55 protein-coding genes and 1 tRNA gene (1 of these 56 only partly in view) are annotated in these 55926 nt (G+C 60.1%); 27 read left to right on the top strand and 29 right to left on the bottom strand.

Annotated features, from left to right (window positions below; translation table 11 throughout):
* Positions 1–225: the start of a class I SAM-dependent methyltransferase gene (locus AC1DNW_RS00280; protein ID WP_113309304.1), read on the bottom strand. It extends 390 nt beyond the left edge of the window; the window shows 225 of its 615 coding nt (coding positions 1–225); the start codon lies at positions 223–225; the stop codon falls past the left edge of the window.
* 299 nt (positions 226–524) lie between these two features.
* Between AC1DNW_RS00280 and AC1DNW_RS00275 the strand changes: the two genes are divergently transcribed.
* Entirely contained in the window at positions 525–1370 is an 846-nt protein-coding gene (locus AC1DNW_RS00275) for an outer membrane protein (protein WP_113295404.1), read from the top strand.
* A gap of 54 nt (positions 1371–1424) precedes the next feature.
* Here the strand turns inward: AC1DNW_RS00275 and AC1DNW_RS00270 are convergent, their stop codons facing one another.
* On the bottom strand, positions 1425–2033 hold the full coding sequence (locus AC1DNW_RS00270; RefSeq protein ID WP_113309308.1) for a helix-turn-helix domain-containing protein: 609 nt from the start codon (positions 2031–2033) through the stop codon (positions 1425–1427).
* Positions 2034–2126: 93 nt separating this feature from the next.
* Here AC1DNW_RS00270 and AC1DNW_RS00265 point away from each other — a divergent pair, with 93 nt between their 5' ends.
* The 3 genes from AC1DNW_RS00265 to serA all read left to right on the top strand — a co-directional run bounded on the left by AC1DNW_RS00265 (position 2127) and on the right by serA (position 5745).
* A complete protein-coding gene (locus AC1DNW_RS00265) occupies positions 2127–2747 on the top strand; it encodes an NAD(P)H-dependent oxidoreductase (RefSeq protein WP_113309311.1) in 621 nt (206 codons plus the stop codon).
* A 139-nt stretch (positions 2748–2886) separates the two neighbouring features.
* Positions 2887–4065, top strand: coding sequence for a phosphoserine transaminase (locus tag AC1DNW_RS00260; RefSeq protein WP_113309315.1), 1179 nt, complete (start codon positions 2887–2889; stop codon positions 4063–4065).
* An 84-nt stretch (positions 4066–4149) separates the two neighbouring features.
* Positions 4150–5745 (top strand): phosphoglycerate dehydrogenase, encoded by a 1596-nt coding sequence (serA, locus tag AC1DNW_RS00255; RefSeq protein WP_113295408.1) that lies wholly within the window; start codon positions 4150–4152, stop codon positions 5743–5745.
* Positions 5746–5883: 138 nt separating this feature from the next.
* On the opposite strand, the gene AC1DNW_RS00250 is transcribed toward serA, so the two are convergent.
* On the bottom strand, positions 5884–6102 hold the full coding sequence (locus tag AC1DNW_RS00250) for a hypothetical protein (RefSeq protein ID WP_113295409.1): 219 nt from the start codon (positions 6100–6102) through the stop codon (positions 5884–5886).
* A 117-nt stretch (positions 6103–6219) separates the two neighbouring features.
* A complete protein-coding gene (locus AC1DNW_RS00245) occupies positions 6220–6492 on the bottom strand; it encodes a hypothetical protein (RefSeq protein ID WP_477851731.1) in 273 nt (90 codons plus the stop codon).
* Between AC1DNW_RS00245 and AC1DNW_RS00240 the strand changes: the two genes are divergently transcribed.
* Together AC1DNW_RS00240 and AC1DNW_RS00235 are read left to right on the top strand one after the other, a co-directional pair.
* A complete protein-coding gene (locus tag AC1DNW_RS00240) occupies positions 6479–6772 on the top strand; it encodes an SLAC1 family transporter (protein WP_477851729.1) in 294 nt (97 codons plus the stop codon). The genes AC1DNW_RS00245 and AC1DNW_RS00240 overlap by 14 nt on opposite strands.
* A gap of 293 nt (positions 6773–7065) precedes the next feature.
* On the top strand, positions 7066–8166 hold the full coding sequence (locus AC1DNW_RS00235; RefSeq protein WP_477851727.1) for a mechanosensitive ion channel family protein: 1101 nt from the start codon (positions 7066–7068) through the stop codon (positions 8164–8166).
* A 3-nt stretch (positions 8167–8169) separates the two neighbouring features.
* Here the strand turns inward: AC1DNW_RS00235 and AC1DNW_RS00230 are convergent, their stop codons facing one another.
* Positions 8170–9126, bottom strand: a complete 957-nt coding sequence (locus AC1DNW_RS00230; RefSeq protein ID WP_113295412.1) for a DMT family transporter — start codon at positions 9124–9126, stop codon at positions 8170–8172.
* A gap of 266 nt (positions 9127–9392) precedes the next feature.
* Here AC1DNW_RS00230 and mnmA point away from each other — a divergent pair, with 266 nt between their 5' ends.
* The 4 genes from mnmA (at position 9393) to AC1DNW_RS00210 (ending at position 11688) form a co-directional block, all read left to right on the top strand.
* Entirely contained in the window at positions 9393–10592 is a 1200-nt protein-coding gene (gene mnmA / locus AC1DNW_RS00225) for a tRNA 2-thiouridine(34) synthase MnmA (RefSeq protein WP_113309324.1), read from the top strand.
* A gap of 130 nt (positions 10593–10722) precedes the next feature.
* Positions 10723–10799: transfer RNA gene (locus AC1DNW_RS00220), tRNA-Met, on the top strand.
* Positions 10800–10886: 87 nt separating this feature from the next.
* Entirely contained in the window at positions 10887–11144 is a 258-nt protein-coding gene (locus AC1DNW_RS00215) for a hypothetical protein (RefSeq protein WP_113295414.1), read from the top strand.
* Positions 11145–11250: 106 nt separating this feature from the next.
* Positions 11251–11688 carry a universal stress protein gene (locus tag AC1DNW_RS00210; protein WP_113295415.1) on the top strand — a complete coding sequence of 146 codons (438 nt, stop codon included), beginning with the start codon at positions 11251–11253 and terminating at the stop codon, positions 11686–11688.
* Between the two features lie 4 nt (positions 11689–11692).
* On the opposite strand, the gene AC1DNW_RS00205 is transcribed toward AC1DNW_RS00210, so the two are convergent.
* Together AC1DNW_RS00205 and AC1DNW_RS00200 are read right to left on the bottom strand one after the other, a co-directional pair.
* Positions 11693–11881 carry a hypothetical protein gene (locus AC1DNW_RS00205; protein ID WP_162747018.1) on the bottom strand — a complete coding sequence of 63 codons (189 nt, stop codon included), beginning with the start codon at positions 11879–11881 and terminating at the stop codon, positions 11693–11695.
* A 202-nt stretch (positions 11882–12083) separates the two neighbouring features.
* Positions 12084–12986, bottom strand: coding sequence for a LysR family transcriptional regulator (locus tag AC1DNW_RS00200; protein ID WP_113309327.1), 903 nt, complete (start codon positions 12984–12986; stop codon positions 12084–12086).
* A gap of 158 nt (positions 12987–13144) precedes the next feature.
* On the opposite strand from AC1DNW_RS00200, the gene AC1DNW_RS00195 reads away from it, so the two are divergent.
* Positions 13145–13540 (top strand): hypothetical protein, encoded by a 396-nt coding sequence (locus AC1DNW_RS00195; protein ID WP_477832595.1) that lies wholly within the window; start codon positions 13145–13147, stop codon positions 13538–13540.
* A 76-nt stretch (positions 13541–13616) separates the two neighbouring features.
* On the opposite strand, the gene AC1DNW_RS00190 is transcribed toward AC1DNW_RS00195, so the two are convergent.
* Together AC1DNW_RS00190 and AC1DNW_RS00185 are read right to left on the bottom strand one after the other, a co-directional pair.
* On the bottom strand, positions 13617–16004 hold the full coding sequence (locus AC1DNW_RS00190; RefSeq protein ID WP_113309329.1) for a phosphoketolase family protein: 2388 nt from the start codon (positions 16002–16004) through the stop codon (positions 13617–13619).
* 69 nt (positions 16005–16073) lie between these two features.
* Positions 16074–17252 (bottom strand): acetate/propionate family kinase, encoded by a 1179-nt coding sequence (locus AC1DNW_RS00185; RefSeq protein ID WP_113309333.1) that lies wholly within the window; start codon positions 17250–17252, stop codon positions 16074–16076.
* Between the two features lie 207 nt (positions 17253–17459).
* Here AC1DNW_RS00185 and AC1DNW_RS00180 point away from each other — a divergent pair, with 207 nt between their 5' ends.
* Entirely contained in the window at positions 17460–19055 is a 1596-nt protein-coding gene (locus tag AC1DNW_RS00180; protein ID WP_113295420.1) for an inorganic phosphate transporter, read from the top strand.
* Positions 19056–19148: 93 nt separating this feature from the next.
* On the opposite strand, the gene AC1DNW_RS00175 is transcribed toward AC1DNW_RS00180, so the two are convergent.
* Positions 19149–20720, bottom strand: a complete 1572-nt coding sequence (locus tag AC1DNW_RS00175; RefSeq protein ID WP_113309336.1) for a bifunctional diguanylate cyclase/phosphodiesterase — start codon at positions 20718–20720, stop codon at positions 19149–19151.
* Positions 20721–20954: 234 nt separating this feature from the next.
* On the opposite strand from AC1DNW_RS00175, the gene AC1DNW_RS00170 reads away from it, so the two are divergent.
* The 4 genes from AC1DNW_RS00170 (at position 20955) to AC1DNW_RS00155 (ending at position 23650) form a co-directional block, all read left to right on the top strand.
* Positions 20955–21197, top strand: coding sequence for a DUF6894 family protein (locus tag AC1DNW_RS00170; protein ID WP_113295422.1), 243 nt, complete (start codon positions 20955–20957; stop codon positions 21195–21197).
* Positions 21198–21258: 61 nt separating this feature from the next.
* Positions 21259–21612 carry a hypothetical protein gene (locus AC1DNW_RS00165; protein ID WP_113309340.1) on the top strand — a complete coding sequence of 118 codons (354 nt, stop codon included), beginning with the start codon at positions 21259–21261 and terminating at the stop codon, positions 21610–21612.
* 107 nt (positions 21613–21719) lie between these two features.
* Positions 21720–23213 (top strand): sensor histidine kinase, encoded by a 1494-nt coding sequence (locus AC1DNW_RS00160; protein ID WP_477832589.1) that lies wholly within the window; start codon positions 21720–21722, stop codon positions 23211–23213.
* Entirely contained in the window at positions 23210–23650 is a 441-nt protein-coding gene (locus tag AC1DNW_RS00155) for a response regulator (RefSeq protein ID WP_113295423.1), read from the top strand. The genes AC1DNW_RS00160 and AC1DNW_RS00155 overlap by 4 nt, the downstream gene beginning before the upstream one ends.
* A 278-nt stretch (positions 23651–23928) precedes the next feature.
* Here AC1DNW_RS00155 and AC1DNW_RS00150 read toward each other — a convergent pair whose 3' ends face one another.
* Positions 23929–24474, bottom strand: a complete 546-nt coding sequence (locus AC1DNW_RS00150) for a histidine phosphatase family protein (protein ID WP_113309421.1) — start codon at positions 24472–24474, stop codon at positions 23929–23931.
* A 232-nt stretch (positions 24475–24706) separates the two neighbouring features.
* Between AC1DNW_RS00150 and AC1DNW_RS00145 the strand changes: the two genes are divergently transcribed.
* From AC1DNW_RS00145 to AC1DNW_RS00135, 3 genes are all read left to right on the top strand, one after another.
* Positions 24707–24916 carry a CbtB domain-containing protein gene (locus AC1DNW_RS00145; protein ID WP_113295425.1) on the top strand — a complete coding sequence of 70 codons (210 nt, stop codon included), beginning with the start codon at positions 24707–24709 and terminating at the stop codon, positions 24914–24916.
* A gap of 13 nt (positions 24917–24929) precedes the next feature.
* Positions 24930–25664, top strand: coding sequence for a CbtA family protein (locus AC1DNW_RS00140; protein WP_113309344.1), 735 nt, complete (start codon positions 24930–24932; stop codon positions 25662–25664).
* Positions 25665–25751: 87 nt separating this feature from the next.
* On the top strand, positions 25752–26357 hold the full coding sequence (locus tag AC1DNW_RS00135; RefSeq protein WP_113295427.1) for a hypothetical protein: 606 nt from the start codon (positions 25752–25754) through the stop codon (positions 26355–26357).
* Here AC1DNW_RS00135 and AC1DNW_RS00130 read toward each other — a convergent pair.
* Positions 26342–27004, bottom strand: a complete 663-nt coding sequence (locus AC1DNW_RS00130) for a sulfite oxidase-like oxidoreductase (protein ID WP_113295428.1) — start codon at positions 27002–27004, stop codon at positions 26342–26344. The genes AC1DNW_RS00135 and AC1DNW_RS00130 overlap by 16 nt on opposite strands.
* A 109-nt stretch (positions 27005–27113) precedes the next feature.
* Between AC1DNW_RS00130 and AC1DNW_RS00125 the strand changes: the two genes are divergently transcribed.
* The 8 genes from AC1DNW_RS00125 to AC1DNW_RS00090 all read left to right on the top strand — a co-directional run bounded on the left by AC1DNW_RS00125 (position 27114) and on the right by AC1DNW_RS00090 (position 35824).
* The gene (locus AC1DNW_RS00125) at positions 27114–28988 is read left to right on the top strand and encodes a sensor histidine kinase (protein ID WP_113309348.1); all 1875 of its coding nucleotides are present in this window, start codon (positions 27114–27116) and stop codon (positions 28986–28988) included.
* Positions 28985–30340, top strand: a complete 1356-nt coding sequence (locus tag AC1DNW_RS00120) for a sigma-54-dependent transcriptional regulator (protein ID WP_113309352.1) — start codon at positions 28985–28987, stop codon at positions 30338–30340. The genes AC1DNW_RS00125 and AC1DNW_RS00120 overlap by 4 nt, the downstream gene beginning before the upstream one ends.
* A gap of 123 nt (positions 30341–30463) precedes the next feature.
* Complete coding sequence (locus AC1DNW_RS00115; protein WP_113309355.1) at positions 30464–30787, top strand: metalloregulator ArsR/SmtB family transcription factor; 324 nt, start codon at positions 30464–30466, stop codon at positions 30785–30787.
* Positions 30788–30843: 56 nt separating this feature from the next.
* Positions 30844–31290, top strand: a complete 447-nt coding sequence (locus AC1DNW_RS00110) for an SRPBCC family protein (RefSeq protein ID WP_113309358.1) — start codon at positions 30844–30846, stop codon at positions 31288–31290.
* Positions 31291–31494: 204 nt separating this feature from the next.
* Positions 31495–32478, top strand: coding sequence for a tripartite tricarboxylate transporter substrate-binding protein (locus AC1DNW_RS00105; RefSeq protein WP_113309362.1), 984 nt, complete (start codon positions 31495–31497; stop codon positions 32476–32478).
* A 101-nt stretch (positions 32479–32579) separates the two neighbouring features.
* Positions 32580–33041, top strand: a complete 462-nt coding sequence (locus AC1DNW_RS00100; RefSeq protein ID WP_113295434.1) for a tripartite tricarboxylate transporter TctB family protein — start codon at positions 32580–32582, stop codon at positions 33039–33041.
* 9 nt (positions 33042–33050) lie between these two features.
* Entirely contained in the window at positions 33051–34556 is a 1506-nt protein-coding gene (locus AC1DNW_RS00095; RefSeq protein ID WP_113309366.1) for a tripartite tricarboxylate transporter permease, read from the top strand.
* A gap of 92 nt (positions 34557–34648) precedes the next feature.
* The gene (locus tag AC1DNW_RS00090) at positions 34649–35824 is read left to right on the top strand and encodes a M20 aminoacylase family protein (RefSeq protein ID WP_113309370.1); all 1176 of its coding nucleotides are present in this window, start codon (positions 34649–34651) and stop codon (positions 35822–35824) included.
* A gap of 6 nt (positions 35825–35830) precedes the next feature.
* Here the strand turns inward: AC1DNW_RS00090 and AC1DNW_RS00085 are convergent, their stop codons facing one another.
* From AC1DNW_RS00085 to AC1DNW_RS00005, 17 genes are all read right to left on the bottom strand, one after another.
* Positions 35831–37618, bottom strand: coding sequence for an adenine deaminase (locus tag AC1DNW_RS00085; protein WP_113309373.1), 1788 nt, complete (start codon positions 37616–37618; stop codon positions 35831–35833).
* On the bottom strand, positions 37615–38535 hold the full coding sequence (locus AC1DNW_RS00080) for a nucleoside hydrolase (protein WP_113309377.1): 921 nt from the start codon (positions 38533–38535) through the stop codon (positions 37615–37617). Before AC1DNW_RS00080 ends, AC1DNW_RS00085 begins: the two co-directional genes overlap by 4 nt.
* Before the next feature lie 4 nt (positions 38536–38539).
* Positions 38540–39565, bottom strand: coding sequence for an ABC transporter ATP-binding protein (locus tag AC1DNW_RS00075; protein WP_113309381.1), 1026 nt, complete (start codon positions 39563–39565; stop codon positions 38540–38542).
* Complete coding sequence (locus tag AC1DNW_RS00070; RefSeq protein WP_113508357.1) at positions 39558–40337, bottom strand: ABC transporter permease; 780 nt, start codon at positions 40335–40337, stop codon at positions 39558–39560. The genes AC1DNW_RS00075 and AC1DNW_RS00070 overlap by 8 nt, the downstream gene beginning before the upstream one ends.
* On the bottom strand, positions 40334–41161 hold the full coding sequence (locus AC1DNW_RS00065) for an ABC transporter permease (protein ID WP_113309388.1): 828 nt from the start codon (positions 41159–41161) through the stop codon (positions 40334–40336). The genes AC1DNW_RS00070 and AC1DNW_RS00065 overlap by 4 nt, the downstream gene beginning before the upstream one ends.
* A gap of 65 nt (positions 41162–41226) precedes the next feature.
* On the bottom strand, positions 41227–42249 hold the full coding sequence (locus AC1DNW_RS00060; RefSeq protein WP_113309391.1) for an ABC transporter substrate-binding protein: 1023 nt from the start codon (positions 42247–42249) through the stop codon (positions 41227–41229).
* A 1-nt stretch (position 42250) separates the two neighbouring features.
* Entirely contained in the window at positions 42251–43294 is a 1044-nt protein-coding gene (locus AC1DNW_RS00055) for a LacI family DNA-binding transcriptional regulator (protein WP_113309393.1), read from the bottom strand.
* A gap of 169 nt (positions 43295–43463) precedes the next feature.
* The gene (locus tag AC1DNW_RS00050) at positions 43464–44897 is read right to left on the bottom strand and encodes an efflux transporter outer membrane subunit (protein WP_113295444.1); all 1434 of its coding nucleotides are present in this window, start codon (positions 44895–44897) and stop codon (positions 43464–43466) included.
* A 155-nt stretch (positions 44898–45052) separates the two neighbouring features.
* Positions 45053–48163 (bottom strand): efflux RND transporter permease subunit, encoded by a 3111-nt coding sequence (locus tag AC1DNW_RS00045; protein ID WP_477851724.1) that lies wholly within the window; start codon positions 48161–48163, stop codon positions 45053–45055.
* Positions 48164–48213: 50 nt separating this feature from the next.
* On the bottom strand, positions 48214–49428 hold the full coding sequence (locus tag AC1DNW_RS00040; protein WP_113309400.1) for an efflux RND transporter periplasmic adaptor subunit: 1215 nt from the start codon (positions 49426–49428) through the stop codon (positions 48214–48216).
* A 151-nt stretch (positions 49429–49579) separates the two neighbouring features.
* Positions 49580–50182: a TetR/AcrR family transcriptional regulator gene (locus AC1DNW_RS00035; RefSeq protein WP_113309404.1), complete on the bottom strand. Its 603-nt coding sequence runs from the start codon at positions 50180–50182 to the stop codon at positions 49580–49582.
* A gap of 97 nt (positions 50183–50279) precedes the next feature.
* Entirely contained in the window at positions 50280–51224 is a 945-nt protein-coding gene (locus AC1DNW_RS00030; RefSeq protein ID WP_113309408.1) for a phosphoribosylaminoimidazolesuccinocarboxamide synthase, read from the bottom strand.
* A 77-nt stretch (positions 51225–51301) separates the two neighbouring features.
* Positions 51302–53044 carry an SLC13 family permease gene (locus AC1DNW_RS00025; protein WP_113309411.1) on the bottom strand — a complete coding sequence of 581 codons (1743 nt, stop codon included), beginning with the start codon at positions 53042–53044 and terminating at the stop codon, positions 51302–51304.
* Positions 53045–53152: 108 nt separating this feature from the next.
* Positions 53153–53836: a phosphoribosyltransferase gene (locus tag AC1DNW_RS00020; RefSeq protein WP_113309422.1), complete on the bottom strand. Its 684-nt coding sequence runs from the start codon at positions 53834–53836 to the stop codon at positions 53153–53155.
* Positions 53837–53858: 22 nt separating this feature from the next.
* Positions 53859–54653, bottom strand: a complete 795-nt coding sequence (locus AC1DNW_RS00015) for a pseudouridine synthase (RefSeq protein ID WP_113309415.1) — start codon at positions 54651–54653, stop codon at positions 53859–53861.
* A 165-nt stretch (positions 54654–54818) separates the two neighbouring features.
* Entirely contained in the window at positions 54819–55025 is a 207-nt protein-coding gene (locus AC1DNW_RS00010; RefSeq protein WP_113295451.1) for a hypothetical protein, read from the bottom strand.
* Between the two features lie 133 nt (positions 55026–55158).
* The gene (locus tag AC1DNW_RS00005) at positions 55159–55497 is read right to left on the bottom strand and encodes a hypothetical protein (protein ID WP_113309419.1); all 339 of its coding nucleotides are present in this window, start codon (positions 55495–55497) and stop codon (positions 55159–55161) included.
* Positions 55498–55926 lie beyond the last annotated feature (429 nt).

The following is a 55926-nucleotide window of genomic DNA, read 5'->3' as shown; positions in this document are numbered from 1 at the left end:
GATGCCGGTCACGGCATAGCCGCTTTCGATGAAATGGCGTGCGAGAGGTTCGCCCGAGCCGCAGCCGATATCGAGGATCGGACCGCCTTGCGGGACCAGGGCAGCGAAGCGGTCCAGCCAGCTCCGTTCAAAAAGGGTTTTGCCGCGGTTTGTATCCCAGAGTTTGGCATGCCGCTCGTAGAGATCGGCAATGGTGTCGGCCGCCTGCCTGTTGCTGTTCTGCATGTGTCGATCCCACCTGGAAAATCCTTGCTGTCTTACGTGGTTGGCTGCTGAAAGAACATGTCCCTCGACCCTGTTTGCTTTTCTTCTGCGCTCTTCGTCCGCTTTATTTGTCGTCTTGCAGGTTCCAGAAGTCAAAACAGGCAGATGGCCCGCATTTACCTTTCCAAAACATGTTCTGCGGCGAATATTCGAATTACTTCTTATGGTTAAGCAGCTTTTAACGTTTCCGATTCATTATCCATAAAAGCTTATCCGTTTGGCGGCCTGCAGCGCGCCGACGCAACCGTTGGAGTGGATCCATGAAACGAACTTTGTCCGGTATCTTCGCCGCGCTGGTGATCGCGTCGAATGCTTATTCTGCCGATCTTGCGCCGATCGAGCCCATCCCGGAACAGCCGCCGGAAGTTGCCGTCAGCGAAAGCACCGGCTGGTATCTGCGCGGCGATGTCGGTTATGCCTTTACCGACCTGCGTGGCGCGAAATTCTTCCAGGGAAGCAATGCCCTCGAAGCCGATTTCGACGATGCAGACCTTGACGATGCCTGGACGGTCGGCGGTGGTGTCGGTTACCAGATCAACAGCTATCTGCGCACCGACTTGACCTTCGATTACCTGACCAAGTCTGACTTCCGCGGTTCGACGGTCGGCGGCGGCGCCGACTTTGGCGCTTGCGTAATCGCATGTACGTCAAGAGACGTATCGTCGATGACGGCTTACACGCTGCTCGCCAACGCCTATGTGGATCTCGGCACCTACGCCTACTTCACGCCTTATGTCGGCGCTGGTATCGGTGGTTCCTACGTCAAGTGGAAGGACCTTCACAACGTCGCCTGCGCCGATGACGGCAGCGGTTGCGATGATGAAGTCGTCCATGGCGGCCGCGGCGGCTGGCGCTTCAGCTACGCCCTCATGGCCGGCGCCTCGATCGACGTGACCTGCAACGTCAAGGCCGATGTCGGTTACCGCTACCTGCATATCGATGGCGGCAACATGTTCGGCTACAACGAAAACGGCGGCCCGGGTCGCGACCGTGGCGTCAATGTCCACGAAGCCCGTGTCGGCGCCCGTTACCTCTTCGGCGGCTGTGCTCAGCCGGTCGCCTACGAAGCGCCGGAAATTCCGCTGCAGCAGCCGGTCTACAAGTAAGCGAGAGCTCCAGAGATTATCGAAAGCCGTCCGAAAGGGCGGCTTTTTTTCGTCTCAGCGGGCGTTTCTGGAGACCATCGCCAGAATGATCTCGAAAAGTTCGTCCTCGGCCTGCCTAGCGTTGATTTCACCGGTTGCCGCGGCATAGGAGAGAGTTTCGGCCGCGCCAAGCATTGCCCAGAGGCTGGCTGACGCGATGGTCCCCGCACCAACGAAGGGGGTGAGCACTGATCTGCATTGGTCCATGAAAATCACCTGGCACTCGTGTTTGACCTTTTCCAGCTCCGGGGAACTCGCCAAGGCGGCGATCACATCGGGAATTTCCCGGCCCTGCGTGAGAACGCAATCGATATAGGAGGCCGCCATGACCTCGGCCTTGTCTTTCAGCGCCGGTCCGCTTTTGCGCAGTGCGGCTTCCATGAGCGCCGTCTGCCGATCGTCGAATTCCCGGTAAAGCTCCGCAAGCAATCCCGTCCGCGTGCCGAAATGATCGTAGACCACGGGCTTTGCCACGTCTGCTTGTTCGGCTAACCGGCCGAGTGTCAGCGCGTCCGTTCCTTCGTCCCGGATCAATCGCCAGGACACATCCAGGAGCTGTCGATGCCTCTCCTCTCTCGAAAGCCGGCGACGAGGGCGGGGGAGGGCTTTTTCCATGCTTGACATCGCAACCTACGAAAAGTAACTTACTATAAGTAGCTTACGAAAAGTATATAAGTGATCGATCTCGCTCGCAATCATCGATCAGGAGGTTTCGACATGCATGCACTTATCGTTCTCGCGCATCCCGACTCCAACTCACTCAGTCACGGCGTTGCCGCGGGGATTGCCGAAGGCATAGCGGCTTTCGATGCCGCCAACTCCTTCGAAATCGCAGACCTGACGGAAGAGGCTTTCGATCCCAGATTCACCGAGGCGGATATTGCGGCTCATCGCCGGAAAACCGTGGCGCCTGCCGATGTGCTGGCGGAGCAGGCAAGGATCGATCGCGCCGATGCGCTCATATTGGTCTATCCTGTCTATTGGTGGTCCATGCCGGCCTTGATGAAAGGCTGGATCGATCGCGTCTTTGCCAATGGATGGGCCTATGACGACACGTCCGGCAGCAAGGTCGAAAAAAAGCTTGAGCATTTGCGCGTGCATCTCGTCGGGAACGGCGGTGCTGATGCCGGTACCTATGAGCGCCACGGCTATTTCAGCGCCATGAAGACGCAAATCGACCATGGTATTTTTGACTATTGCGGCGCCCCTGTGGTGACGTCGGAACTGTTTCTCGACTCCGACGCGGGGAATGCTGCCGTGCATATCGAGACAGCCCGTCGCATCGGCCGCGATATCTTCAACGCGCGTGATCGCGCCGCGCCAAGCAGCGTCGCGTGACCGGAAACGTGATCGCGGTTGCGGCAAAATACCCTCCAGAAACGACGTCGGCCGCTTGACTATGACGAGTTTCGCCCATAAACACAGCGGCGGGACACTCCTCCCCAACGAGGAGCCATCTATCTGGAAGGGTAGCAATATGGCGAATACCGCAAAGCCGGACGTGCGTCCGCAAAACACTCATTTTTCTTCTGGCCCCTGCGCGAAACGTCCTGGCTGGACGCTCGAAGCTCTTTCTGATGCGGCCCTTGGCCGTTCGCACCGCGCGAAAGTCGGCAAGGTCAAGCTGAAGCAGGCGATCGATCTCACACGCGAAATCCTGGAAGTGCCGGTGGATTACCGCATCGGCATCGTTCCGGCTTCCGATACCGGCGCCGTCGAAATGGCGCTCTGGTCGCTGCTCGGCGAGCGCGGCGTCGACACGGTCGCCTGGGAAAGCTTCGGTGCCGGCTGGGTTACCGACGTCGTCAAGCAGCTCAAGCTCAAGGACGTTCGCAAGATCGAAGCCGGTTACGGCGAACTTCCTGACCTTTCCACCGTCGATTTCGACCGTGACGTGGTCTTTACCTGGAACGGCACGACCTCGGGCGTCCGTGTTCCGAACGCTGATTTCATCCCCGCCGACCGCAAGGGCCTGACGATCTGCGATGCAACCTCTGCCGCCTTCGCGCAGAATCTCGATTTCGCCAAGCTCGATGTCGTCACCTTCTCCTGGCAGAAGGTTCTGGGCGGCGAGGGCGCGCATGGCATTCTCATCCTGTCGCCGCGGGCCGTCGAACGCCTGATTTCCTATCAGCCGGCCTGGCCGCTGCCGAAGATCTTCCGCCTGACCTCGGGTGGCAAGCTCATCGAAGGCATCTTCCAGGGTGAGACGATCAACACGCCGTCCATGCTCTGCGTCGAGGACTACATCGATGCGCTTCTCTGGGCCAAGCAGCTCGGCGGCCTTAAGGCTCTGATCGGCCGCGCAGATGCCAATGCCAAGGCTGTCGCCGATTTCGTTGCCGCAAACGACTGGATCGCCAATCTGGCCGTCAAGCCTGAGATCGAATCCAACACCTCGATCTGCCTGAAGATCGTCGACAAGGACGTTACCGCTCTCGATGCCGACGGCCAGGCGAATTTCGCCAAGGGCCTCGTCGCTCTCCTTGAAAAGGAAGGCGTCGCCTATGACATCGGCGCTTATCGTGACGCTCCGTCCGGCCTGCGCATCTGGGCAGGTGCGACGATCGAGACCGCCGACATGCAGAAGCTGATGCCTTGGCTTTCCTGGGCCTTTGAGACCCAGAAGGCTGCGCTTTCCCAGGCTGCTGCCTGATGTGATCGCATCCGGCTCCGCCTGGAGGCGGAGCCCCGCATTCCCAATTCAAGTTTATCGCTGAACTCTTTGAAGGAGGCCAAAATGGCACCTCGCGTTCTCGTATCCGACGAACTGTCGGAAACCGCCGTCCAGATCTTCCGTGATCGCGGCGTCGAAGTCGATTTCCAGCCGCAGCTCGGCAAGGACAAGGACAAGCTGTTCGAAATCATCGGCAATTACGATGGCCTTGCGATCCGCTCCGCCACCAAGGTGACCGAGAAGATCATAGAAGCGGCCAAGAACCTCAAAGTCGTCGGTCGCGCCGGCATCGGCGTCGACAATGTCGATATCCCGGCCGCTTCGCGCCGCGGTATCATCGTCATGAACACGCCTTTCGGCAACTCGATCACCACTGCCGAACATGCGATCGCCCTGATGTTTGCGGTTGCCCGTCAGCTTCCGGCCGCGGACACTTCCACGCAGGCCGGCAAGTGGGAAAAGTCGAAGTTCATGGGTGTCGAGATCACCGGCAAGACGCTTGGCGTCATCGGCGCCGGTAATATCGGCTCCATCGTCTGCGCCCGCGCCATCGGCCTGAAGATGCACGTGGTTGCCTACGACCCGTTCCTCTCCAAGGAGCGTGCCGAGGAAATGGGCGTGACCAAGGTCGAACTCGACGAGCTGCTCGCGCAGGCCGATTTCATCACGCTGCACGTGCCGATGACGGACAAGACGCGCGGCATCCTGAACAAGGAAGCGCTTGCCAAAGCGAAGCCCGGCGTGCGTATCATCAACTGCGCCCGTGGCGGCCTCGTCGATGAGGCAGCGCTTGCCGAAGCCATCAAGTCCGGCCATGTCGCCGGTGCGGCTTTCGACGTCTTCGAAGTCGAGCCCGCCAAGGAAAGTCCGCTCTTCGGCCTACCGAATGTCGTCTGCACGCCGCATCTCGGCGCCTCGACCACGGAAGCCCAGGAAAACGTGGCTCTGCAGGTTGCCGAGCAGATGGCGGACTACCTCGTCAAGGGTGCGGTTTCCAATGCCATCAACATGCCGTCGATCACGGCTGAGGAAGCGCCGATCCTGAAGCCGTTCATCAGGCTCGCCGACGTTCTCGGTGCTTTCGTTGGTCAGGTCACTGAAGAGCCGATCAAGGAAATCGAGATCCTCTACGATGGCATTACGGCCAACATGAACACCCGAGCACTGACCTCGGCTGTTCTTGCAGGCCTCATCCGCTCGCAGGTTGCCGACGTCAACATGGTTTCGGCGCCGATCATGATCAAGGAAAAGGGCGTGATCCTTTCCGAAGTGAAGCGCGACAAGTCGGGCGTCTTCGATGGCTACATCAAGCTGACGGTAACGACGGAATCCATGACGCGTTCGATTGCCGGCACGGTCTTCTCCGACGGTAAGCCGCGTTTCATCCAGATCAAGGGTATCAACCTCGACGCCGACGTCGGTAGCCACATGATCTATATCGCGAACACCGACGTTCCCGGTATGATCGGCTTCATCGGCACAACGCTTGGTAGCGCCGGTGTCAACATCGCCAACTTCCAACTCGGCCGCGACAAGCAGGGCGGCGACGCTATCGCTCTGCTTTATGTAGACGCTGCGGTTGACGATGTCGTTCTGGGTAAGCTTACAGCCAATTCGGCGATCCGCCAGGCAAAGCTGCTGACTTTCAACGTCGACTGAGTTTTCCTCCCAAGGAAGACGCGCAAACCCGGCACGGTTTCCGTGTCGGGTTTTTATATGATTTGGCAAATACCGTTAGAGATCAGGCTTTCCGGATATCGACTCCGATTTTCGGGCCGATACTGTCGTGGCCAGCGATCAGTGACGGGTGGCATTCGTGTCGTGATGCAGGAAACTGTCCCTGCTCGCATCGAAAACCCTGAAGAACTCGTCCCAGGAGATGTTCTCCACAGCGTTTTCCTGCCTGCTGAACTCAACGCCGACCAAGCCGCTTTTCATCCGGGCGGGATGGCCACCACGTGCTTCGATCCATTCCCGGATTTTATCATGATCTTTCATTGCGGATGTGCCCATCATTGCCTCCCTGCCGATGGGTTGTATTTTCAACGGGTAATAACTCTTTGGAAATGAATTGGTTCCACGTGCCGATCACGGTATGCGTTTGAGCCCTTGATCAATCGCTGGAATGTTCAGCTAAGCCGCGAAATTGCCGGTCTGGAAGCTCTCGCTGCCCGGCTGGGAATCGATTAGCTGATGACGGATGTGACGTGGAGCCTGCCCCGTGCCGCAGCATGAGGCTGAAGCACTGATCTCCGACAACCAGCTGAGGAAGGCATCAGCTGAGATCATCGCATCGAACGCGTCGGCCGCCTTGCTGCGATAGCGCTCTTCGTGGCGCAGCAGGAAGAAGGGACGGGGCAGGGGCGGTATATTCACCTCGGTGAGAAGACCGTTGTGCAACTTCATAGCAACCGTGCTGCGCGACATCAGCGTCGGTAGCCATCGCCATCAACCACCTGCGGCAGGGCTGCCTTTTAATCTCGGCTGGTGGAATTGTACATTCCCGATCGGCGTCTATGCCGTTGCGACGCTGCGGCTGTCCAGCATCTTTCCGTTGTTGGCACTCGCAAGCTTCAGAGAGGGTCTGGTCGCAGCCCTTGCCGCAATCTGGATCGTCGTCGCGATCCGCACATGCTGCGGCGCTTATAACGGCTCTCTATTCGTCGATCCCGGCCGGGAGAGCTGACGGTAACCTACACAACGGTTTCAATCATTCGTTATTTTGAGAATGCCCGTCAGCATTGCATACTTGGCGCGGGGCTGGAAAGGAGGATGCACATGAAACGCTACACACTTTCGATGATTGGTCTGGCGATCGTGACTGCCATCATCGCCAATCCGGGCATCGCACTTGCCTGCAACAAGCTGATCGGTACCTAAGCCGATACCGCCCACCTCTTTCTTGAAGGCGCAGTTTCGGCTGCGTCTTTTTTTATATTTTTCCTTTCCCATGCTGCAGCGCACCCTAACTGCGACTGCATGACAGAGTTTCTTGACAATATCCGTGCTGAAGGCGTCTGGCTGCCGGACTGGCTTGCGAGCGTCATCATCTTCGCAGTCGTCATCTCGTTGACGCTCTTTGCGCATCGCATTCTCTTTCGCTTGCTGACCCGCCTGGTCAAGGACCAGGATCTCTTCTGGCGCTCGCTCGTCTCGCGCCTGAAGCGGGTTGTACGGCTTGCCATGCTGGTGGCCGCCCTTTCCTTCGGGGCGACCATTGCGCCGCTGACGGACATGCAGTCGGCAACTGTCCGGCATATCCTGCTTATCTTCTTCATCATCCTTGTGGCCTGGATGGCCAAAACCGCCAAGCATATCTGGATGACGGTCTATCTCAGGCGCTTCAAGCTCGATGCGGAAGACAATCTTCTGGCGCGAAAGCATGTAACACAGACGCGCATCATGGAGCGTGTCGTCGATCTTCTGATCGTTCTCGTGGCGATATCGGCCTGCATGATGAGTTTCGATGCAGTCCGGCAATATGGCGTCAGCCTGCTCGCCTCGGCCGGCGTTGCCGGTATCGTCGTCGGCCTCGCACTGCAGCCGGTGCTGAAGAACCTGTTTGCCGGCATCCAGCTTGCCATTACCCAGCCGATCCGCATCGACGATGCACTGTTGGTCGAAGGCGAGTGGGGCAGGGTGGAAGAAATCACCTCCACCTATGTCGTGGTGCAATTATGGGACTGGCGGCGGCTGATCCTGCCGCTCAGCTACTTCATCGAAAACCCGTTTCAGAACTGGACGCGCGAAAGCTCGGCGTTGATCGGCACTGTGATGATTTATCTCGACTACAGTGTGCCCGTCGATGCGATCCGCAGGAAGGTGGAGGAGATTGCGCAAGGTTCGAAGCTCTGGGATCGCCGCGTCGTCAATATTGCCGTAACGGATTTCCGCGAAGCGGTGATGGAAATCCGTATTCTGGTGTCGGCATCAAATTCCGGCCGCACCTTCGATCTGCGCTGCGAGGTGCGCGAGAAGTTGATCGATTTCATCCAGAGCGAATATCCGGCGGCCCTGCCGCGCATGCGTGCGGTGATGAACGAGCCGCCCGCCCGTGCCCGGCGCGAGGCGGCGGAGTAGGCCCTATCGCGTCGGGGCTTCCACGTCGCCTTCCACCGGCGTCGTGGCAATGGGCGACTGCGCATCACCTGAGGCGACAGCCGCGGGCAAAGGCACCTGGCGCTTGCGTTCACGGATCAGCGTCAGCAGGCCCGAGCAGATGATGAGCACGATGCCAAGGGCCATCGGCAGATCGACACTATCGTCGAAGAAGAGATAGCCGAAGGCAATCGCCCAGATCATCTGGCTGTATTGCGGTGTCGCGATCAGCGTTGCGGGGGCGAGTCGTGCGGCGGTCATCAGCATTACGTTACCGGCTGCGCCGAGCAGGCCGTAGCTTGCAAGGAAGAGCCATTGCTGCGGGCTTGGCACGACCACCTGTGAGAGCATGAGCAGGCCGCTGACGATAAGGGTGCCGAGCAGCGAGGCGCCATAAAGCGACAGGCGTTTTTCGGCGGGCCCGAGCTTTCGAAGGATGACGATGGCAATGGCGGCTGAGATCGCGCCGATGGTCGCCGCCAGATGGCCGACGGACAGTTCGCGGAAACCCGGCCTGAGAACCACGAGCACACCCAGGAAACCGACGATGACGGCGGCCCAACGCTGCCAGCGTACATCTTCCTTCAAGAAGATGACCGAGAGGATGGTAACGAAGGAGGGCAGCAGGAAGAGCAGGCAGAAGGCCTCCGCCATCGGAAGCTTGGTGAAAGTGATGATGGAGGCGATTGCGCCGGTTGCGCCGGCCGCAAAGCGCACCAGCCACAGCGGCCGGTTCGTGGTCCTGAAAATGTCGAGCCATGAATCGCGCGGTCCCTTGATGAAGGGGAGGGCGGCAAGGCTGAGGATAGCACCCGTGAAGGCGACCTGGAAGGAAGGAACCGTGCCGTGCAGGGCCTTGATGGATGCATCGCTGAAGGCAAAGACGGCATAGGCCGCAAATGCGACAAGGACGCCACGAAGCGTGGTGGAAGCGGCTGTCATTTATCCGAATCTTGTAAAAGGTGGGTCATTTCATCTACGTGATGAAATGCGGCCTATCAAAGGTCGATTGCGAATAGCTGCAATGCATGACCCGCGCATGACGCCGCCGAGAAGGCCCCAAAACCCGGCCCTTGCGCAGGGGCGCAATAGTTTCTATATCCGTCGCCCATGAAACCGGCGGCCGATCCCGCCGGACATGCAGGAAATCCGCCATATTCCGAAGGCAGGAAGGCGGATCGAAACAGCACAGAAATTTGGCAGCACCCGTGAACACACTGGATTTTGACAAGAAGCCGGAAGACACCCGTGTCGTCGTCGCCATGTCGGGCGGCGTTGACAGCTCCGTCGTGGCCGGGCTTCTCAAACGCCAGGGCTATGATGTGCTCGGCATTACGCTGCAGCTCTACGACCACGGTGCCGCCGTGCATCGCGCCGGCTCCTGCTGCGCGGGTCAGGATATCGACGATGCGCGCCGCGTCTGCGAGACGCTCGGCATTCCGCATTACGTCCTCGATTACGAGAAGCGTTTCCGCGAAACGGTCATCAATCCCTTTATGGAAAGCTATGTTGCCGGTGAGACGCCGATCCCCTGCGTCGCCTGCAACCAGACGGTCAAGTTTGCCGATCTTCTGGCAACCGCCAGGGAACTCGGCGCCGATGCGCTGGCGACCGGCCACTATATCCGCTCGCGCCAGAACCCGTCTTCCTGCAATCCCGGCCGTCGCGCGCTCTATCGCCCGGCCGACGCCGATCGCGACCAGAGCTATTTCCTCTTCGCCACGACCCAGGAGCAGATCGACTATCTGCGCTTCCCGCTCGGCGGCCTGCCGAAGGCGGAGACCCGCCGGCTGGCCGAAGAGATGGGCCTCGTCGTTGCCAAGAAGGCTGACAGCCAGGACATCTGTTTTGTGCCGCAGGGCAAATATTCCGACATCATCACCAAGCTGAAGCCGAATTCTGCCCTGGCTGGTGACATCGTGCATCTCGACGGCCGCCTCCTTGGTCAGCACGAGGGCATCTTGCACTATACGATCGGTCAGCGCCGCGGCATCGGCATCGCCACCGGTGAGCCGCTCTATGTCGTCTTTCTCGACGCCCGCTCGCGCCGCGTCATCGTCGGCCCCAAGGAAGCGCTGGAGACGCATCGCGTCTATCTGCGCGACGTCAACTGGCTGGGCGACGAGACGCTTCAGGTCGCAGCATCAGGCGAGGGTTTTGCCTGTTATGCCAAGGTGCGCTCCACCCGCGCACCGGCGCCTGCTGTGCTGCACATCGATGCGAGCGGTGTCTATGTCGACCTGACGGTCGGCGAAGCCGGTATTGCGCCCGGACAGGCCTGCGCGCTCTACTCGGCGCCGGGCGACGACGCCCGTGTTTATGGCGGCGGTTTCATCGAGCGCTCCGAGCGCGAGCCCGCAGCCGAAGTCTCCCTGAAGGCGCTTTTGAGCCAGCCGGTGGCCGTGTAAAATTCCCGGGAAAGGCTATGCGGCGGCACGGCCTTTTTCTCCATCATATGCTTGACACAAAGCCGCTACGCTCTTAATAAGCCGCTCATCCGACGGGCTGAGCGCTTCGCGAAAGGCTCGTTTGAACAGTGGCTGGGTAGCTCAGTTGGTGAGAGCGCAGGATTCATAACCCTGAGGTCGGCGGTTCAATTCCGCCCCCCGCTACCATTTTTCCCTAAAAGCAAAACAGTCGATGCGCATCAGTTGCGTAGTCGGTATAATTTTGACTGGACGCATCGTCACCGGGGATTCACGATGAAATATGCTGTTGTCGCAATACTTCTCCTCCTGGCAGCCGGCTGCAGCACGACAGCGACAGAAGACCAGCCCATACCGGGTAGCCTGACTTATGGCGGCAAGGTTATCCATTCGCCCTATAGGCCCGGCACTGTGATAAAGCACACGTTCCTTGGCGAATTCGGCTATCGGCAGTTCGAACGGTATGTTGTTCAGCCTGACGGGACGCTCAAGCTTGCCTCCCGCATTGAAAGCGAAGATTTCCTCTGGAACTGAAGAGTGGCGTCGACTTCACCTGAGATTGACCTGCGTCAAGGCGCGGGATTACGATTGCTGGTGAATTCCTTCCTCATTTTAATTTCGCCAGCAGAACGGATCTCCCATGTACAATCGCATATTGCTGCCCACCGACGGTTCGGAACTTGCCGCTCGGGGCGTCGACCATGGTCTGGCGCTTGCCAAGGCGCTCAAACTTCCCGTGACAGTCGTGAGCGTCATCGTGCCGCTGACCGGTTTTGCGCTTCAGGGGATCGTGCAGGCGGAAGCGATGGACAGTTATAACGAAGGCCGGCGGAAGGAGATCGAGGATCTGGAGCAGATCATCGCGGAAAAGGCGAAGCGCGCCGGTGTCGTTGCCGACTTCGTCAGCAAGGTGCATCTCTCGCCGGCCGCGGCCATTCTGGAAACGGCGGCAGAGCAAGGTTGCGGCCTGATCGTGATTTCTTCGCATGGCCGCCGTGGGATCTCGCGACTGATGCTTGGCAGCCAGACGTCCGAGGTACTTTCCGAGGCCGGTATTCCGGTCCTGGTGGTAAAGTAACAGCTTAGCTTTCGCTCAGTGCGGCGAGGGATGCCGTGCGCTCGCCGGCGTGATCTGCCGTCTTGATGGACACCGCTCCGCTTTCTTCGCGGCTGTCGTCGGCCTCGTCACGGCTGCCTGCCTCCGGCGTCATGTAGAAGGCGAGCATTTCCTCCAGGCGCGAGGAAGTGAGGCTGGCGGCGAAACCCTTCATGGTTTTCCTCGGCGGTGTTTTCCAGTTGCGGAATTTCATAACCCATGTTCCGGCAGGTCCGGAACATGTTCCGGAAGGTTGTCACCAACTTTCGAAGATCGGTATCGAAAGCGTCTCACTTCAGATTCGCTTCTCACGCTTTAAATCCTTGTTTCCGCATCTCGTAATCGCAAAACCGCTGCGCACTTTTGGGCGGCGTGCTTCAGTCGCTGACAAGTTCGATGCAGAATTGGATAAAGGCGTTGACCTTGGCCGGTACGTGATGCCGGGAGGGGTGGATGGCATAGAGCGGGAAAGTCTCGCCCGGCCAGTCCGAATAGAGTTCGACAAGGCGTCCCTCGGCAAGCAGGTCCTTGACGCTGAGGGCAAGTACCTGGGCGATGCCGGCGCCGGCAAGGCAGGCATCGAGCATGGTGCCGGGGTCGCTCATCAGCAGCGGTCCACGGGCGTCGAGCGGCACGATCTTCTTGCCTCTATGCAGTTCCCATTCGAAAGTCTGGCCTGTCAGCGGATCACGGAACTGGATGCAGGAGTGGCTGGCGATGTCGGCAGGTGTCTTCGGTGTGCCATGCTCTGCGAGATAGGCTGGGGTTGCGACCGTGAGAACGCGGGTCTCCATCAGCTTGCGGGCGATGCGCGAGGAACTCGGCTGGTGGCCGAAGCGGATGGCGATATCGATGCCGTCGGCGACGAGATCACTCATCAGGTCGCGGGTTATCAATTCGAGCTCAAGCGCCGGATAGCGGGTCATGAACTGTTTGAGATGCGGTGCCAGCACCATGCGGGAAAAAATCGGGTCGACATCGACGCGCAGGCGGCCGCGCACGGTTAGTGACGCGCCTGACGCAAGCGTGGCGGCTTCCTCGATGCCATCCAGATGCGGAGCGACCTGCGCATAGAAGCGGGCTCCCTCATCCGTCAGCCGCAGTGAGCGAGTGGTGCGGTCGAGCAGGCGCACGCCGACACGCGCTTCCAGCCTCGATATGGCGCGGCTGACGCCGGAGGCTGAAAGGCCGAGCGCATCGGCGGCTTTGACGAAGCTGCCGCTTTCGATGACCGCGGCAAGCGTGCTGACACCGGAAAGCAGGCGGCCGTCGAATGCCATGGATCACTCCTGATTTGGTGTCATGGATAATCGTTGGGAAGTGCGGCGTAGTCAACTACGCAGGCTCTGGTCGCTGCCCGCGTGGATCCAGAAAAGCGGTTCGATGGAACATCTTCCCGCCGATTTAGTTTCTCCCGCACAGATTGGAGGATCATGCGATGACCCAATATGGTGACGACAAGAAGACCCCGATCGTGGATGAGAACACCGGTATGCCGCTCGGGCAGGCATCCTATGAAGACGAGAAGGTGCTGGCCGATGAGCGGCGCAGCGTCTCGCTCTGGGGTGTACTTGCAGCCGGTATCCTGGTCATCCTGATCGCCGCGGCGAGCTTTGCCATCTGGCCGAGCACGACGACAGATCCGGCTTCGACTGCATCCACAAAGCCTGACGCGATCAATGTCCAGCCTTCCGGTCAGGGCACATTCGACAATAATCCGGCAACCGGCTCCATCAAACCGCCGGAAGCAACCGACCGAGATCCGACACCCGACGGCAGCGGCGGCGGCCCAACAGGCGTGACTACGCCAAGCGGGACGCAGAACGGACAGTGAGGGTGTAATCTAGCATCACGGCTGGGGAAGGGCCGCGCGTGACCGCGCGGCCCTTTTCATACGATGCGAACACCGTTCAGCCTGCTGGCCATTTCCAGTTGCGCACATCTGGCATGTCCTCGCCATATTCTCGGACATAGGCGTGATGCTCGACCAGCTTTGCCGTCAGGCTCTCCAGCACTTCAGGTACTTTCTCCTTCAGGCCCGGAACGCGCTCGATCGCCTCGATGGCGAGGTGGAAGCGGTCGAGTTCGTTGAGCACCGTCATGTCGAAGGGCGTGGTGGTCGTGCCCTCTTCGATGAAGCCGCGCACATGGATGTTGCGGTGGTTGGTGCGCTTATAGGTCAGCCGGTGGATGAGGTAGGGATAGCCGTGATAGGCGAAGATGACTGGCCTGTCCGGGGTGAAGATCGCGTCGAAGGCCTCGTCCGTCAGGCCATGCGGGTGCTGATCCTGCGATTGCAGGGCAAGCAGATCGACCACGTTGACGGTGCGGATCTTCAGCTCCGGAATATGCCGATGCAGCAGGTCGACGGCGGCGAGCGTTTCCATGGTCGGCACGTCGCCGGCGCAGGCCATGACGATATCGGGAGCGACCGTATCGTCCTCATGGCTTGCCCAGTTCCAGATGCCGATCCCGGTCTCGCAATGTTTCACCGCCTCGTCCATCGTCAGCCATTGCGGCTCCGGCTGTTTGCCGGCGACGATGACGTTGATGCGGTCGTAGGTCTTCAGGCAATGATCGCCGACCCAGAGCAGGGTATTGGCATCCGGCGGCAGGTAGATGCGGACGATATCCGCCTTCTTGTTGGCGACGAGATCGACGAAACCGGGGTCCTGATGCGAGAAGCCATTGTGGTCCTGGCGCCAGACATGCGAGGTCAGGAGATAGTTCAGGGACGATATCGGCTTCCGCCACTCCAGTTCGCGGGTGACCTTCAGCCACTTGGCATGCTGGTTGAACATGGAATCGATGATGTGAATGAAGGCCTCGTAGCATGAAAACAGGCCGTGTCGGCCGGTCAGCAGGTAGCCTTCCAACCATCCCTGGCAAAGATGTTCGCTCAGTACTTCCATGACGCGGCCGTCGCTGGCGAGGCCTACATCGTAGGGTTCGATCTTCTCCATCCAGACGCGATCGGTAATTTCAAAGACGCTGCCGAGACGGTTCGATTCCGTCTCGTCGGGGCCGAAAATACGAAAGTTCGCGTTGGCTTCGTTGAGCTTCATCGTGTCGCGCAGGTAATGGCCGAGGATTTCGGTGGATTGCACCATCTCCGCCCCCCGTTTTTCTACCTTTACCTCATAGGTGCGGATATCGGGCGCGATCAGCTCCTTGCGCAGCAGACCGCCATTGGCGTGCGGATTGGCACCCATACGGCGTTTGCCTGAGGGGGCCAGCGCCTGTAGTTCCGGCTTCAGCGTGCCCGAGGCATCGAAAAGGTCTTCGGGATCGTAACCGCGCATCCAGTCTTCGAGGATTTTCCGGTGTCCGTCGTTCTCCCGGCAATTGGAAACCGGCACCTGATGGGCGCGCCAGAAACCTTCGACCTTCTTGCCGTCCACTTCCTTCGGGCCAGTCCAGCCCTTGGGGCTGCGCAGCACGATCATCGGCCAGCGCGGGCAGGCCTGCGGCGCCGTGCCGTCGCGTGCCTCCTTCTGTATTGCCCGAATGCGGTCAAAGATCTTGTCGAAGGCGGCCGCCATCTGCTGATGCATCTTTGCCGGCTCGTGGCCTTCAACGAAGAAGGGCTCATAACCATAGCCTTCGAACAAATGCGTCAGATCTTCGTCGCTCGTCCGGCCGAGAATGGTTGGATTGGCAATCTTGTAGCCGTTGAGATGCAGGATCGGCAGCACGGCGCCGTCGCGGGCGGGGTTCAGGAACTTGTTGGAATGCCAGCTCGCAGCCAACGGACCGGTTTCGGCTTCGCCGTCGCCTATCACACAGGCAACGATCAGATCAGGATTGTCGAACGCTGCGCCATAGGCATGGACGAGCGCATAGCCGAGTTCACCGCCTTCGTGGATGGAGCCGGGGGTTTCCGGTGCTGCATGGCTCGGGATGCCGCCGGGGAAGGAGAACTGGCGGAAGAGCTTGCGCATGCCGTCCTCGGTCTCGGCGATGTCGGGATAGATCTCGCTGTAGATGCCTTCCAGGTAGGTATTGGCGACCATGCCCGGTCCGCCGTGGCCGGGACCGCACATATAGATGATGTCGAGATCGCGGGCGCGAATGATGCGGTTCAGATGCGCATAGATGAAGTTGAGGCCGGGTGTCGTGCCCCAATGGCCGAGCAGGCGAGGCTTGATATGTTCGGGTTTCAACGGCTGGCGCAGGAGGGGATTGGACAGGAGATAGATCTGTCCGACCGAGAGATAATTGGTTGCCCGCCAATAACGGTCGATGAGCGCGAGTTCCGCGTCGGAAAGAACTGCTGGAGTCGAGACATGCTTTTCCATGGATTTCTCCCGTTTAAACTTGTTCAACGTCAATTCTAGCTGATGGCGCCGGCATGCATTTGATCTGGATCAGCCCGAGCGAAGAATGGTGAGCGTCTCCTGCGCGATGATCTGTTCCTCGTCCGTGGCAATGACATGCGCCGTTATGCGGCTTGAAGGTGTCGTGATCGTGAAGCCGTTGGCAGCATTTGTTTTTTCCTCAACGGCAAGGCCGAGCCAGCCCAGGCGCTGAATGACTGCCGAGCGAATCTGCGGCTGGTGCTCGCCGATGCCGGCGGTGAAGACGACGGCGTCGAGCCCGCCGAGCGTCACCGACATCCGGCCGATCTCGCCAGCAATGCGCAGTGTAAAGAGGTCGAGCGCCTCTTGGGCTTCTGCGCGGCTATCCTCAAGAAGATCGCGGGTATCGGCATTGATGCCGGAGACGCCAAGCAGGCCGGAGCGATGGTAGAGTAGATCTTCCACCTGATCGGCGGACTGCTTCTTTTGCTGCAGCAGATGCAGGATCACGCCGGGATCGAGCCAGCCTGGCCTTGTTGCCATGGGAATGCCGTCAAGCGTGGAAAAGCCCATGCTGCAATCGCGACTGATGCCGTTTTCCAGAGCGCAGAGGCTTGCGCCGCTACCGAGATGGGCGGCGACGATTTTCGCTTTATTCGACAGCCTGCGGTTCACCTCGCCGGCGATGAATTTGTAGGAAAGGCCATGAAAGCCGTAGCGCTTGATGCCCTCGTCATGAAGTGCGCGGGGGATGGCGAAGCGGCGGACGAGATCGGCCTGTGTGGCGTGAAAGGCGGTATCGAAGGAAGCGGTCTGGGCAAGCTGTGGCTTCAGGTGTTTCAGGGCACGGATGAATCGAAGCGCCTGCGGCTGATGAAGGGGTGCGAGCGGCGTGAGCGCGTCGATCGCCGCGATTGCGACATCATCGAGCGTAGTTGCCGCGGTAAAACGGTCGCCTCCATGGACGACGCGGTGGCCGGCAGCGCGGACGGTCTCGATATCGAAGTGCTCCGAGAGAAGTTTGAACGTTTCGTCGATGACCGCGTGCAGATCGTCGGTAAGCCCGGCCTTCAGCGGCGTATCGAACGTTTGCGGACCTTCCGTCAGTTTGAAGGCGAGCGGTTCGGCGCGGAAGTCGATCACGCCCTTGCCGATGCGGCGCACCTTTGCATCCTCGATTGCGAAGATTCCGATCTTTACCGTCGACGAGCCGGCATTGAAGGTCAGGAGAAGGTCGGTCGACGGCATTTTACTTGATGCTCCCTGGCAGCGTGACGATGACGAACTTAGCGTCATCGTGCCCGGTGGGAAGTCTCTTGAATCCCGGCAGGCAATTTTTGGTTGCTGATTTCGGTCCCGGTTCCGGGATGGCGCGCGAATGGCCGCGTCATGAGAGCTTCACGCTAGGGATTTATTAACAAACGGCAATTTGCAAATGGAACAAGGAACTATGCCATGGCCGACATTGCCCCCAGCCATAGCGACGCTTCCCATCCGCTGCATCATTCGAACTCCGCCGGCAAATGGTTCCTGCCGGTGTTCGGGCTCGTTGTGGTCTGCGGTCTTGGATATGTCGGCTATGCCCTCGCCCGTGATCTGACTGCCGCAGTTGCCGTTCCCTGGCTGCTTCTCGGCCTTGCACTGCTGATCGCGCTTGGCTTCGAGTTCGTCAACGGTTTCCATGATACGGCCAATGCCGTGGCGACCGTTATCTATACGCGCTCCATGCCGGCGGAATTTGCCGTCATCTGGTCAGGCTTCTTCAATTTTCTCGGCGTCTTGACGTCGACGGGTGCCGTCGCCTTCGGCATCCTGGCCTTGTTGCCGGTCGAGCTCATCCTGCAGGTCGGCTCCGGCTCGGGCCTCGCCATGGTCTTCGCTCTATTGATCGCAGCGATCGTCTGGAACCTTGGTACCTGGTATCTCGGTCTGCCGTCATCGAGCTCGCATACGCTGGTCGGCTCGATCATCGGTGTCGGCCTCGCCAACCAGTTCCTGGCGCCAGCAGGTTCAGCCACCAGCGGCGTGGACTGGTCGCAGGCAACCAACATTGGCCTGTCGCTCTTGATCTCGCCAATCATCGGTTTCGGCCTTTCCGCCATTCTGCTCATCGTTATGAAGTTCCTGGTGCGCAAACCCGAGCTCTATCAGGAGCCGAAGGGAAATCAGCCGCCGCCGTTGTGGATCCGCGCCATCCTGATCTTCACCTGCACGGGCGTCAGCTTCGCCCACGGTTCGAACGACGGCCAGAAGGGCATGGGTCTCATCATGCTGATCCTGATCGGTCTGGTGCCGACCGCCTTCGCGCTGAACCGCACACCTGATGTCAATTACCTCGAAGCCTACAAGTCGGCTTCGGCACAGGTGGAAACCGCGCTCGGCAAATATGTGAAGCCGGGTATCACCGTCAGCGACTACAAGGCGGAAGTCAGCAATGCCGTCAAGAACAAGGTCTGGACGGATGCGACCACGCCGGCGTTGCAGCAGTATATTCACCAGACGAGCACTGAAGTTGCGGCTTTTCCGACGCTGGAGGCCGTTCCGACCAATCTTGTCAGTAACGTCCGCAACGATATCTACCTGATCGGCGAGGCCCTCAAGCTCATCGACAAGCAGAAGCTGCTGCCGATGGATGCCAGCGATCTCAAGGCCGTCACCGGCTATCATGCGGCGGTGGACAACGCCACGAAGTTCATTCCGTTGTGGGTGAAGGTCGCCGTCGCACTGGCGCTCGGCCTCGGCACCATGGTTGGCTGGAAGCGCATCGTCGTGACCGTCGGTGAGAAGATCGGCAAGACGCACCTGACCTACGGCCAGGGCGCTGCCGCGGAAGTCGTCGCCATGGTGACGATCGCCTCGGCAGACCATCTCGGCCTGCCGGTTTCGACCACGCATGTGCTGTCATCCGGTGTGGCAGGCACGATGGCTGCGAACGGATCGGGCCTGCAATGGTCCACCGTGCGCAACATGCTCATGGCCTGGGTGCTGACGCTGCCGGCCTCGATCGCGATCGCCTTCCTGCTGTTCGTGATCCTGCGGCAAGTCTTCTAGTTTAAAGCATTTCCGTTTTTCTTCGAAACACGGGAATGCTCTACCTCTTTGTTTCACGCAATTCCGGACGCAAGCCGGTTGGAATTGCTCTATTCAGGCCGTGGAGGCCAGATTGGCATTTTGACTTTCGACGAAGATGTCAGCCTCTGCGGCGGGCATCGCCTTGCCGAAGAGATAGCCTTGGCCGATGTCGCAGCCGAGCTGCAGCAGATAGGCCAGCTGGGCGTGCTCCTCGACGCCTTCTGCCGTCGTCTTGATATTGAGGCTTCTGCCGAGAGCGAGCATGGCGCGGACGATTTTTTCCTGCTTCTCGTCCTCCCGGCAGGTGGCGATGAAACTCTTGTCGATCTTGATCTTGTCGAAACGGTAGCGGGCGAGCTGAGCGAGGCTCGAATAGCCCGTGCCGAAATCATCGAGTGCAATCTGTATGCCGGCCTCATGCAACTCATCGAGAATATGGGCGGCGATCGCCGGGTCCTGGATCAGCGCGTTTTCGGTGATTTCCACTTCCAGCCGCTTTGCCGGCAGACGGCTTGCGGTCAGCACTTTAAGGATGCGGGAAGCAAGCAGCCTGTCTTCCATCTGCACCGGCGACACGTTGAAGGAAAGCCTGACATGATCCGGCCAGGCCAGCGCATCGTAACATGCCTGGGTGAGCAGATTTTCGAACAGTTCGGTGATCATGCCGGTTTCTTCGGCAATGCTGATGAAAACCGGGGGAGGGATGTTCGTGCCGTCGTCGTCGGTCCAGCGAGCAAGCGCCTCGAAGCCGCAGAGCCTGCCGCTTCTGAGATCAATCAGCGGCTGGTAATAGGTTTTGATCGCCTTCTTCTGAATGGCGCCGCGCAGCTTGGTCTCCAGTGATGCGCGCTCTGTTACCTTGTTCTGCATCGACGGTTCGAAGGTCAGTTTATGATTGGGACCGCGCGATTTCGCCTCGTACATGGCAAGGTCGGCGCGGTGAGCGGCATCCTCCAACGGCTCGGCGCCTTCGCTCCAGCGGTCGTAACCCACGCTTGCGCCGACCTCGACGGCAAAGCCGTCGATCAGTATGGGGCGCGTGACCGCCTGGATGAGCACCTTGGCAAACCATTCCTCCCGCGCCGCGGTCATACCGAGGGCGATGATGATGAATTCATCTCCGCCGAAACGGTAGACGCAATCGGCATTGCCCAGCGCGCAGATGCGCTTGGCCACTTCCACCAGCAGAACGTCGCCGCCCTTGTGGCCAACGAGGTCGTTGACTTTCTTGAAGCCGTCGAGATCGACGGAGAAGATCGTGACGTTGCTCCTGACCTCTTCGGGAATATTGCCTTCCTTATCGGCGGGCTTGGGCAGGATTTTGCGTTCGAAAGCGTAGCGATTCGGAAGCTTGGTCAGATGATCGTGGGTGGCGGTCCAGTCGGCGCGCGCCTGGGCGGCGTCGCGAAGCTGCATCTCTTTACGAAGGTCGGCAATGCGTAACACGGAATAGATGAAACTCATCGCGCCGGCGATGCCGAGGGCCAGCACGAATTTATCGGCGCCGTAATTCTCGAAGTTGCTCATGAAGGAAACGAGCCAGCTATCGACATCCAGCAGGGCGCCTGAAATCCAGAGCGCTGCACCGAGCGCCATGATCGTCAGACATTGCCTTCCCGCCCTGCTTCTGAAGAATTCCGGCATCAGCTTCTCCATCTCCACCCGGGGCGGAAATATCATGAAAGTCTGAAATGTTTATTGAAACCTGAAGGCGAATTGTTGGAGACAATGCCACGCATTCGTTAGCACTTTCATCGCTACGCCTACCCCTTTCGTGCTGCGCAGCATTTTCATAGCGTACGGAGCGCCGAATTTTACCGGCGATTTGAAACCTTTGGCCGCTTTCCGCTTTATGCTTTCGCAACGGGTGCAGGGCAGATGTCTCTCTTCTATTTCAAGACCATAGACAATGACGGCACGGCTCCGGGCGATCTGCCGTTCGAATTTCCCGACCTTTTCGCCGCCGTGGAAGAGGCAAAGCATGTACTGGCCGAAATGGCGCTCGACGGTTTGCCGCAACAGCCGGGCGGATCGCTGGGCATAGAAGTGCAGAACGGGGACCGCTCTCCGATCGTGCGGCTGCGGCTGGAGCTGAAAGTAGATTACATCCGGCCGTCCTAAATCGGAACCAATGCTGCGCTCAAGCCGTTTTCCGAGACCATTCACGAGAGAGGACAATCTCATGCAACTTGTCGGCACCCAGGTCATTCCCGCCTATGGCGCTAAAGGCGGTTTTACGGTCGAGTTTGTGGGCGACGGTGGCGAAGTCGTCTCCGTGCAGATCAAGAACGATCGCGGTCAGCAATTGAACCGGCTGAACGCGGTGGAAAAGGCGAGGGAAGTGATGAGCCGCTTCGCCACGGCGCCAATCCGCGAGGATGATAACGAGCAACCAACGGGGTTGCGGAATGCTCGTTCGCGAGGTGACGAGGAGGCGATGGAAGAACAACTGGACGAGGGACTGGAAGGCACTTTCCCCGCCAGCGATCCGGTCTCGATTACCAACACCGCAATACCAAAGGGCCGCAAACACTGATCCCCTTTCACGGCCGCTATGCCTGAAAGCGCCCTGCGATCATCGGCTTGATCGCAGGGCGTTTTTCCGTCACTGGTGCTTTAACCGCTGTTCAGAGATCGTTTTTCATGCCCTCCTCAAATGCTTCCTTCGTGCGTTCCGCGCTGATCATGCTGGCGCTCGGCGTGCTGATCCTGACGGCAATCGTCGGGGCATCGCTTTGGCTGGTGCGGGAAAACAGCCTCTATTCCGATGAGGTGGCGCAGATACGCCGCGTGCGCAGCGCTGCAGCCGACCTGCTGTCGACGCTGCAGGACGCAGAGACGGGCCAGCGGGGTTTTCTACTGACTCTCGACCGGAAGTATCTCGATCCGTACAACACCGCCATCCAGGACCTGCCGGCGCGGCGCCAAGGGTTGCTGGATGCAACGAGCGATCTTCCTAAAAATAGCGAAAGCCTGAGGGCGCTGGATAAGGCAATCGACAGCAAGCTCAAGGAGTTGTCATCGACAATTACGCTTGCCTCCCAGGGGCAGATGGCAGACGCCCTTGCCATTGTCCGCAGCGATACCGGCAATGCGGCAATGGCGGCAGTGCGGACGACGCTGGGCGGCCTCATCGCCTCGACAGACGATCGCCTTCGTATCATCGTGATCCAACAATTGGATGCAGCCGACAATCTGCAATGGGTCACCGTGGGCGGCGCCATCGCCATGGTCATCGTCATCGGCGGCGCCATCCTCATCATCTTCCAGCATGTGCGGGAGCTCTCGCGGGCGCAGAAGGAGCTCGAAGTGCTCAATTTCGGCCTCGAAGAGCGCGTTACCGAACGCACTGAAGACCTGATGCGGGCCAACCAGGAGATCCAGCGCTTCGCCTATATCGTCACCCACGATCTTCGCGCGCCGCTTGTCAACATCATGGGTTTTCTCAGCGAACTGGAGACCAGCCTGAAGGCGGTAAACAGCTACGTGCTTGCAGACAACAAACAGCCGAGCGAAGAGGAAATCAGGGAGGCACGGCTTGCGGTGGAGGAAGACCTGCCGGAAGCGATGAATTTCATTCGTTCCTCCACGCGAAAAATGGATTCGCTGATCAACGCCATCCTGAAGATTTCGCGCGACGGCCGACGCAAGCTTGCTCCTGAGCGGATCGATCTCAAGGCGGTGGTGGAAACGGCGGCTGAGAATGTCCAGCACCAGATTGCAGCATCCGAAGGGACAGTGGAAATCGATGTGCGCGTGCCGTCGCTCGTGACGGACCGCTTCTCGCTCGACCAGATTTTCGGTAATCTCTTCGACAATGCCGTGAAATATCGATCACCCAGCCGGCCCCTCGATCTGCACGTGAAGGCCGTACCTGCCGGAAAAGGGCGTATCCAGATCGATATCAAGGACAACGGCCGCGGTATCGGCAAGGCGGATATGGAGCGCGTTTTCGAGCTTTTCCGGCGCGCCGGCACGCAGGACCAGCCGGGCGAGGGTATCGGCCTTGCCTATGTGCGCTCGTTAATACGAAATTTGGGCGGCGATGTTACGGTCGATTCGGCCGAAGGCGTCGGCAGCACGTTCACGCTGACGCTGCCTGCGGACCTCAGCACGATTATAAAGGCAGAGACATGATAGCGACCGGCAAGGAAGTCACCATCGTCATGATCGAGGACGATGAGGGGCATGCCCGCCTCATCGAGAAGAATGTACGCCGTGCCGGCGTCAATAACGAGATCGTGCCTTTCACCAACGGCACCAGCGCGCTCGACTTCATTCTCGGCACGGACCGCAGCGGTGAAGTGAGCCGCGACCGTTATCTTCTGGTGCTGCTGGACCTGAACCTGCCGGATATGTCGGGCATCGATATTCTGGAGAAGATCAAGGGTAACGAGCACACCAAGCGCCTGCCGGTGGTGATCCTGACGACGACCGACGATGAGCGCGAAATCCAGCGCTGCTATGACCTCGGCGCCAACGTCTACATCACCAAGCCGGTCGACTACGAGAACTTTGCCCACGCGATCCGCCAGCTCGGCCTGTTCTTCGCTGTGATCCAGATTCCGCAATAGTCTGTAAAGAGAAAGGCGAGCGGCCGTAGCGCGCTCGCCTTTGACGTGCTCTGACTTTTCAAGCGACGTTGATCAGCAATGGCAGGCCGATCATCACGCCGACAAGAACAGCGACAACAGTTGCGACACGCACGATGCGCAGACGCCGCGTGCGTTCCCCACTCCAGTCATAGGTCATTTTGCGTCTCCTCGGGGAAGGACGTAGAGCCCGGGATTCCGGGTTCAATATGTATGACTGCGTTTGCTTGTGTAAGGCTGGCCTAATTTACGAGGATTATTCAGAAACGCAGCGACCAGCGGCGGCCGTCATGGGTCATGCGTACCATGCCGAGCGGCTGGACATCGATGGTCCAGAAGGAAGCGGGTGGCGCTTTCAGCACATCCAGGATCGCGGCGCGGATGACGGCTGCGTGGCTGACTGCTACGACATGGCCGCCCAGGGGCATTTCCTCGTTCATCCAGCCGGCAATGCGTTTGCAAAGCTGTTGCAGGCTCTCGCCCTCATGCGGGGCGGCTTCGGGATCGGACATCCAGAGAGCAAGGTTTTCCGGCTCTTCGGAGTGAAGGTTCATCAGCGGCTTGCCGGCCCAGCGGCCGTAGTCGCAATCCCGCAGCGAGGGAGCAAGGGTCGCGTCGAACCCCAGCATCTCGGCAGTCTGCCGGGCACGCAGCGCCGGGCTCGTGAAAGCCCTGTCCGCCCGTCCTGGCGCCGGCAGCGCGCCTTCGCTCAGCGCCTTCTCCTCCAGCGGTTCGTCCGCCGGAAAGGAGGCGGTGCGATTTGCCGCCGTCGCGCCGTGGCAGATCCATGTGAGGCGGGTAGTCACGTTACTCGACGCCCTTCGGAGATAGGGCGGGATGGTGGCCGCCCGCATATTAAGTTTCGTTGACAGTATCTTTGACGAACAGATATAACCGTGACGTTGCGGGTTTGGAAGCCGGTGAAAGTCCGGCGCGGTCGCGCCACTGTGACCAGCGTGTCGAAATTCTTCGCGTTGGAAGTCAGACCCTACTGCACGCAAAGATCTTCGACTGAACGCGTCATTCCAGGAGGAATACATGTCTGACACCACTTTCGCGCCCGTCGCGTCACCCGCACCGATCCCGCTTGGCGAAATCCTGCCCTGGGCGATTTTCGGTGGCCTGCTGATGCTCATCGCCATCTATTTCGTCGGCACTGAAGAAGGCGCGATGGCGCTCTTCAACGGCATGTATGTGCACGAATTCGTGCATGACGGCCGTCACCTCCTTGGCTTCCCCTGCCACTAAGGGAGTGCCTCACATGGTTGGAAACCTTTTGCTCCGCGGCATGATCGCGGGCCTGATTGCCGGCATCTTGGTTTTTGCCTTCGCGCGCATTTTCGGTGAGCCGCTCGTCGATGCGGCGATTGCCTTCGAAGAGGCGACGTCACAGGCTGCCGGTGCCGCAGCCGAACCCGAGATCGTCAGCCGCGCCACGCAAGCGGGCCTTGGGCTCTTCACCGGTGTCATGGCCTATAGCGTTGCCGTCGGCGGGCTTTTCGCGCTCGTCTTCGCCTTCGTCCATGGCCGCTTCAGCAGCCTTTCGGCACGCGGCACCTCTGCCGTCATCGCTGCCGCCGCTTTCGTCGCCATCGTCATCGTCCCGGCCATTAAATATCCGGCCAATCCGCCGGCTGTCGGCAACCCGGATACGATTGGGGTGCGCACCGAACTGTTCTTCCTGATGATCGTCGTGTCGATTGCTTCGCTGGTTGCGGCGATCGCAATCGCCCGCCGGCTGGCGGCGAACTACGGCGCCTGGAATGCGGCGATCATTGCGGGCATCCTCTTTGTCGGCTTCATTGGCCTGGTGGAATATCTGCTGCCGCCGATCAACGAAGTGCCGGAGAATTTCTCGGCGATGGTTCTGTGGCGCTTCCGCACGACCTCGCTTGGGATGCATGTGATCTTATGGTCGGTTCTCGGCCTCGCATTCGGCGCGCTGGCGGAGCAGCGCCTCAGCGTAAGGAACGGGTTCCGCCCGGCTTATCGGTAGGCAATGGTAGAGGGGGCCTTACGGCTCCCTCTTTCCTTGAGAAGCCTGTCGGCTCGTGATCAGCCGTATCGGGACGTTGGACGTCTTATGAAGAACGTATTTGATGCCATCTGTTTTGGCTTTGCGCTGCTGACTGCCAGCAACGCATTCGCGCACAGCTACAGCGGTGAGGGCAGCAATGCCGGTCTACCGGTGCCGGAAATAACTCACGGCGAGATGGCCGTCATTGCCGATTATCGCGGTCGTATCATGGATCTTGCGGCAAGCGCGGTTGATACGAACGAGCGTTTCCGGCGTGTGCTGAACTATGCCGAAATCCAGTATTCCTACTGTCTCTGGGGCCGGATGCCCGGCAGTGTGACGGATGAGGAAAGCCCATTCAACGAATGCGCCCATGCGTACCTAGCGGCGACCAAAGCAGTGCTGCTCTCCCTGCGAGATATGCCGCAGGAGGCCGTAGCGGCTGGTGAAATCGCATCTGCCGTCGATGTTGATATGGTCAGGCGCGGGCTCTCTCTGGTGACCTGTCGATTCAGCGGTGAGGGTTTCAATACGGCCGATATCGTGCGCCCGCGCTGGAGCGAAATTCCGCTGCATCCGGCGAGCATGGTCTCGCTCACCGGATTTGCAGCGATCCTCGCCGCAGGGTTCTTTGTTTTCAGGCGGTTTCTTCGGATTCAGTCCTCGGAATAGCGCTGCTCGCGCCACGGGTCACCATACATATGGTAGCCGTTCTTTTCCCAGAAACCGGCCTTGTCGGCCGGCAGCAGATCGATGCGGCGCAGCCATTTGGCGCTTTTCCAGAAATAGAGATGGGGTACGACGAGACGCATCGGCCCGCCATGATCGCGGGTGAGCGGCAAGCCCTCCCACGAGGTGGCGAGAATGGCATCCTCGGCGGCGAAATCGGACAGCGGCAGATTGGTGGTATAACCGTCATAGCTTGTCAGCATGACGTAACCGGCTTCCGGCTTCGGCATGGCGAGATCGAGCAGGTCGCGGGTGGAAACGCCCTTCCACTTGTTATCGTAGCGCGACCATGTCGTCACACAGTGGATGTCACTAACCATTGCGCTCTGTTCCAGCGCCTGGAAGGCTGCCCAATTGAGGTCCAGCGGTGTCTCGACAAGGCCGCGAACCTCAAGCCGCCAGCTATCGATGGAAATGATCGGCTGCTGGCCGAGGTCGAGCACCGGCCAATTCTTGACCAGATGCTGGCCCGGCGGCAGGCGCTCGGTTTCCGGGCGGCTGATGCGGCCGGTCAGGAATTTTCCTTCCGCTGCCCAACGGCGCTTGGATGTTGTGAGCTTGCTGTCTTCGGGGATCTGGTCGTCGCTCATGGCGGTCTCCTTGCGGTGCAGCAATCAGACATCTGCGCCTGACATGTGTCAAGTTTCAGCGCCTCTTGGAAATCTCCACCGCGCTCATTACACTTGAACCCGTCGGGTTATGCCTCCACGGGGAGCGGAGGCGGAAAGGGAGGAGCGGGCTCTGTCTGCGCGCTATCGCATCATTGCGGCGTTCTGCGCCGCACCCTTATTGGTTTTCGCTTTCTTCTATTACGGGAGTGCGGTTGCCACGCGCGCCTATATGGGCGAGGCTTCCGCGCAGGCGGGTACGGCGCTACGGCTTGCCGTCTCGGCGCTGAGTGGCCATCTCAGCCGCTACGAAGCCCTGCCGGCACTGATTGCCGATCACGACGATATCAAGGATCTGGTGACCCGGCCGGACGATCGGTCGCTGCGGGATAGCGCCAATCTTTACCTCAAGGAAATCAACGGGCTTCTGAAATCCTCCGACATTTACGTCGTGCTGCCGGACGGCGAGACGATTGCCGCCAGCAATTATGACGGCCCCGGCAGCTTCGTCGGCGAAAACTTCAGCTATCGACCGTATTTCCAGGAGGCGATCGGCGGGCATCATGCACGCTTCTACGCTCTTGGCACGACCTCGCTGAAGCGCGGCTATTATTTCTCTTCGCCGATCCGGGTAAAAGGAGAAATCCGCGGCGTCATTGTCTTCAAGGTGGATATCGATGTGATCGAATCCTCCTGGAGCGGCGGCGAGTACCGCATCTTCGTCTCCGACCCCGAGGGCATCATCTTCATGTCAGACAGTCCGGACTGGCTCTATGGGGGCATCCTGCCGCTGAGTTCGGATCGCGTGGCGCGCACCGAGGCATCGCGGCGCTATGCCAATGCGAAGCTCGTCGAACTGCCGGTCATCCGTCATCGCTTCGAGGATCATGACCTGATGACGCTCGCCGGCGATCGTGGTCAGAGCGAATATCTCGTTCTCTCGCATTACATGCCGGCCGAAGACTGGACGGTGCACGTGCTGATGGACACAAGTTCCATCCGAACGCAGGCCCGCACAGCGCTGGTCGTGGTTTTCCTTGTTCTGTGCATCGCTGCGCTGACATTCGCTGTTCTGCGGCAGCGGCGTATGCGGCTTGCAGAGCGCCTGCAATTGCAGGCCGAGGCACGGAACGAGCTGGAGCGGCGTGTCGAGGAGCGCACGGCCGACCTTGGACGCGTCAACAGCCGCATCGAGGAGGAGATCGCCGAGCGGCGTCTGACAGAGCAGCAGCTGCGTCAAACGCAGGCCGATCTCATCCAGGCCGGAAAGCTTGCTGGCTTGGGGCAGATGTCTGCGGCACTTTCGCATGAGTTCAATCAGCCGCTTGCTGCCGCCAAGACCTATACCGACAGCGCCGCCGTGCTGCTCGAGCGCGGCCGTATGGCGGAGGCGCAAGATAATATTCAGCGCATCGGCGGGTTGATCGACCGCATGGCTTCGATCAGCCGGCATTTGCGTAATTTCGCACGTAAGCCCAATGAGAAGCTCGGTCCGGTGCCGCTTGACGAGGCGATCCGCGATACGCTGGAAATCATCGCCTGGCGGCTGAAAGCCGCGGATGCCGATCTCTGGCTCCATCTCGGGCCGCGGCCGCCGGTGGTGAAGGCCGGTTCGGTGCGGCTGCAGCAGGTGCTGGTCAATGTCATCTCGAATGCTGCCGATGCTGTCGAAGGGCTGGAGGACAGGCGTATCGAGGTTTCGGCGTCCGAAGAGGCAGGCAAGGTGGTTCTGACCGTGCGCGATCATGGGCCTGGTGTGCCGGCGGCGATTGCCGAACGCATCTTCGATCCCTTCTTCACCACCAAGGGCATCGGCAAGGGCCTCGGGCTCGGGCTTTCCATCTCCTACAACATCATCAAGGATTTCGGCGGCAGCCTGTCCGTGTCCAATCATCCGGAGGGCGGGGCCGTGTTCCGTATCGAGCTTTCGGCCGCGGCAGGCATGATGCCGGAGGCGGCGGAATGAACGAACAGAAAATATTGCTCGTCGACGACGAGGAGGAACTGCGCCGTTCGACGGCGCAGGCGCTGGAACTGTCCGGCTTCAGCGTCGAGACCTTTTCCAATGCCGATCATGTGCTGGAACTGATCGGCTACAGTTTTCCAGGTGTCGTCGTTACTGATATCCGCATGCCCGGTATGGACGGCATGACGCTGATGCAGAAGATCCGCGAACTCGATACCGAGGTGCCGGTCATTCTCGTCACCGGCCATGGCGATGTGCAGCTTGCCGTCAAGGCGATGCGCGAGGGCGCTTATGACTTCATCGAAAAGCCGTTTACTCCGCAAATGCTCGCCGGCGTCATCCGCCGTGCGATGGAGCGGCGCAGCCTCGTGCTGGAAAACCGACTGCTGAAGGCGGTCGCCGGTAAGCGAGACGATATCGAGGCACGACTGCCGGGGCGCACGCAGATCATGGTCGACCTGCGCTATCGTATCCGCGCGATCGGGGCGAGCGATGCCGATACGCTTGTTGTCGGCGACACCGGGGCCGGCAAGGAGGTGGTGGCGCGGGCGCTGCATGATATCAGCGCGCGGGCGAGCCGGCCCTTCATTGCCATCAATTGTGCGGCGCTGCCGGCAAACCTGATCGAGAGCGAGCTTTTCGGGCATGAAGCCGGTGCCTTTCCGGGAGCAGTGCGGCCGCGCTACGGCAAGTTCGAGCATGGCCGCGGCGGTACGATCCTGCTTGACGAGATCGGCTCCATGCCCGTCGACCTGCAGGCGAAATTCCTGCGAGTGCTGCAGGAAAGAACGATTTCCCGCCTTGGCTCGAACGAGACCGTGCCGCTCGACGTGCGTTTTATCGCGACGAGCAAAGTTGATCTTGAAGCGGAAGTCGCTGCGGGCCGCTTCCGCGCTGACTTGTTCTACCGGCTGAATGTCGCGACCCTTCATGTGCCGTCGTTGTCGCAGCGCCGAGCAGATATTCCGCTGCTCTTCCTGCAATTGGTGCGGGAAGCGGCCGCGCGTTATGGCAAGGACGAGATGCTTGTGCCGCCGGATGTGATTTCCGACATCGGGCAGCGCGACTGGCCAGGCAATGTCCGCGAATTGCGCAACGCAGCCGACCGCTTCGTGCTCGGCCTCGATGGCGGCGGCCGGCAGGCCGAGGCTGCGGGGCTTGCCGAGCGTGTCGCGGAATTCGAACGCGGCGTGATCGCCAGTGCGCTTGTCGCTCATGGAGGCAGCCTGAAGCCGGTCTACGAATCGCTCGGCATTTCGCGCAAGACGCTTTACGAGAAGATGCAGAGATACGGTCTCGACAAGAAACTGCTGGCCAATGAGATGGCCGGCGAGATGCGCCGTGAGGGCTGATCCAATTCCCAGTCCTGGAGTGTGATTGCCCGTTTTCAGGCTACTGTCGATTCATGCCTTGACACGCAACCATTTGGTTGCCTATAAAGATCACAATAGGCAACCAAATGGTTCCGTATCGACATGGATGAAGACGCGGTTTTTCGAGCTTTAGCGGACGGCAGCCGGCGACGGCTTCTGGATCGACTGCATGCACGAAATGGCCAGACGCTCGGCGAATTGGGTGAAGAGCTGGAGATGACGCGTCAGGCGGTGGCGAAGCATCTCGGCATTCTCGAAGAAGCGAACCTCGTCTCCACGCGCCGGCAAGGGCGCGAAAAGCTGCATTACATCAATCCGGTTCCGATCAACGAGATCGCGGACCGGTGGATCAGCAAGTTCGAGCGCCGTGCATTAGAGGCGCTCTCCGATCTCAAGAAGAGCCTCGAGGGCAGCAAAGACGAATGAATCGTCCCACCTGCCGGCGAGGGTGTGAACAAGCCTTGGCCAAAGGGAGTATCATCATGGCTGGCAGCGCATTCAATTACGTCACCTATATCCGCACCACACCGGAGCAGCTCTGGTCGGCACTCACGACATCGGAATTCATCAAGAAATTCTGGCTTGGCGTGCAGTTCGAAACCGATTGGAAAGTCGGTTCTGCCTGGGAGATGCGCTATTCCGACGGAACCGTCACAGATACCGGCGAAATCCTTGAATTCGACCCACCCAAGCGCCTTGTCCTGAAGTGGCATAATGAGTTCAGGCCGGAGCTCAAGGCGGAAGGGTTTTCTCGATGCGTGATAGAGCTTGAGCCGATCGGCGAGGCGGTCAAGCTGACGCTGACGCATTCGATACCGGTAGAAGGTTCCAAGTTCATCGGCGCGGTCTCCGGCGGATGGCCACAAATTCTCTCCAATCTCAAATCGCTGCTGGAAACGGGCGAAGTCGTCCTTCCACCCAACCGGTGAAGGTCAAGTGATGGGTGGATTTCCACCCATCACTTTAACCATTTGTTTCCAAATCGACCCATGCTGCGGCGCACTGTCGCAAAATCGTCATTCCTCTCCTCTGATCGCGATTGCGGCCGTCAGTCCCTGGCCTGCAAATGAGCCATCCGAACCGGTGCGGAGGATGCGCCGGAGAACGATCCATTTTCATCAGGGAGGAAAACGATGAAAATCCTGAAGGCCATGCTCGGCGTGACCGCCGCCGCTGCCGTTTCGCTTCTCGCCAATGCCGCTTCGGCGCAGACATATCCCGAGCGCACCATTACCATGGTCGTGCCTTTCGCCGCCGGCGGCCCGACCGATACCGTTGCGCGCCTCGTCGCTGAATCCATGTCGAAGGACCTCGGCCAGCAGATCGTCGTTGAAAATGTCGGCGGTGCCGGCGGCACGCTCGGCGCCGGCCGCGTCGCGGATGCCGATCCGGATGGCTATACGATCCTGCTGCATCATATCGGTATGGCGACCAGCGCCACGCTTTACCGCAAGCTCGCCTATGACACACTGAACGCCTTCGATTATGTCGGTCTCGTCACCGATGTTCCGATGACGATCGTTGCCCGCAAGGATTTTGAGCCGACCGATCTCAAGGGCCTGGTCGACTATGTGAAGGCGAACAAGGACAAGGTTACCGTCGCCAATGCCGGTATCGGCGCCGCATCCCACCTTTGCGGCATGATGTTCATGAGCGCTATCCAGACGCCGCTGACGACCGTTCCCTACAAGGGAACCGGCCCGGCCATGACCGACCTTCTCGGCGGCCAGGTCGATATCATGTGCGACCAGACGACCAATACGACAAAGCAGATCAAGGGCGGTACGATCAAGGCCTATGCCGTGACATCGTCGGCCCGCCTCGATGTGCTCAAGGACATTCCCACGGCGGTCGAAGCCGGCCTGCCGGGCTTCGAAGTCGGTATCTGGCACGGCATCTACACGCCGAAGGGCACGCCGGCCGAAATCAACGAGCGCCTGTCGAAGTCGCTGCAGATTGCGCTGAAGGACCAGAATGTTGCCGCCCGCTTCGCCGAGCTTGGCACCGCTCCCTCGTCGGACGCTGATGCGACCCCGGCGGCGCTGAAGGCGAAGCTCGAGAGTGAAATCGCCCGCTGGAAGCCCATCATCGAAGCTGCCGGCGAATACGCGGACTGAGCCCGACAGCCGCATTCATACCCTCCTCCCGATCGGGGAGGAGGGTATTTGCGCAGTCTCATGTCCGTCGCGACGCCCCATCTCCAACCCCAGGAGACATCATGAAATCTCTCAGTTTCGACACCACCAATGTCATATGCGGTGCCCTGCTTGCCGCGGCCGGCGCCTTCTTTGCCTATCAGTCGCTGAACCTCGACCTCGGTACGGCCTTTCGCATGGGGCCTGGCTATTTCCCGCTCGTTCTGTCAGGCATCCTCGTCCTGCTCGGCCTGATTATTCTCGTCCAGGCCGTGCGGGTTCAGGGCGAGCCGATCGATCCATTTGCCTGGCGCGGCATGCTCTTCATCCTGCCGGCGCCGGTCTTCTTCGGGCTGACGGTCCGCGGGCTCGGTTTTGCTCCGGCAATCTTCCTGACGGCCTTCATCGCTTGTTTTGCATCCAGTCGCATGAACGTGCTGTTCGCGCTGGTTCTCTCGCTGCTGCTGACGGTCTTTTCGGTTGGGGTCTTCAGCTACGCACTTGGGCTGCCGTTCGAACGTTTCGGCCCCTGGGTCCGGTTCTAGGAGGCGGGTATGGAACTCTTCAGCAATCTCGCACTCGGTTTCTATACGGCGGCAAGCCCGGAAAACCTGTTCTTCTGCCTTATCGGCGTGCTGCTCGGCACGCTGATCGGCGTGCTGCCCGGTATTGGTGCCACGGCAACGATCGCCATGCTGCTGCCGATCACCTTCCAGCTCGAGCCTGTTTCCTCGCTCATCATGCTCGCCGGCATCTATTACGGCGCGCAGTATGGCGGCTCGACGACGGCAATCCTCATCAACATGCCGGGTGAATCTTCCTCGGCCGTGACAGCCATCGACGGCTATCAGATGGCGCGCAAGGGCAGGGCGGGTGCTGCGCTCGCGATTGCCGCGCTTGGCTCTTTCTTCGCTGGCACGGTCTCGACCTTCCTCGTGGCTGTCTTTGCGCCGCCACTGACGGCGATTGCACTGCAATTCGGTTCGGCCGAATATTTCTCGCTGATGATCGTCGGCCTCGTATCCTCGATCGCGCTGGCACATGGCTCGGTCGTCAAGGCGCTGGCGATGGTGGCGCTTGGACTGCTGCTCGGCCTTGTGGGCACGGATATCTATACCGGCACGCCGCGCTTCACGCTCGGCATCCGCGAATATGCCGACGGATTGAATTTTGTGGCGCTTGCTGTCGGCGTCTTCGGCATCGCGGAAATCCTGCGCAATCTGGAAGGCGAGAAGACGCGCACAGTGTTGATGGCAAAAGTCTCGGGGCTGTTGCCGTCGAAGGAGGAATTCAGGCAGATGATCGCGCCAATCATTCGCGGCACTGTCATCGGCTCGGCGCTCGGCATCCTGCCGGGCGGCGGCGCGATCCTCGCCTCCTTCGCTTCCTATACGGTGGAAAAACGCGTTTCCAAGAAGCCGGAGGAATTCGGTCATGGTGCAGTTGCCGGCGTTGCAGGGCCGGAATCGGCCAACAATGCCGGTGCGCAGACCTCGTTCATTCCGCTGCTAACGCTCGGCATTCCGGCAAACCCGGTCATGGCGCTGATGGTCGGCGCGATGATCATCCAGGGCATCGTACCGGGTCCGAACGTGGCGACAGAACAGCCGGCGCTCTTCTGGGGGATCATCGCCTCCATGTGGATAGGCAATCTGATGCTCGTCATCCTCAACCTGCCGCTGATCGGCCTGTGGGTGAAGCTGCTGACAGTGCCTTATTACGTGCTCTTCCCGATCATAATGGCCTTCTGCTCGATCGGGGTCTACAGCGTCAATTCCAACGTCTACGACCTCTATGCCGTCGCCTTCTTCGGTCTCATCGGCTACGTGCTCGCAAAGCTCCGCTGCGAGCCGGCGCCGCTGCTGCTTGGCTTCGTGCTCGGGCCACTGCTGGAGGAGAACCTGCGGCGCGCCATGATCCTGTCGCGTGGCGATGCGACGACCTTCGTGACGCGACCTATCAGCGCCATTCTGCTGACGATCGCCGTGGCGGTGCTGATTATCGTCTTCCTGCCGAGCGTCAAGCGCAAGCGTGAAGAGGTCTTCGTCGAGGAGGCGTGAGGGGTTGCGCTCTCTGCCTGTTTGTTGAAGAAAGAACGATCTGATGCGGGCGCCGTCGGGCGCCCGTTTCGCTTTACAGGATATCCAGGCTCATGAGCATCCCCGCCCGGATCAGCAACGATCTGCCTTTTCTCACCAATCTCCGCCGCGATCTACATGCCCATCCCGAACTCGGCTTCGAGGAGGAGCGCACCAGCGGTATCGTCGCGAAGCTGCTGGAAGAGTTGGGCATCAAGGTGCATCGCGGCCTCGGTGGCACCGGAGTCGTCGGCACGCTGCAGATCGGTAACGGTACGCGCACGATCGGGCTGAGGGCGGATATGGATGCGCTTGCCATGCCGGAGACAGCAGATCGTCCCTACAAGTCGACGGAACCGGGCAAGATGCATGCCTGTGGCCATGACGGGCATACGGCAATGCTGCTCGGCGCGGCGCGGTATCTGGCAGAAACGCGAGGGTTCTCCGGCACGGTGCATTTCATCTTCCAGCCGGCCGAGGAAGGCCGTGGCGGGGCGAAGCGCATGGTCGAAGAAGGGCTGTTCAAGCAGTTTCCCTGTGATGCCGTCTATGGGCTGCACAATATGCCAGGGCTTGCCATCGATGAAATCGCCGTTGTGGAGGGGCCACAGCTTGCTTCGTCGGATAGCTGGCGGATCACGTTCCGCGGTGTTGGCACGCATGGCGCAAAGCCGCATCTCGGGCGTGATCCAATCACGGCTGCCGGCACCTTCCTATCGTCGCTGCAGACCATCGTTGGGCGTGTCGTCGATCCTCTTCAGCCGGCGGTCGTCAGCGCCTGTTCGGTCCAGGCCGGCAATCCCAGGGCATTGAACGTCATCCCTGATATCGTCGAGATCGGCGGGACGGCCCGCGCCTATTCGCCTGAGGTTCGTAACCAACTCGAGGCCGAAATCGGTCGCCTGGCGCAGGGAACGGCCGCGATGTTCGGCATCTCGGCAGACTATGAATTCGAACGTCGCATTCCTCCTGTGGTCAACAATGCGGATGCAACGGCGCGGGCGCTGGGTGCCGCGCGGGGCGTCTTTGGCGAAAAGGTGCGCACGAGCTTTCCGCCGTCCACGGCCGGCGACGATTTCGCTTTCTTCGGACAGAATGCGCCGGGCTGCTACGTCTGGCTCGGCAACGGCCCTGCCGTGGATGGCGCGCTGCACCACAATACCGCCTACGACTTCAATGACGAGGCGCTCGGATATGGCGCAGCCTATTGGGTGGCACTTGTGGAGCAAGAGCTCAAGGCCGAGGCGTAAACCGCCTCAGAGGGTTTCCAATATCGGGCTCTCCAGCACTTTGCCGGTAACGACATCGGCGATGCCGCGGTCGGTCTGGTGTGGGCCGACATTGCAGGCAAGCGTAGCGCCGAAGCAGGCCTTGAAGACCAAATAGGGTGGCTTCCAGTCGACGATCTTCTCCATGGCCTTGCGGATGCCGGCAAAGCCGTTGGCGGATTCCTGGAGGGAAGCGTCGCTCACGAGGCCGGAGAGTGGCAGAGGTAGAAGGACTTCGACCTGGCCGTCCTTTGCGACGGCCATGCCGCCGCCGACTTCGATGACGGCGTTTGCCGCAAGCGCCATGTCGCGTGCATTCCCGCCGAAGACGGTGAGGTTGTGGCTGTCATGCGAGACAGTGGTGCAGAAGGCACCGCGCCATTCGCCCCAGCCGGTCAGGAAGCCGATGCGCGGCTTCCCATCCGCCAGTCCATGGCGATGCGCGACAGCGATCATGGCACTGCCGGCGGGTGGCACGACGAAGCCGTCACGAACGTCGGCTTCTGCCTCGCCCCATTGGGTGAAGCGCGGTCGATCGATCGTCGCGAGACGCACTCTGGTGCCTTCAGCGGGAATGCGGAAGTCATCGTCGGTGAGCTGTGCGAGCTTGACCGAGCGCAGGAGCGGGCTTGTATCGAATGGCTGGGTGGGTTCCGTCACCACGCCGTTTTCGGCGACCAAGCGGCCATTGGCGATGACGGTGCGGGCCTTGAAGTCGGCCAAGTCTTCGAACAAGACGAGATCGGCGCGGCGACCTGCTGCGATGAGGCCGAGATCGGAGCGTTTCAATCGCTGTGCCGCATTGAAGGTTGCTGCGCCAAGCGCCCATTCCGGCCTCATGCCGTAGCGAACGAGGCGACGTACCACGTCGTCAAGGCCACCATTTTCATGGAGTTCATCGGGGAAAACGTCGTCGGTGCAGAGCGTGACGGTCGATGGCAGGTGGCCGATGCCGTTCAACGCTTCGACGAATTCCTTAAGCAGATGATCGTGAGAGCCGCGCAGCTCGATCGTCATTCCGGCTGCGAGTTTCTGCAGCAGGTCGGGGCCCGATGTGAGCTCGTGATCGGAGGTGACGCCGGCCGCCATGAAGGCATTGAGGTCAGCACCATCAAGTCCGCGGGCATGGCCGCAGACGAGCTTGCCGGAGGTCAGGCCGGCATTGACGATGGCTGTCAGACGAGGATCGCCATCGATGACGCCACGCATGTTCATGACCTCGGCGACGCCGCCGATTGCCGGCGTACGCAGCAGGTCGGCGATGATGTTGGCGTCGAAATCCGCGCCGGCCAGTTCGAGACCGGGGGCGGAGGGAACGCAGGAGGGGGCAAGCAGGATCATACGCAGCGGCAGGCAGCGCGAGGCTTCGATTGCCCACCGCACGCCGTCGAGACCATGGACGTTGCCGAATTCATGCGGATCCCAGACGATTGTCGTGACACCGCGCGGCAGTACGGCTTCCGCATATTCCGCCGGCGTGACCATCGAGCTTTCGATATGCATATGCGTATCGATCAGCCCGGGAGAGATTACGCTGCCGGTGGCATCGATTACGCTTGCGGAATCGCTTCGGCTTGCCGGCGCGTGGACGCTTGCGATCAAAGCGCCGACGAGGCCGATATCGGCCTCGCGGATCAGGCCGGTGACGGTATCGAGAATGCGGCCGCCAGTAATAAGCACATCGAAAAGACTATCGCCGCGAGCCGCTGCGACAGCACGGGCACGTAAGACCGGATCATTGAGATCGGCAGGTTCCTGGCGCAGGGTTGCGGTCATTTGCGGGCCTCGTTGACCAGGGCGGCGAGAATGATGACACGCGCCATTTCGGCATCGATGTCGGCGGCGAACTGAGCATTGAACGTTGCGTGAGTGGCGCGGGTTTCAACGACAGTGCGCCCACGCGTGTGCTGGCCCTGCAGTTCCGCATCGATGCGAGCGGGGCGGAAGCTTACCACCTGCGGCGCGACGAAGGCGACGGCGGCCGAGGGATCGTAGATGGCCATGGCTGCGCGTCCGCGGCTGGTGCCGATCCTGATGTAACCGGCGAACATGTCGGCGATCAGGTCGGCATTGGCACCGCCCGCCGCACGTACTGGATCGGCATCCTCGGGCTTTGCGAGAACCTTGCGGCAGAGGTCGAGGTCGACCATGCGCAGCGGCAGCTTGTGAGCGATGACGATCGCCAGCGCCTCCGGGTCGGCAAGGGCGTTGAATTCGGCGGAGGCCGTGTGGTTGCCCGAAGTGACGCCGCCACCCATCCAGACGAGTTCGGTGATGCCGGCTGCAAGATTGGGCCGCGCGAGCGCCAGTGCTGCGATATTCGTGAGCGGTCCGAGCGCCAGGATGCGATGCGGGCCTTCCAACTCCAGCCAGCGGCAAAGAGCGACAAAGGCATCGCTGTCAGGAAGGATAGGGGCCGGCGGCAGGTGTTTGCCTGTCGTTGGAATGCCGCTTTCGCCGAGGATCGCCTGCGCCGTCTCTAGTTTGCCGAGGACGGGCATGTCGCGGCCGGTGTGAATCGGAAATTTCCAGCCAAAGGCCTTGGCAGCGCCCGCCGCATTGGTGCGCACCTGCGGCAGCGGCGCATTGCCGAAGACCAGCGAGACGCCGTCGATGTCGAGTTCGGCGTTCGTCACCACCATGATGGCGGCGATATCGTCGAAACCCATATCCGTGTCGATCCAGACGCCCATTATCTCACCCGAAACGCTTGAGGCTTGCGGAAGCTGCAACCGGCAGGTCGAAGGCGATCGTGCTGCCGAGTTCGTGTTGCGGCAGGGCGGCATCGACTTCCGCCTTGATCGGGCCAAGCGCGCTGTCCAGCAGATATTCGCGGCTATTGCCGGCGAAAGACGTGCCGCGCACGGCGCCCTGGAAAGGACCGGAACCAAGGATCACCGCGCGCGGCCGCCAGGCAAGGCCCGCCGCACCTTCCATGGCGGGGGCGGAGAGGGCGACAGGGCCGTTCGGCGTCGCAAGCTTTCCGTCCTTCAGCGCAAAGATGTTTTCGAAGCCGACGAAATCGGCAACGAAGGAGGAGACGGGCTTGTTGTAGATGTCCTCGGGCGTGCCGATCTGCTCGATGCCACCGTTCAGCATGACGATGATGCGGTCGGCAAGGGCAAGCGCTTCGGCCTGATCGTGCGTGACGAAGATCATCGTCACGCCGGTTTCCTTCTGCACGCGCTGCAGCTCGGCGCGCATTTCGAGACGCAGGCGGGCATCGAGATTGGAGAGGGGCTCGTCCAGTAGCAGCACCTTCGGTTCCATCACCATGGAGCGGGCAAGTGCTACACGTTGCTGCTGGCCGCCCGAGAGCTCACCGGGCTTTCGACCGGCAAATTTCGCAAGGCCGACGGATTTGATGCCGGCATTGACCTTGTCGTCGAGATCCTGACCGCGAAGGCCCTTGAGGCGTAGGCCGAAGGCAACGTTTTCAAAGACGGTCAGATGCGGGAACAGCGCGTAGGACTGGAAGACGAGGCCGACGGCGCGTTTGTTGGCGGAGACGCGGGTAATATCGGAGCCATCGAGATTGATGCGGCCGGAGGCTGGGTTCAGCAGACCGGCGATGGCGCGCATGGTCGTCGTCTTGCCGCAGCCAGAGGGGCCGAGAAGGGCTACCAGCTCACCCTTGGCGATCGACAGGTCGAGGTCCTTCACCGCGACCGTATCGCCATAGGCGAGTGTCAGCTTGTCGAGTTGAAGGTATGCATCAGACATAGCGAGAAAATCCCAGGAAGCGTTCGGCAAGGAAGACGATACCGATCGAAAGGAAGGCGAGTAGCGCGGAGAGCGCGGCAACGGAAGGGTCGTAGGTGGTCTCCATATAACCCAGCATGTCGATCGGCAGCGTGCGGACGCCGGGACCGGAGAGGAAGAGCGAGACTGGCACCTGATTGAAGCTGGTGACGAAGCCGAGGATGAAGGCAGCGAGAATGCCGCCGCGGATATTCGGCATGACGACGCGGAAGAAGGCGCCGAGCCGCGAGGAGCCGAGCAATACCGCGGCTTCCTCGATATCGGCGCGCAGGTTTCCGAGGCTCGCGGATACCACGCGTACGGCATAGGGCAGCACCAGTGCAGTATGAGCGAAGAAGAGTGCCAGCGTGATGTTGAAGCTGAAGGGCACGACCAGATACCGCAGCAGCGCCAGGCCGACAATGATACCAGGCACGATGATCGGCAGGGAGACGATGGTTCTCACCGTCTCCGACCCTGGCAGCCGGTAGCGCGACAGTGCATAGGCCGCGGGAATGCCGAGGATGAGAGCTGAGAGCGTTCCAAAGACCGCCAGAAACATCGACATGGCAAAGCTGTCGCGGAAACTGTCGATGGTGAAGACCTTGGCCACCCAGCGCAGCGACAGGCCCTGCGGCGGGAAGGCCAGCGTGTCGCCGGCCGAAAGCGAGGCAGCGATGATGATCAGGAAGGGGCCGATCAGGAAGACCAGCAACAGGAACAGCACGACCGGTGAGAAGAGGCGGATACTCATCGGCGGTTCCTTGCGGTGGCAAGGCGCTTCAGCAGAATATTGGCGGCAAAGCTCATGACGATCAGGATGAAGGCGATGACGCTCGCCGAGACGAAGTTATTGGCGACGGAGACCTGCTGGTACAGCAGCGTTTCCAGCATCAGCACCTTGGAGCCGCCCAGAATGGCGGGCGTGATATAGGCCGTCAGTGAGCCGGTAAAGACCAGCGTGCCACCGACGACAAGGCCTTCCTTGGTGAGCGGCAGGATGACCTTCCAGAAGACCTGGAACCAGTTGGCGCCGAGAACGCGGGCGGCGGGAATAGCGTCCTTCGGCATATTTTCCAATGCACTGATCAGCGACAGGATCATCAAAGGCAGGAAAAGCTGAAGCAGGCCGATGAAGACGGCGGTTTCCGTGAAGAGAAGGCGTAGTGGTTCTGCGCTCAGGCCGAGGCCGGTGATCGCTTCATTGACGATACCGGTGCGGCCGAGGATGACGATCCAGGCATAGGTACGGGCGACGGGCGAAATCATCAGCGGCAGGGTGATGAGACCGATCATGCGGCCCTTGCCCTTCGGCGGCAGATTAACGATCGCAAAAGCGGCGGCATAGCCGATGATGGCCGAAACTGCCGTCACCTCGAGGCCGAGCCGGAAGGTGCGGAAGAAGACGGTGCGGTTCAGCGTCTGAGAGAAGAAATCCACATAGGCGGCAAGCGTCCAGGCGCCGCCGCTGCGAAAGCCTTCAGAGAGCAGGATCGCGACAGGCAGCAGGAAGACCACGGCGGCGAAGATCGCTGCCGGCAGGGCAAGCGCCAGGGCTTCTGCGCGGTTCTGGAACATGAGACGCCTTTCGAGCTGAGGAAGGGTCGGTCCCGGCTGGCGCCGGGACCGATTTCAGCGACGGCTCACTGGCCGACCTTTTCATTCCATTCCTTCAGCCAGCCATTGCGGTTGTCGAGGGCGGCTGCGGAGGGGATGAGCTTCAAGCTTTTGGCGGTCTCTTCGCCGTAGGTGATATTGTTGGCGACCGCGTCGGAGACCTTGACCTCCTTGTTCGCCGGGCTGTCGATCAGCTTTTCGGCGAGCTTGGTCTGGACGTCCGTCGATAGCCAGAAATCCATGAACTGCAGGGCGAGGTCCTGGTTCTTTGAACCCTTGGTCAGCACCAGCACGTTCATGCCGCCGGTCTGGCCTTCCTTGGGCGTTGCCCATGCAACGGGAACATCGAGCTTGGTGAAGCCCGCCCAGGAGAAGCGGCCGATTGGAGCGGCCCAGATTTCTTCCTGCTGCATAAGCTGCACGAGCTGTGAGGACTTTTCATAGAAGGTGACGATCTCGTCCTTCTTTTCGCCGAGTGCTTCGATCGGCGCCTTGAGGTCCGGCGTGTCCTTGCCGAGCGCGAGGCCGAGCATATAGAGCGCCGGCGGGCCTTGGTTGGTCGTGACGTTCGGGAAGGCGACGTGGCCGACATATTCAGGCTTCAAGAGATCGGCCCAGGACTCGATCTTCATCTTGTCGGAGCGATAGGCGATCGAGGTGGCGTAGAAGGTGTAGCCGACGCTCATGCCATCGGCGTTCGGATCCTTGGCGATATCGTAGAGCTTGGACAAATTTTCGAGTTTGGACGTATCGAGCTTGTCGATCAGGCCGGCGCGGGAAGCGGCGAGCCCATCAGCCATGGAGACGGCTGCAAGATCGATGACCGGATTGGCCTTGTTGGCTTCCATCTTGGCGAGGCGCTCGACGCTGTTGCCGGTCTCGACAATAAGCTTGCAGCCGCATTTGGCCTCGAAGGGATCGTAGACGATCGTCTTGAAGTCATCCTGTGCGAAAGCATAGACGGAAACGGTCAGCGTCCGTTCCTGAGCTGCGGCGCCGAAGGGGGAAAGTGCGGCCAGCGCCATCGATGCAATGAGGGTTTTCTTCATTCTACATGTTCTCCATCTCTGAGATTTTTGGTGCCGGGTTCGCGCGCCCGGATGAGTGGCGGATGATGAGCTGCATGGGTACGCGTTCGGTCTTCGCCGTGACCAGCACGCCCTCCCGAGTGCCGCTTTCGTTTATTCTGTCGATAAGCGCGGAGACGGCGATATCGGCAATCGTATCCATGTCCATCCTCACCGTCGTTAGCGACGGCGTGACGACGGGCGACCAGATGAGATCATCGAAGCCGGTGACACTGACATCGCCGGGCACGCTGATCCCCTCTTGCTGAAGTTCGGTCAGTGCGCGCAGAGCCTGCAGGTCGGAAAGGGCTGCAAAGGCGGTGAAGCCCTGACCCGCCTTTTCCGCAAGGCCCAGCCGGCAGCCGGCGCCCGTCTCGGTTTCCAACCGCTCGATCCAGAGCGTTTCGGAGCGCATGCCGGGCGCCAGGCCGGCCCTGATGCCGCCGGCTCGGTCATTCTGGACATTGGATTCGTGATTGTTGCCGATGATCAGGATCTGCTTGTGGCCGAGGCCGGCGAGATGGGTGGCGATTTCCCTGCCGCCCTGCCAATGGTCGGCAGCGACCGTATTGCCGGGCGTGGAGGCTGTGTCGATAACCGCAACCGGGCAGCTTGCGGCGGAAATACGGGTGGCGCGGCGAGGCACGACCACCATGCCGTCGACGCCGCGTTCCACCAGCCGGTTGATCGCCTCGGTCTGCGCCGTGATATCGCCGCGAGAGTCGGCGATCAGCACTCCGTAGCCGGCGGCGGATGCGGCAGATTCGATGGCCTGGGCAATTTTTGGGAAGAGGGGATTGGCGATATCAGGCAGGACAAGACCGAGCACGCCGCTGCGGCCCGTACGCAGCGCCCGCCCGGCCTGGCTCGGCACATAGCCGAGTTCGGCGGCATGCGAGCGAATTCTTTCGATCAGAGCGTCGGAAACCCGGCCCTTGCCGGAGAGCGCATTCGAGACCGTGGCAACAGAGACGCCGAGCGACGTCGCTATCCTGCTGAGGTTGGGTCCCGAGCGTTGTGAAGCCATTGTTTTGAAGTTCTGCGCTTAATCGTTTAATCAACTGCATAGCGTAGCGATTGCGGCTTGTCGAATCCAAATTCCTCCAATGTGTATATTATCTGTCGCGGCAGATATTCACGCAAAGAAAAAGCCCCGCGGAAACCGCGGGGCTTCGGAACAATACTATGCGAGGAGTTTAGGTGCCCTTGGTAACCTTGACCGGTCCCGAACCGGTGGTCTTGCCGCCCGGAGCGAAGCCGCCACCGGTTGCGATGTTGAGCGCAGCGTAATCCTTCGCCATCTGCTGAACAGCGGCGGCAAGGCTTGCCTGAGCGAGGGAGACCTGACGCTGGGCGTCGAGAACGTCGAGCAGCGAAGAAGCGCCGTCCTTGTAGGATGCCGTCGAAAGCTCGAGGGTTTCCTGCGTCGTCCTGACCTGAGCGCGCAAGGCGTCAACGGTCTGGGCGTCACGGCGAACGGCCGAAAGGGCATCCTCGACCTGCTGGATTGCCGTCAGGACGGTCTGTTTCCAGGCGAGGTAGGATGCGACTGCGTCAGACTTGGAAACGTCGACATTGGCGCGCAGGCGGCCACCGTCGAGGATCGGCAGGTTCAGGGTCGGGCCGAAGGACCATGCCGACAGGCCGCCATGTATGCCGCGCTGGTTAATGTAGCTCGGTGAGATCGAACCTGAGAGCGAGATCGACGGGTAGAGCTGAGCCTCTGCGACACCGATCTGGGCAGTAGCGGCGGCGAGGTTGCGCTCGGCCTGGCGAATATCTGGACGGTTGCGGATCAGGTCGGCCGGAATGCCGGAATTGATGCCGCCGCGGAAAGTCGGCTGGCCGGAGCCACGCAACAGTTCATCAACCATCGAACCGGCCGGCTGGCCGAGGAGGGTGGCGATATGATGGGCCGAAACGCGAATGTTGGTTTCGAGGCCGGGGATTTCTGCGAGCGTCGACTGGACAAGACCCTCAGCCTGCACGACGTCGAGGCGGGATGCCGCGCCTGCATCAAGCTGGAACTTGGTGAGGTCGTAGGTTTCCTGACGGGACTTCAGGTTGGCCTTCGAAAGCGCCAGACGCTGCTGGAAGAAGCGCAGATCAATGTAGGTTGAGACAAGGTCCTGGATGTAGGACAGCTTGGCGATGTCGGCACCCGCGTAAGCGGAATCAAGAGAGGCGAGGGCGCTTTCCTTGCTGCGCTTGTAGAGTCCGAACAGATCGAGCAGCCAGGACAGGGAAAGCTGTCCGGCGCTGGTGTTGCGGGTGTCGAATTGGGTACGGAGTTCGCCCCCCTGGCCACTGATGGTGTGGGAAGCACCGACATCGAGGGCGGGCAAGGCGCCGGCGCCGGCGATGGTGACGTTGGCGGATGCGGAATTGATACGCTCGATCGCTTGTTGAATCGTCAGGTTCTGGCTAAGGCCGGTCTGGACAAGGCTGTCGAGCTTGCGGTCGTTATAGGCGGTCCACCAAGCCGTGGTAGCGACATCGCCGATGTTCTTTTTGCCACCTTCACTGAATTTTCCAGGAAGCGCCATTTCAGGAGGTACGTGATCAGGGCCTACTACGCAGCCCGATAGCAATAACAATAACGCCGGTGTGGCATAACGAAGGGGTACCATGCATTTCATCCTGTAACTCGAGCAAGTCAATTCTTGTCCCGAAGCGTCATGCTTCACTATCGGCTAACGCGCCTCGTTCCATACGCAAAACATCATGCCGAAGCAGTCCGTGCGCAATGTAGCAATCTGAAAAGCTTTCTCACAGTGCATTTATATCACACTCCCGCCTCATTTTTTTGCCGTGTGGCAAAGATGCGGCGGATGACGACGAAGAAGCTCGGCACGAAGAAAATGCCCAACATCGTCGCAGCGAGCATCCCGCCGAGCACACCGATGCCGATCGCGTTCTGGGCGGCGGAACCCGCGCCTGTTGCGATCGCCAGCGGCACGACGCCGAGGATAAATGCCAGAGAAGTCATGATGATGGGACGCAGGCGCAGCCTTGCTGCTTCCAGCGTCGCCTCGAAGAGACCCAGCCCTGTCTCCATCCGGTCCTTGGCGAATTCCACGATCAGGATCGCGTTCTTCGCCGCAAGGCCGATGGTGGTGAGCAAGCCCACCTTGAAATAGACGTCGTTCGCCTGCCCGAAGAGCGTTGCCGCGACGAGCGCCCCGAGCACGCCGACCGGCACAGCCATGATGACCGAGAACGGGATCGACCAGCTTTCGTAAAGCGCAGCCAGGCAGAGGAAGACGACGAGAACCGAGATCGCGTAGAGCATCGGCGCCTGCGAACCCGAGAGGCGCTCCTGATAGGAAATGCCCTGCCAGGCGACCGTATAGCCGCCGCCGAGCTGTTCGGTCAGGGCTTCCATCTCATTCATGGCTTCACCCGAGGAGACGCCTGGCGCCGCGCCGCCATCAAGCGGAATGGCGCTGACGGCGTTGAAGCGGGCAAGAGACGGCGCGCCGTCGACCCACTGGGTGGTGGTGAAGGCGGAGAATGGCACCATTTCGCCGGCGTTGTTGCGGGCATACCAGTGGTTCAGATCGGTCGGCTGCATGCGGAAGGGCGCGTCGCCCTGCACATAGACCGGCTTGATCTCGCCGTTCAGCGTAAAGTCGTTGACGTCGCGGCCGGTGAAGATGATCGACAGCATGGAGTTGACCGAGGCGAGATCGACACCCATGGCGCCGATCTTCTCCTGATCGATCAGGATCTTCATCTGCGGCTCGACTTCCTTGTTGTTCGAGCGGAGTGCCACGACCTTGCCGGTGGCACCGGCCATCTGGATCAGCCGCTTGGAAGCGGCCGTCAGGGCTTGATTGCCGTGGCCGCCGGTATCCACCAGATACATGGAGAAGCCGCTCGACACGCCGAGGCCCTGGATTGCGGGCGGCAGCAGCGCAAAGACCTGCGCCTCGCGGATCGCAAAGAAGTTCTTGAGAGCTCGGTTGACCACCGACTGCGCGCTGAGGTTGGGATCGGTGCGCAGCGAGAAGTCCTTGAGCTTGGTGAAGACGATGGCGCTGTTCTGGCCGGAACCGTTGAAGCCGAAGCCGAGTGCGCCGAAGACGGATTCCACTGCATCCTTCTCGTTTTCACGGAAGTATTTTTCGACCTTTTCAACGACGGCCTGCGTCTGCTGCGTGGTGGAGCCCGGCGGCGTGGTGACGATGGTCAGGAGCACGCCCTGGTCTTCCTGCGGCAGGAACGAGCTCGGCAGACGGGTGAAGAGATAGGCGCAGCCGACGCCGACCAGCAGGAACACCAGCATGACACGGACCGGCCGCTTCAACAGGTAGCCGATGGTGCGGACATAGCCGTTGGTCGAGCGGGTGAAGTTGCGGTTGAACCAGTCGCCGATGCGATGCTTCTTGTGCTCGTTGACCGGCTTCAGCATCGTAGCGCAGAGCGCCGGTGTCAGCACGATGGCGACAAGCGCAGAGAGCAGCATGGCCGAAACGATGGTGATGGAGAACTGGCGATAGATGATGCCGGTCGAACCGCCGAAGAAGGCCATGGGGATGAAGACGGCGGTCAGCACGAGAGCGATGCCGACGATGGCCCCGGTGATTTCCCCCATCGATTTCTCGGTGGCCTCCAGAGGCGAAAGCTTCTCCTCCGACATAATGCGCTCGACGTTTTCCACGACGACGATGGCATCGTCGACGAGAAGGCCGATCGCCAGCACCATGGCGAACATGGTAAGCGTATTGATTGAATAGCCTGTGACCGCGAGGACGCCGAACGTGCCCAGAAGCACGACGGGAACGGCGATGGTCGGGATCAATGTCGCGCGCAAGTTCTGCAGGAAGATGAGCAGGACCACGAAGACGAGCACGATCGCCTCGATCAGCGTATGCACGACCTTCTCGATCGACAGCTCGACAAAGGGGGTTGTGTCGTAGGGATAGGTGATCTCGACGCCTTCCGGGAGGCCGCGGCCGATCGTTTCGAGCGCAGTACGGACACGGGCGGCAGTATCGATGGCGTTCGCGCCGATCGCGAGATTGATGGCGAAACCTGATGACGGCAGGCCATTATATCGCGAGCTGCCACCGTAGCTTTCCTGACCGATCTCGACGCGGGCGAGATCGCTGAGGCGGACGGTCGAACCGTCTTTTTCGACCTTCAGGATGATGTGTTCGAAATCAGCAACCGTGGTGAGCTGGCTCTGCGCAGTGATGGTGACGTTGATCTGCTGGCCCGGAACGGCCGGCTGAGCGCCGAGCGAGCCGACGGAGACCTGGGTGTTCTGTGCCTGGATGGCCGAGGTCACATCGCCGGGGGTGAGCTGGTATTTCTGCAGCTTGAACGGATCCAGCCAGACACGCATGGCGTAGCCGGAGCCAAACACATTGATGCTGCCTACGCCTTCCAGACGCTGGATCTGGTCTTCGATCGAGGTCGACATGATGTTGCCGAGGTCGACGGAGGTGCGCTTGCCGTCCGTCGAGACCAGCGAGCCGACGAGAAGAATGCTCGAGGTGGAACGCGTGACGCTGATACCGGCATCGATGACGTCGCCAGGCAGTTGCGACTGGACGAGCTGCAACTTGTTTTGCACCTGCACCTGCGCAATGTCAGGATCGATGCTGGTACCGAATGTCAGCGAAATGCTGGCTGAACCTGTCGATGAGGTCGAGGTCATGTAGGTGAGGTCATCGAGGCCGGTCATGCCGTCTTCGATAAGGGTGGTCACCGATTTTTCGACCGTCTCGGCGCTCGCGCCGCGATAGCTGGCGTTGATGCGGACCGTGGTCGGCGCAATGTCGGGATATTGCGAGATCGACAGCGTGAAGATGGCGAGCAGACCGCCGAGCATGATGGTGATCGCAATGACCCAGGCGAAGATCGGTCGTCGGATGAAAAACTTGGCCATCGGTTATTCCTGTACGGCTGGGACGGTGACGATACGAAAGCGCCTGCGCATTACTTTGCTGCGGGCTTCTGTTCGCCTCCGGCCACAGGCTGATCGGCAGGGATAACCACGCCGTTATCGTTGATCTTCATTGGAACCGGCTTCACCGGCATGCCTGATACAATCGACTGCAGGCCGCTGATGATCAGCTGATCGCCGTCCTTCACGCCTTGCGTCACCAGCCAGGAATTGTTGGAGGGTGTGGCATTTTCGAAGACCCGGGTCTCGACCTTGCCCTCGGTGGAAATGAACTGTGCGGTCAGGCGGCCGTTGGCATCGCGGGTTGTTGCAAGCTGCGGCAGGGAATATCCGGCTTCAGCACCGAGTTCGACCGTGGCGCGTACATACATGCCCGGCAGGACGACGCGGTTCGGATTTGGGAAAACCACGCGAATGATGAAGGTGCCGGTCGTTTCGCTGACGACCTGCTTCGACATGTCGAGCTTGCCCTTCTGATTATATTCCCGGCCGTCTTCGAGGATCAGGCGGAAGGCGACATTGTTGTCTTCGCCCTTGACCTCGCCGGCAGCCATCGCATCGCGCAGCTTCAAAAGGTTGGTGCTCGATTCCGTCAGCGAAATATAGATCGGATCGAGCTGGCGGATGGTGGTGAGCGCGGTCGACTGATTGGCCGCGACGAGGTTCCCGACATTATAGGCGGTCTGGTCGATAATGCCGTCGAAGGGCGCGATGATCTTCGTGTGGTCAAGGTCGATCTGCGCTGATGTCAGCGCGGCCCTGGCGGCTTCGACTTCGGCATTTGCCTGGGCAAGCGCCGTGCGGGCGGTTTCGAACTCGATCTGCGTCGCGCCGCTGCCGACCAGCCGCTGGTAGCGGTCGAAATTGCTCTGGGCGCTGGGCACGCTCGCCTGAGCCTTGGAGATGGTCGCCTGGGCCTGTTCGACAGCGGCGCGATAGGAGGCATCGTCGATCTGGTAGAGCAGGTCGCCCTTCTTGACCTCGCCGCCTTCCTTGAAGGCGATCTCGCGGATGATGCCGTTCACCTGCGGGCGGATATCGGCTACCTGGAAGGCTTCGGCGCGGCCAGGCAGGATCGTGGTGATCGGATAGGTGTCCTTTTTCAGCGTGACCACACCAACCGGAGCGGCCTGCTGGGCTGCACCGCCGCCTGCATTGCCTGCGGGCTTGCTGCCGCTCTCGTTGCAGGCGGCGAGGCCCATAACGAGCATGAGGGCCGAGGAGACGATGAGGGCAGGCCGAATCATGCTGAATTTCCTGTGCGGTGGCAGTAGCGGTTCAATCGCCGGCCCCTATGAGGCGCCGCTCTATATAAGAGTGATGATTGATCCGGAAACAGATGCCGTTATCCGATATTAAGAAAAGCTTTACGAAGTGACGTAATTCAGCAATCGTCACTTAGCAAGGGTTATTTTGCAGTGCGGCATCCACGAAACACACGATTTTTTCCGCACGATGGACAAGCGTGTTTTTGTCGTCCTTGGCGATGAGAATAGGATGCAGAACGCAGGCCAGAACGTCTGCGACGGTTCGGGCGGCAGCGTCTGTATTGTCGCAATGGTAGCTGCCTTCGGCTACACCTTCTCGGATGATCTCGCCGAGTTTGTGTTCTATCCGTTGGCGATAGCGATGACCGGCGTCGAGCTTGGCATCGATCGTAGAGATCACCATTTCGAAGATGTAGGGGTTCTGCTGGATATCCTGCAGATGGCTGTCGAGCAGGCGCAGGACGAAGCTCAACAATTGCTCCTTCGGCGGCAGGCTGGTGTCGACGGCGGCAAAGCGCTCCGTGGCATTGCCGAGATGGCGCTCGGCAATCGCATCGACAAGCACCGACTTTGATTGAAAATGCTTGAAAACATTGGCCGGCGACATGTGTAGCGACGAGGCGATGTCGGCGATGGAAACCGCGACGAAGCCGCGCTGGCGAAACAGTGTTTCCGCCGTCGAGAGGATATCCTTCCGAGTTTCTTCGGCCTTGCGTCTGGGCCTGCGTGCCATCTGTCCCCCGCCGGGCTTGGCCCGGCACCCCTTTTTCCAATGCTAGCGCGATTGGTTGAAAGGCTGCAAGCAGGCTTGCAGCTTTGTCTTCAACGGTTCAGGAAAAATAGGGCGCGAGATTTGCCCGGACACGCGCCGCTGGCGTTTCGCCGCGGTCGTCGGGTACGAAGCGTTCACCGGTGATCCATTCATAGGCTTTGATGTAGACGGCCGAGGTCTGCTCGATCAGCTCGACCGGAATCTCCGGAATTTCATCCTTATAAGGGTCGCAGCGCTCGACCACCCAGGCGCGCACGAAGTCCTTGTCGAAGCTGTCCGGCCGCTTGCCGGCTTCGAAGGCAGCGGGATAGGTTTCTGCCACCCAGTAGCGGCTGCTGTCGGGCGTATGGATCTCGTCGGCGAGAATGATGTTGCCATTCTCGTCCGTGCCGAATTCATATTTGGTGTCGACAAGGATCAGGCCGCGTTTTGCGGCTATGTCCTGGCCGCGGGCGAAAAGCGCCAGCGCATATTTGGAAAGCGTTTCCCACTGCTCTTTCGTCAGCAGTCCACGGCTGACGATTTCGGCCGGCGTCAGCGGTTCGTCATGGCCGCCGTCGAATTCCTTGCTGGTCGGCGTGATGACCGGCTCGGGAAGAACCTGGTTGTCGTGCATGCCGTCGGGTAGACGCATGCCGTACATCTCACGCTCGCCCTTTTTATAAAGCGTCAGGATTGAGGTGCCGGTCGTGCCGGCGAGATAGCCGCGTACGACGATCTCGACAGGAAGAATATCGAGCCGCTTGCCGATGACGACATTCGGATCGGGGTAGTCGAGGACGTGATTGGGGCAAATGTCCTTCGTTGCCTCGAACCAGTAGCGGGCCGTCTGCGTCAGCACCTGTCCCTTGTAGGGAATGCAGGTCAGGATGCGGTCGAAGGCGCTCAGCCGGTCGGTGCTGATGATAATGCGCCGGCCATCCGGAAGATCGTAATTCTCGCGCACCTTGCCGCGGTAGTAGTTCGGCAGTTCCGGGAAATGGGCTTCGGAGAGAATGCGCACGGTGCTCGGCTGTCCTTCTATCGGCTTAAACTGTCCCTGCTCTAGTTTCATTGCGGGGGAAGTCAAGCAAAGGCTCATCAAAGCCAGAAGAGGGTGATGAGAACGAGCGTAACTATATAGCCGGCGAGTGTCAGCGGCCAGCCGGCGCGCAGGAAATCGCCAAAACGGTAGCTGCCGATGCTCATCGACAGCGTATTGTTATGATGGCCGAAGGGTGTGAGGAAATCCTGCGAGGCACCGGCGGCCACCGCAATCAGATAGGCCTGTGGCGGCTGCTGGCCGGCTCTCGCAAATTCCAACGCGATCGGCGCGAGCACGATCGCGACCGTGGCATTGTTGACGAAGGGTGTCAGCGCCATGGCCAGAAACAGAACGAGTGCGATGCCCCACAGCGGATGGCTGATCGGGAAGGCTAGGCTCAGCCATGCTGCGATGGTCTCGGCCATGCCCGTTGTGGCGACAGCCTGACCGATCGGGATCATTGCCGCGAGCATGATGATGATTGGCCAATTGAGGTCCGCCATTGCATGACGAATGTTGAGATAGCCGGGCAGCGCGAGCGCCAGCACCACGAAGGCAAGAGCAATATCGGGGCGTAGGCCGAAGGCGGAAGCGACAACGCCGCAGGCAAAGATTGCAAAAGGCTGCCATGAAGCCGGCGATCCGGGGAAGGGCGCTGCGGAAGCAAGGGGCAGGCATTCACACTCTTCCAGCGCCTCAGCTATCGCCGCTTTCGGGCCCTCCAGCACCAATATGTCGCCGATGGAAAGCTGGAGATCCGCAAAACGTCCTTCGATACGGGGAGAACGCATCGACAGTGCTGAAACGGTGACGCCGCGAGTACGGAAGACTTCCAGCGAGGCGATGCGCGAGCCGACGACCGTGCTTTCCGGCATGACGACGGCTTCGATGCTGGCGAAATCCGGCTGCAGCCCATGCGGATGGGCGTTTGGCACCAGCGTTTGCGAGGCGGCCAGATCCGCGAAGACCGAATCCGCGCCCTGCGCCAACAGAATATCGCCCGGCTGAATGACCGATTGCTCGAGCGGGCCAAAGACGAAAGCCCTATCGCGGATCAGGGCATGCGGCTGGATGCCGAAACGCTCTGGACATTGGGCAAGTGTTACGCCGACGAGCGGCGAATGTTCGGGAATGCTGCGCTCGACGACGATGCGGCGGGCCGGCGGAGTTGGCACTTCCGCGACCTCGTCCGGCTCCGAAAACAATCGCTGCACGATCAGCGCGATCAGCAGAATGCCTGTTACGGCGACCGGAAGCCCGACATAAGCAAAGTCGAAGAAGCGGAAACCTTTGCCCGTGGTTTTCTCAAGCGCATCGCTGACGAGAAGATTGGCGGGCGTGCCGATCAATGAGACGAGACCGCCGAGAAGAGCGGCGAAGGATATTGGCATCAGGAGCTGCCGGCGCGGAATGCTCATGAGCGTGTTCAGCCGCAGCGCCAGCGGTAGGGTAATTGCGAAGGCGCCGATATTGTTCATGAAAATCGAGATGAAGCCGGTCAGAGCGGAGACGCCTGCTATGACCCGGAAATGCGAAAGGCCCGATGCCACAAAGCCCTCAGCGAGGCTGTCAAAGAGTTTGGTGCGCGCCAGAACCTGGACGACCATCAGGATTTCCACGACAGTGATGACCACCGGGCTTGCGAAGCCGGCAAAGATCCCGTCGGCAGGATAAAGGCCCAGCACATAACCCGCAAGTAATCCGCCGATCGCGACAACTTCTATGCGCAGGCGATCGAGGGAGAACAGGAAGAGCATCGCCACCAGCAGGATCAGGAGGGCTGCTTGCTCAAGCGTCATCGGCGGTTCCTGTCTTCGATCACACGCCGAATGTAGCTTTTCGTTCGGTGCTGTATAGCCCGCTCAGACGAAAGAATGATCGGTCCTGACATCTGATCTTGCTGCTGGTCAGGCCGGTCTGCGCCATTTTCCTTCGGCTGTCCGCTCTAGGACGGGCGTGGCAAAAACGCCTTTCGTGCGTGCCTGCCATTTGGGGCCTGCGGCATCGAGTTTGGCGGGCCAGCGGTCCGATTGCAGCATTGCCGCGCCAATGACGACGGGTTCTATGCCGCAGCTTGCGAGAAGATCGAGACCTGCGACGATCGAGGTTCCGCTCGATATGACGTCGTCGATCAGCGCGACGCGGCGGCCTTCCAGAAGAGGCAGCATGCGCGGATCGACATAGAGCCGTTTCTGTTGCTCCGGTGTGGTAATCGATGAGAGGGCGACCGACAATTCGTCGCGATACCAGAATTTGCGGGAGGTGCCGAGCGGCACATACCGGTCGTGTCCGAGCTTCTGGGCAACTGCTGCCGCAAGGGTCAGGCCGAGTGTCGGCAGACCGGCGACCACGTCGATAGCAAAGGGCTCTATTTTTGCGGCGAGGTCTTCGGCGAGTGCATCCAGCACTGTGAAGCTTGCCTGATTGATGATCAGCGAGGCCAACCCATGTTCGCCGTCCGAGAGTACGCGGATCGGCAGCCGCAACTGCCTGCCATCCTCGAGTTCCGCCACGAAGAAGGACGTGAAGTCACCGACCGTTTCAAAACTGCCCGGCGGATGGATATCCTGCCAGAAATCATGCGGCTTCATCTCGTTCATTCCCGATCCCTTATCATCTCGCCGGCGCGATCTTCCGGCGAAGATTCTTCAGTTCGGTCTCGGTCAGCGCCCTGACAGAACCCTTTGGCAGGTCGCCAAGCTCCAGCCCACCGATCGCCACACGCATGAGCCGGAGGCAAGCGATATCAAGTGCTTCCAGCATCCGGCGGATCTGCCGGTTGCGACCTTCATGCAGTTCTACTTCGATCCAGGAATTGCGGTCGCCTTCACGCAGCTTTCGGGCAGCTGTGGCGCGCAGCAGTTCACCTTCATGCCGAAGACCCGATGTCATGGCCGCCAGCATGTCATCGTCAGCGATCCGGTCGATCTGGACGTGATAGGATTTCGAGACGTGAGTGATTGGGTCGAGCAGCGCCTGGGCGAATTCCGTATCGTTGGTGAAGAGCAGCAACCCCTCGCTCGCCTTGTCGAGCCGGCCGACAGGCGAGAGGTGTGGGACATCAAACTCGGCCAGGCAGTCATAGACCGTCGGGCGACCTTCCGGATCATGGCGGGTGGTCACAAGGCCGCGCGGCTTGTTCAGCATCAGGTAGATCCTGGCCTCTGCGGCGATCTGCTTGCCATCGACCTTTATAATAGCGGTCGAAAGATCGACCCATGCCGAGGGATCGGTGACGATGCGATTGCCGACCTCGACGCGGCCCTCTGAAATCAGCCGTTCGGCCTGCGTGCGGGAACAATAGCCAAGCTTGGAGAGCGCGCGCGGAAGCGTAACCCGCTTGCCGGCCGGTTCGGCCACGGGTCTGTTGGGTTCGCGTGTTTTTTGCGGTGATCGCCGGTCTGTCACTTCGCCATCCCTGATGCGATTGCGAAAGCCGTTCTTTGCATGAACGACGTATGGATGCCAGCAATGGGGCTCGAAATTCTGGGGAGTAGGGGATTTCGGATGCCGAAAGGAACTATCAACGCTTCAGGAAAAGCGCAGTAGGGGAAGAAGAGCTTTTCTACCGCCTCAGGGGCAGGCCATGAAGCCGGCCAGTTCCTGCCGGTTCACCACGATGCCGGCAGCAGCCTTGGCCGGGTCCGGATGTGTGTAGGACAGGCTCGGCATTTCGGGGAGATCTAGCGCCTGGCGCATGTTCATGATGCCGACAGCAAGGCGCCCATCGCCGCCGTCGACGCTGACTTCAACGATCAGCTTCTCTCTCTTGTTTTCCATGATGTCCTCCCTTCATTTTTATGTTCCCACTGCTCGCATTAAAAATTGGTTTTTCTAAGACATAAGTGTTTACGCATCCTGCAAAAATTGGATTTGCAGGATGCGCAAAAATGTAGCGATGGAGGTTGGTGGTTCAACGCCACCAGTGGCGCTGTTCGGGCTGTGAGGCGCTCGACAGCATATAGCCCGCCAAGAAGCCGATCGCTCCAGCAACCAGAAGCGCCGTCGTGGTCGCTGCCGGATGTTCGCGGGCCGTGCCGGCGACTGCCGCACCTTCTGCCCGGATTTGGGCGACAGCGCTCTTGGCACGGGGAAGCGCGTCTTCATAAGCCTTGCCTGCGCGATCGCGCACTTCGTAATAGGCTTCGGCGCCCTGAGCGGAAATCATCTTCTGTAGGCGGGACACCTCCTGCTGCAGGGCGGCGATGTCCTTGCTGACGGATGTTCTGAGATCATCGGTACTGGCGGCCATATCTGTCTCCTTTCCTTCAATGGGGAGGGAAACACGGAAATGCGCGTTAGGTTCCGAGCCTTTCGCGACAATCCTTTATGACGCTCGTTTGACAGAGGCGGACGAGCGTCCATTTATTCGGTGTTAACCATAAAATTGGCCAAGGCACTGTTTTTTTGTGGCCTTTCCGCATTTTTGGGAGGGGTTCAGGATGATTTTTTATCGTTCAGTAAAAGATTGTTCGAGAATTTTGTCGCAAAGGGGATCTGTGGATAACTTAGTGCCAGAAAATCCCCTGTCGAATCAACCTGTTACAAAAATGTCAAAAAAGTTGGATTGGATGTGTTGACTGTTTCGAGGGTGTGGGATTATAAGCCCACTCACTGAACGAGGGCGGCGGCGCTGCTGGCGACGAAGTCTTTCGTTCTAAAGAAATCAAGCGAATTGGCG

The organism is Rhizobium sp. 05L429 (assembly GCF_056397645.1).
Note: the sequence above shows the minus strand (reverse complement) of the source record. Positions and strands in the feature narration are given on the sequence as shown.

Bases quoted from the DNA above. Each gene is read 5' to 3' on its own strand.
- AC1DNW_RS00235 (WP_477851727.1), top strand. From the start codon at position 7,066: ATGACAGAGTTTCTTGACAATATCCGTGCTGAAGGCGTCTGGCTGCCG.
- AC1DNW_RS00180 (WP_113295420.1), top strand. From the start codon at position 17,460: ATGGCCGACATTGCCCCCAGCCATAGCGACGCTTCCCATCCGCTGCAT.
- AC1DNW_RS00020 (WP_113309422.1), bottom strand. From the start codon at position 53,836: ATGAAGCCGCATGATTTCTGGCAGGATATCCATCCGCCGGGCAGTTTT.
- AC1DNW_RS00065 (WP_113309388.1), bottom strand. From the start codon at position 41,161: ATGTTCCAGAACCGCGCAGAAGCCCTGGCGCTTGCCCTGCCGGCAGCG.
- AC1DNW_RS00025 (WP_113309411.1), bottom strand. From the start codon at position 53,044: ATGACGCTTGAGCAAGCAGCCCTCCTGATCCTGCTGGTGGCGATGCTC.
- AC1DNW_RS00145 (WP_113295425.1), top strand. From the start codon at position 24,707: ATGTCTGACACCACTTTCGCGCCCGTCGCGTCACCCGCACCGATCCCG.
- AC1DNW_RS00090 (WP_113309370.1), top strand. From the start codon at position 34,649: ATGAGCATCCCCGCCCGGATCAGCAACGATCTGCCTTTTCTCACCAAT.
- AC1DNW_RS00175 (WP_113309336.1), bottom strand. From the start codon at position 20,720: ATGCCGGAATTCTTCAGAAGCAGGGCGGGAAGGCAATGTCTGACGATC.
- AC1DNW_RS00105 (WP_113309362.1), top strand. From the start codon at position 31,495: ATGAAAATCCTGAAGGCCATGCTCGGCGTGACCGCCGCCGCTGCCGTT.
- AC1DNW_RS00080 (WP_113309377.1), bottom strand. From the start codon at position 38,535: ATGGGCGTCTGGATCGACACGGATATGGGTTTCGACGATATCGCCGCC.
- AC1DNW_RS00050 (WP_113295444.1), bottom strand. From the start codon at position 44,897: ATGGTACCCCTTCGTTATGCCACACCGGCGTTATTGTTATTGCTATCG.
- AC1DNW_RS00140 (WP_113309344.1), top strand. From the start codon at position 24,930: ATGGTTGGAAACCTTTTGCTCCGCGGCATGATCGCGGGCCTGATTGCC.
- AC1DNW_RS00205 (WP_162747018.1), bottom strand. From the start codon at position 11,881: ATGAAGGGTTTCGCCGCCAGCCTCACTTCCTCGCGCCTGGAGGAAATG.
- serA (WP_113295408.1), top strand. From the start codon at position 4,150: ATGGCACCTCGCGTTCTCGTATCCGACGAACTGTCGGAAACCGCCGTC.
- AC1DNW_RS00245 (WP_477851731.1), bottom strand. From the start codon at position 6,492: ATGAAGTTGCACAACGGTCTTCTCACCGAGGTGAATATACCGCCCCTG.
- AC1DNW_RS00265 (WP_113309311.1), top strand. From the start codon at position 2,127: ATGCATGCACTTATCGTTCTCGCGCATCCCGACTCCAACTCACTCAGT.
- AC1DNW_RS00040 (WP_113309400.1), bottom strand. From the start codon at position 49,428: ATGATTCGGCCTGCCCTCATCGTCTCCTCGGCCCTCATGCTCGTTATG.
- AC1DNW_RS00200 (WP_113309327.1), bottom strand. From the start codon at position 12,986: ATGGCATTCGACGGCCGCCTGCTTTCCGGTGTCAGCACGCTTGCCGCG.
- AC1DNW_RS00270 (WP_113309308.1), bottom strand. From the start codon at position 2,033: ATGTCAAGCATGGAAAAAGCCCTCCCCCGCCCTCGTCGCCGGCTTTCG.
- AC1DNW_RS00155 (WP_113295423.1), top strand. From the start codon at position 23,210: ATGATAGCGACCGGCAAGGAAGTCACCATCGTCATGATCGAGGACGAT.
- AC1DNW_RS00170 (WP_113295422.1), top strand. From the start codon at position 20,955: ATGTCTCTCTTCTATTTCAAGACCATAGACAATGACGGCACGGCTCCG.
- AC1DNW_RS00215 (WP_113295414.1), top strand. From the start codon at position 10,887: ATGAAATATGCTGTTGTCGCAATACTTCTCCTCCTGGCAGCCGGCTGC.
- AC1DNW_RS00010 (WP_113295451.1), bottom strand. From the start codon at position 55,025: ATGGAAAACAAGAGAGAGAAGCTGATCGTTGAAGTCAGCGTCGACGGC.
- AC1DNW_RS00110 (WP_113309358.1), top strand. From the start codon at position 30,844: ATGGCTGGCAGCGCATTCAATTACGTCACCTATATCCGCACCACACCG.
- AC1DNW_RS00120 (WP_113309352.1), top strand. From the start codon at position 28,985: ATGAACGAACAGAAAATATTGCTCGTCGACGACGAGGAGGAACTGCGC.
- AC1DNW_RS00075 (WP_113309381.1), bottom strand. From the start codon at position 39,565: ATGTCTGATGCATACCTTCAACTCGACAAGCTGACACTCGCCTATGGC.
- AC1DNW_RS00190 (WP_113309329.1), bottom strand. From the start codon at position 16,004: ATGGAAAAGCATGTCTCGACTCCAGCAGTTCTTTCCGACGCGGAACTC.
- AC1DNW_RS00085 (WP_113309373.1), bottom strand. From the start codon at position 37,618: ATGACCGCAACCCTGCGCCAGGAACCTGCCGATCTCAATGATCCGGTC.
- AC1DNW_RS00045 (WP_477851724.1), bottom strand. From the start codon at position 48,163: ATGGCCAAGTTTTTCATCCGACGACCGATCTTCGCCTGGGTCATTGCG.
- AC1DNW_RS00260 (WP_113309315.1), top strand. From the start codon at position 2,887: ATGGCGAATACCGCAAAGCCGGACGTGCGTCCGCAAAACACTCATTTT.
- AC1DNW_RS00275 (WP_113295404.1), top strand. From the start codon at position 525: ATGAAACGAACTTTGTCCGGTATCTTCGCCGCGCTGGTGATCGCGTCG.
- AC1DNW_RS00185 (WP_113309333.1), bottom strand. From the start codon at position 17,252: ATGCCGTCGACCGACCTTCTCCTGACCTTCAATGCCGGCTCGTCGACG.
- AC1DNW_RS00070 (WP_113508357.1), bottom strand. From the start codon at position 40,337: ATGAGTATCCGCCTCTTCTCACCGGTCGTGCTGTTCCTGTTGCTGGTC.
- AC1DNW_RS00035 (WP_113309404.1), bottom strand. From the start codon at position 50,182: ATGGCACGCAGGCCCAGACGCAAGGCCGAAGAAACTCGGAAGGATATC.
- AC1DNW_RS00195 (WP_477832595.1), top strand. From the start codon at position 13,145: ATGACCCAATATGGTGACGACAAGAAGACCCCGATCGTGGATGAGAAC.
- AC1DNW_RS00160 (WP_477832589.1), top strand. From the start codon at position 21,720: ATGCCCTCCTCAAATGCTTCCTTCGTGCGTTCCGCGCTGATCATGCTG.
- AC1DNW_RS00100 (WP_113295434.1), top strand. From the start codon at position 32,580: ATGAAATCTCTCAGTTTCGACACCACCAATGTCATATGCGGTGCCCTG.
- AC1DNW_RS00125 (WP_113309348.1), top strand. From the start codon at position 27,114: ATGCCTCCACGGGGAGCGGAGGCGGAAAGGGAGGAGCGGGCTCTGTCT.
- AC1DNW_RS00055 (WP_113309393.1), bottom strand. From the start codon at position 43,294: ATGGCTTCACAACGCTCGGGACCCAACCTCAGCAGGATAGCGACGTCG.
- AC1DNW_RS00005 (WP_113309419.1), bottom strand. From the start codon at position 55,497: ATGGCCGCCAGTACCGATGATCTCAGAACATCCGTCAGCAAGGACATC.
- AC1DNW_RS00135 (WP_113295427.1), top strand. From the start codon at position 25,752: ATGAAGAACGTATTTGATGCCATCTGTTTTGGCTTTGCGCTGCTGACT.
- AC1DNW_RS00165 (WP_113309340.1), top strand. From the start codon at position 21,259: ATGCAACTTGTCGGCACCCAGGTCATTCCCGCCTATGGCGCTAAAGGC.
- AC1DNW_RS00210 (WP_113295415.1), top strand. From the start codon at position 11,251: ATGTACAATCGCATATTGCTGCCCACCGACGGTTCGGAACTTGCCGCT.
- AC1DNW_RS00115 (WP_113309355.1), top strand. From the start codon at position 30,464: ATGGATGAAGACGCGGTTTTTCGAGCTTTAGCGGACGGCAGCCGGCGA.
- AC1DNW_RS00060 (WP_113309391.1), bottom strand. From the start codon at position 42,249: ATGAAGAAAACCCTCATTGCATCGATGGCGCTGGCCGCACTTTCCCCC.
- AC1DNW_RS00230 (WP_113295412.1), bottom strand. From the start codon at position 9,126: ATGACAGCCGCTTCCACCACGCTTCGTGGCGTCCTTGTCGCATTTGCG.
- AC1DNW_RS00130 (WP_113295428.1), bottom strand. From the start codon at position 27,004: ATGAGCGACGACCAGATCCCCGAAGACAGCAAGCTCACAACATCCAAG.
- AC1DNW_RS00250 (WP_113295409.1), bottom strand. From the start codon at position 6,102: ATGATGGGCACATCCGCAATGAAAGATCATGATAAAATCCGGGAATGG.
- AC1DNW_RS00095 (WP_113309366.1), top strand. From the start codon at position 33,051: ATGGAACTCTTCAGCAATCTCGCACTCGGTTTCTATACGGCGGCAAGC.